This is a genomic window from Bacillus sp. AF62 (genome assembly GCF_050312695.1).
GTDB classification, from domain to species: domain Bacteria; phylum Bacillota; class Bacilli; order Bacillales; family Bacillaceae_G; genus Bacillus_A; species Bacillus_A cereus.
Window position 1 is genome coordinate 1 of record NZ_JBNPJZ010000004.1, and the last position, 57,671, is coordinate 57,671.

Sequence of the window (57,671 nt, forward strand, 5' to 3'; positions counted from 1 at the left end):
CCATTAGCTCAGTTGGTAGAGCATCTGACTTTTAATCAGAGGGTCGAAGGTTCGAATCCTTCATGGCTCACCATTTTCGCGGAAGTAGTTCAGTGGTAGAATACAACCTTGCCAAGGTTGGGGTCGCGGGTTCGAATCCCGTCTTCCGCTTTATTACTAAGGGGCCTTAGCTCAGCTGGGAGAGCGCCTGCCTTGCACGCAGGAGGTCAGCGGTTCGATCCCGCTAGGCTCCATCTAAATAGAAAAAGCTTACATCATATGATGTAAGCTTTTTTGTGTTTAAAAAGACAACTTTTATATTTATCGTTTAAAATGAAGAAAACGTAAAAATAAGGGATGGGGGATAATTGTGAAAGTTGTTATTGCATCTGATTCATATAAAGAAAGCCTAAAAGCTATAGAAGTATGTGAAGCTATTGAAAGAGGTTTTAGAGCAATTTTTCCTAATGCAAAGTATGTGAAAATACCAATTGGAGATGGAGGAGAAGGGACGGTTGAATCGCTTGTTGATGCTACAGGGGGGAGAATTATATCAATTAGTGTGACAGGACCGCTTAGAGAAAGTGTGCAAGCTTTTTATGGCGTGTCTAAAGATAAAAAGACAGCGTTTATTGAAATGGCAGCAGCATCAGGATTACAGCACGTTCCAGTTGAAAAGCGAAACCCACTTATTACAACGACAAAAGGAACAGGAGAACTTATATTACATGCGCTAAATCAAGGGGCGGAGTACATAATTTTAGGACTTGGAGGAAGTGCTACAAATGATGGTGGGGCAGGCATGTTAGCAGCTTTAGGAGTAAGATTTATAAATGACAAGGGTGAAGTAATAGATCCATCTGGAGGTACGTTACATTCGATTGTTGCTATTGATTTTTCACAAATGGACCCACGCTTAAAGGGGGTAAAGATAGAAGCGGCATGTGATGTGGATAATCCATTAGTCGGAATGCAGGGAGTATCTTTCGTATTTGGGAGACAAAAGGGTGCAAATGTAGAGATGATGAAAGAGCTAGATGAGAATTTAAAACATTATGCGAATATCCTTAAAAGATATGTATCTTCTGATGTATCTGAAATACCTGGTGCAGGGGCAGCAGGAGGAATGGGAGCGGCTGTTATTTCAGTGCTAAAGGGAGACTTGCGAAGGGGTATTGAAATTGTATTGGATTATACAAATTTCGATAAACATATAGAAGATGCAGATCTCATTATAACTGGTGAAGGTAGAATAGATGAACAAACTGCATATGGGAAGGCTCCTGTTGGTGTTGCGGGGCGTGCGAAACGTTTTTCTGTGCCTGTAATTGCTATTGGAGGGTCTGTATCATCTGATTATTCAGCCGTGTACGAGAAAGGAATAGATGCGGTATTTAGTATTACAACGAGACCGATGACACTAGAAGAAGCATATAGAGTAGCAGAAGAAAATATTGAAATGACAACGAAGAATATTGCAACAGTATGGAAAATAGCGTCAGAAAAACACTTCTAAATGTAGGGGTGTTTTTTTATTATTATTTAATAATAGTGATTGTGATTGTTTCATTAAGTTAACTTTATACATAGAATAGTCTTGAAATTTGATTTTCAACGTGAATATAAGTGAATAATTTGTATATCCATACAGAAAAATGTCGAGTTGAGTCAGACTATATAAAAGATTTAAAATATTTAGTGAAGGCACAGAAGGGGGATACTATCTATGAAAAAAGAAATCTCAGTTATTGGAGTTCCAATGGATTTAGGGCAGATGCGTCGTGGCGTTGATATGGGACCGAGCGCAATCCGTTATGCAGGGGTAATTGAAAGAATTGAAGAAATTGGATATGACGTTAAAGATATGGGAGATATATGTATAGAGAGAGAAAAAGAGATAGATGAAAATACAAAATTAAGAAACCTTACACAAGTTGCAACTGTATGTAATGAATTAGCAAGTAAGGTGGATCATATTATAGAAGAAGGTCGTTTTCCACTTGTATTAGGTGGTGACCATAGTATTGCTATCGGTACATTAGCTGGTGTAGCAAAACATTATAAAAACTTAGGTGTTATTTGGTATGATGCACACGGTGATTTAAATACAGAGGAAACTTCACCATCTGGAAATATTCACGGTATGTCACTTGCAGCAAGTTTAGGGTATGGACATTCTTCACTTGTAGATTTATATGGAGCATATCCAAAGGTGAAAAAAGAGAATGTCGTAATTATCGGTGCGCGTGCATTGGATGAAGGAGAAAAAGATTTCATTCGCAATGAAGGTATTAAAGTGTTCTCAATGCATGAAATTGATCGTATGGGGATGACGGCTGTTATGGAAGAAACAATCGCATATTTATCTCATACTGATGGTGTACACTTATCATTAGATTTAGATGGTCTTGATCCTCATGATGCACCAGGTGTTGGGACGCCTGTAATTGGTGGTCTATCTTATCGTGAAAGCCACTTGGCGATGGAAATGTTAGCAGAAGCGGATATTATCACATCTGCTGAATTTGTTGAGGTAAATACGATTTTAGATGAGAGAAATAGAACGGCAACAACAGCAGTTGCTTTAATGGGTTCTTTATTCGGTGAAAAACTAAAATAAATGTAAGAAAAGCAACTGAGAAGTTGCTTTTTTTATTTGAAAATAGGCGTATAATAATGATTTATATTATACTGTAAGATAAAAATGTTTGACATCTTACCAATTTGAGCTAAAGGGGGTTGTTTGTAATTGTCGTTTGTTTCATGTATGGTATAATTAACTAGTTGTTGGAAATACATACAGATAGAGCATAAAACAATATTTCAATATATGGATAGAATTGCTCGTAAGTAGGAGGAAGGGATAGCATGCCTTTTGAAGATACGACCATTTTGAAATATCTTAGTACGGCATTAGATATTGCCATTGTATGGTTTATTATATATAAGCTGATTCTCATAATCCGAGGGACGAAAGCTGTTCAACTTTTAAAAGGGATTACAGTTATCATTGTCGTTAAGATGATTAGTATTTTCCTTGAATTGCATACGTTATCTTGGCTAACTGAACAAGTATTAACATGGGGATTTTTAGCCGTTATTATTATCTTTCAGCCAGAATTGCGAAGAGCACTTGAGCAGCTAGGGCGCGGGAGTTTATTTTCGCGTGTTGGACCGCATGAGGATGATGAACCTGAAATGGTTGCAACAGCGATAGCAAAAGCAACCGAATATATGGGGAAACGTAGAATAGGTGCATTAATTACTTTGTCAAAAGAGACCGGTATGGGTGATTATGTGGAAACGGGTATTCCGCTGAATGCAAACGTATCATCGGAATTACTTATTAATATTTTTATTCCAAATACACCTCTTCATGACGGAGCGGTAATTATGCAAGGAAGTACAATTAAAGCAGCAGCATGCTATCTTCCATTATCAGAAAGTCCGTTTATTTCTAAAGAATTAGGAACTAGACATCGTGCTGCAATGGGAGTTAGTGAAGTTACTGATAGTATTACAGTAGTTGTGTCTGAAGAAACTGGTCAAATTTCTTTAACGAAAAATGGTAAGTTGCATCGTGATTTGAAGACAGAACAGCTGAAGGATATGTTATTAGCTGAATTTAGTGGGAACGAAAAAACGACTTCTTCGTCTTTATGGAATTGGAGGAGAAAGCGTCATGGATAAGTTAATGGAGAATCATTGGTTTTTAAAAGGGATCTCATTACTATTGGCGTGTATGCTTTTTATGTCAGCGACGTTAACTGAGAAAAATACGACATCAGGTATATTACCTTTTGCAAATGATACGAAAGAAACATTAACTAATTATGAGATTAATCTTAAGTATGATGAGGAGAAATATATTGTAAGTGGTATTCCAGCAGAGGGCGTTAAGGTGAAGTTAGAAGGCCCAAAAGCATCAGTTGCTACAGCAAAAGCAAAAAAACAATTTGACATACCAATTGATTTGCGAGATAGTCCAAAAGGAACTTATGAGATTTCTTTAAAAACGAACGGGCTTCCAGACGATGTGAAAGGAACAGTTCAGCCATCAACAATTAAAGTTACTCTTCATGAAAAGGCGAGAAAATATGTTCATGTAGATTTGAAATTATCAAATGAGGATCAAATGCCAGCGGGGGCTACTCTCGAAAAATCAAGCATTAAACCGGATACTGTTGAGGTAGTTGGGACGAAAGAAGAAATTGAAAGCATTTCATCTGCCAAAGCGTATGTTGATTTAAAAGGTGTTAATAAAACTGTTACAAAAACGCCCGAAGTTACATTATACAATAAAGAAGGAAAACGTTTAAATGTAAGAACAAGTCCATCTAAAATTAGTGTAACGTTGAATGTGGCAACGCAAACTACAGCCAATAATACTGAAAAAACTGTTCCTGTAACGTATACGAAGAAGGGGAGTTTAGCAGAAGGATTGGCAGTTACAAATATCAGTGTCGAGCCGAGAGAAGTAACGATAGCTGGTCCAAAAGATATTTTGGATAATATACAATCGCTAGAGGGGGTCGAAGTAGATCTTAGTCAATTGACAGAGTCTACAACATTCGATGCCTCTGTTTTATTACCCAAGGGTGTAACCAGTGCAAAACCGAATCAAGTGAAGGTTTCGGTGGGAGTGCAAAAAACAAAACAAACGAAAACAAAAACAAAAACGATTGATGGCATCCCAATCCAAAAAAATGGACTTTCTAAAGATGTTACGGTTCAGCTAATTTCGCCGCAAGATGGAAAGATAAGTGTTGATATTTCAGGAGAAGCAAGTATAGTAGATAAAATAACAGCTGCCCAAATAACAGCGGTAATTAATTTGCAAAATGTATCTTCAGGGACGAAAGATATTTCTATTCAAGTGAGTGGACCTGGTAATATTTCAATAGAGCCAAAACAAAAAAGTGCTAAAGTTACTATTGTAAAGAAAGAAAAACCAGATAAAGAAGTACAGGGCAACGGTCAACAACCGGATTCAAACACCAATCAAGAAAATCAAAATGAGAAGCCAAAAAATCCTGAATCCAATCAAGAAAAAGAAACGGAACAGGAAAATAATCAAAACCAAAATCAAGATAAAGATAAAGAAACTAGTCAAGAACCAACGGTAGATAACCATAATCAAAAAGAGCAAGAAAAAGGAGCGAATCATAATGGGTAAATATTTTGGTACAGATGGAGTACGTGGAGTTGCAAATAAGGAGTTAACACCTGAATTAGCTTTCAAAATTGGGCGTTTTGGTGGTTATGTATTAACAAAAGATACAGATCGTCCAAAAGTAATTATCGGTCGTGATACACGTGTATCTGGCCATATGTTAGAAGGAGCTTTAGTAGCAGGTCTATTATCAACTGGAGCAGAAGTAATGCGCCTTGGCGTTATTTCTACACCGGGCGTTGCTTATTTAACAAAAGCACTAGATGCACAAGCAGGTGTTATGATTTCTGCATCTCATAATCCAGTACAAGATAACGGTATTAAATTCTTTGGTTCAGACGGCTTTAAATTAACAGATGAGCAAGAAGCTGAGATTGAAGCTTTATTAGACAAAGAAGTTGATGAACTACCACGTCCGACAGGTACTAATCTTGGACAAGTGAGCGATTACTTTGAAGGTGGACAAAAATATTTACAGTACATTAAACAAACTGTTGAGGAAGATTTCTCTGGCCTACATATCGCTTTAGATTGTGCACATGGTGCAACTTCTTCTCTAGCTCCATACTTATTTGCAGACCTAGAAGCTGATATTTCAACAATGGGAACTTCTCCAAACGGTATGAATATTAACGAGGGTGTAGGATCTACACATCCAGAAGGCTTAGCTGAATTGGTAAAAGAAAAAGGTGCGGATATCGGACTTGCTTTTGATGGCGATGGCGACCGTTTAATTGCTGTAGACGAAAAAGGAAACATCGTTGACGGTGATCAAATTATGTTTATTTGTGCGAAGTACATGAAAGAAACTGGTCAATTAAAACATAATACAGTTGTTTCAACTGTTATGAGTAACTTAGGTTTCTACAAAGCACTTGAAACAAACAATATTACAAGTGATAAAACAGCAGTTGGTGACCGCTATGTAATGGAAGAGATGAAACGCGGTGGTTACAACTTAGGTGGAGAACAATCTGGCCATATTATCTTACTTGATTACATTACAACTGGTGACGGAATGTTAAGTGCACTTCAACTTGTAAACATCATGAAAATGACGAAAAAACCATTATCTGAGCTTGCAGGAGAAATGACGAAATTCCCACAATTGCTAGTAAACGTTCGTGTAACAGATAAAAAATTAGCATTAGAAAATGAAAAAATTAAAGAAATTATTCGTGTTGTAGAGGAAGAAATGAACGGTGATGGCCGTATTCTTGTTCGTCCATCTGGAACAGAGCCACTTATTCGTGTAATGGCAGAAGCACCAACACAAGAAGTTTGTGATGCATATGTACATCGCATTGTAGAAGTTGTGAAAGCCGAAGTTGGCGCTGAGTAATTAGCTGAATTTATATGAAAAAGGAGCACAAAAAGTGCTCCTTTTTCATATGTTTTATAGACGATGAAAAAAATTTCATTGACGGTTTATCCATGTTTGTTATAAGATGGTCTTGTTCTTTTTCTCAAAGGAAATATTGTAAATTATAAAAGCGCCAGAACTACAAATAGTGTAGTTGACGAGGTGGGGTTTATCGAGATTTCGGCGGATGACTCCCGGTTGTTCATCACAACCGCAAACTTTTACTTAAATCATTAAGGTGACTTAGTGGACAAAGGTGAAAGTGTGATGAGAGAAGAGGAACGGATGAAAACTAGCTGTATAAGTATATACGGACTTAAACCCAATCGAGAGGAAGGTGAAAGCCGTTACAAGCTTACAGGGCTAGCAATATGTAATCCGTTTTTTTAGTATAAATAAAAATGGTATCGGACTATGTCGTTACATGTTCGCAGAGCAGTGTAAGCATTTGTAACGGCGACTAAACATGTGTGGAATCGTAGGATTTATTGGAGAGCAAGATGCAAAGGAAATTTTATTAAAAGGTTTAGAAAAGCTAGAATATCGTGGATATGATTCAGCAGGTATTGCAGTACAAGCAGAGAACGGTGTTGTTGTATACAAAGAAAAAGGCCGTATCGCAAAACTTCGTGAAATCGTAGATGAGAATGTAGCAGCAAGCGTAGGTATCGGACACACACGCTGGGCTACACACGGTGTTCCAAGTAAAGTAAACGCGCATCCGCATCAAAGTACATCAAAACGCTTTACACTAGTTCATAACGGTGTAATTGAAAACTATGAATTAGTGAAAAAGAAATATTTACAAGATGTAACGTTCGTAAGTGAAACAGATACAGAGATTATCGTACAGCTTATGGAACAACAAGTGAGCACAGGATTAAGTGTAGAAGAAGCGTTCCGTAATACGCTATCTCTTTTACATGGCTCTTATGCAATCGGATTACTTGATGCTGAAAATCCAAACATGATTTATGTTGCTAAAAACAAAAGCCCGCTATTAGTAGGTGTTGGTGACAACTTTAATGTTGTGGCGAGCGACGCTATGGCGATGTTACAAGTTACAGATCAATTTATTGAGTTAATGGATAAAGAAATCGTAATCGTAACGAAAGAAAGTATTACAATTAAAAACTTACAAGGTGAAACGATTGAACGTGCACCGTTTACAGCGGAATTAGATGCAAGTGATATTGAAAAAGGAACATACCCTCATTTCATGCTTAAAGAAATCGATGAGCAACCACTTGTAATCCGTAATATAATTCAAAAGTATCAAGATGAAAATGGCGAGATTGAATTAAATCAAGACATTCGCAATGCGATTTTAGATAGCGATCGTATTTACATCATTGCATGTGGAACGAGCTATCATGCAGGTCTTGTTGGAAAACAATTTATCGAGAAGTTTGCAAAAATGCCAGTTGAAGTGCATGTAGCAAGTGAATTCTCTTATAACATGCCATTATTAACAGAAAGACCATTCTTCATTTACATTTCACAAAGTGGTGAAACAGCTGATAGCCGTGCAGTACTTGTACAAACGAATGAAATGGGTCATAAAGCATTAACGATTACAAACGTACCTGGTTCTACGCTTTCTCGTGAAGCCGATTATACACTTCCGTTATATGCGGGACCAGAAATCGCAGTTGCATCAACGAAAGCTTACACAGCACAGCTTGCAGTACTTTCAATCTTAGCTGCGGACATTGCTAAAGCAAAAGGTGAAGTTCTTGATTTCGATTTAACACACGAATTAGGACTTGTAGCAAATGCAATGATAGAACTTTGTGATCAAAAAGAAGAAATGGATGCATTAGCAAAACAATTTTTAGCAACAACTCGTAACTGTTTCTTCATCGGACGTAGCGTAGACTTCTACGTAGGATTAGAAGGTGCGTTAAAGCTAAAAGAAATTTCTTACATCCAAGCAGAAGGATTTGCTGGAGGAGAATTAAAACACGGTACAATCGCCTTAATCGAAAACGGTACACCAGTTATCGCACTTGCTACACAAGAGCACGTAAACCTTGGAATTCGCGGCAACGTGAAAGAGGTAGTAGCACGCGGAGCTAACCCATGTATCATCTCAATGAAAGGCTTAGAAATGGAAGGAGACAGCTTTGTATTACCAGCTGTACACGAAGCACTAGCACCGCTAGTAGCAGTTATTCCATTACAACTTATCTCATACTACGCAGCACTTCACCGCGAGTGTGACGTTGATAAGCCACGTAACTTAGCTAAGTCTGTTACTGTTGAGTAGGAGATTGGTAGGTTAATAAATATAGTTGTAGCTTTAAAATAAATTTACAAATTTGCACCCCTTTAGATATTTTATCTAAAGGGGTGTTTTTGTGTCGAAAAATAACATCTAGAATTGGTAAGTGGATAGAACCCTATAGATTAAAGTTTTACTTTATTGGATTTACTTTTATTTATCTGAATTTTCCGTTACTATTTTAAGTATCCGTGAACAATTTCCTTTATTACGACAAGAAGAGACGGTAGATTCATGGACATTACAAGGGGGCTTATTATATGAAAGTGACAGCAAAAACATATTTAAGTATAGAAGAGATTATTTCATTACCGGCCGTATCAAGTGCAAACATAAGTGATGATGGCAAAAACGTAGCATTTGTTAAGAAGACGGCTGATTGGAAAGACAATACATATAGGAATCACGTATGGATATATGAAAAAGATAAGAAGCAAAGTTACCCATTATCAAATGGTGATATAGATAGTACACATCCATTATGGTCTCCAGATGCTAGGTGTATCGCATATCTTAGTCCAGTTGGTGATGGGGAAAATCAGATATTTGTTAAGTCACTAGATGATTATAGAGAGGTTCAAATTACTGATGAGAAACAAGGAGTCAGTACATTCAAATGGGGTCCTACTGGCAAGGGTCTTTATTATGTTACGCAGTCAAAAGAATGTGAGGAGATAAAGAAACGTAAGGACCTATATGGAGATTTTCAACATATAGGTAAGGAACACCAGAATAATTGTTTATATTACATTGAAATAGAAAAGGTGATACAAAGTGATACAGATGAACACGAGAACAGAGTTGTTTATCAATTAACGGATGGTAAGGATTTTCATATCCATGAATTTGATGTTTCAAATGATGGTAAAAAGGTTGTATTTATGGCGACACCAAGCTCAAATATGGAAGATTATATAAATGGAGATCTATACATACTCCATATTAAAGCTGGAGAGCTACAAAAGCTGAATGTGGATAAGTCGTTGGGAGGGAGTGTTTGCTTTTCTCCTGACGGCAGTAAAATATGTTACACAGCAAGCATAAGAGAGAAGGATTACTATAGAAACCATATACAAGATAGTACGTTAGAGATATATGATATGAATACTGGAGAGGTAATTCAGCCTCTAACAAACTTTGATAGTACGGTTATGCCATTACAGTGGACAGCTAAAGGAATTTTAATTAGATGGCAGGATAAAACGAATTATCGTATTGGATTACTAGCTGAAGATGGCACTGTGGAAATATTAAGCGACAAGGTAAATGGCTTTATAATGGATGCCTCTATAACAAAGGATGGAAATCATATAACCTATAATAAGGCTATAACAAATGAAACCTTTGAAATCTATTTAGACGATAAAAAAATAACGGATGAAAATAGCTTTTTCAAAGGGAAACTTAAAAGTAACAGGGAAATCATCTCATGGAAAAGTAGTGATGGTCTTGAAATAGAAGGTGTTTTATCAACGCCAGTAGAGTTTGACACTAATAAAAAATATCCTTTATTAGCAGTAATTCACGGTGGTCCGGCTTGGGCATCTTTTCCGATATTTTCAGACTGCTTCAATGAGAAATATCCGATTGAACAGTTTGTTGAAAAAGGCTTTATCGTTTTAGAGCCAAATTACAGAGGAAGTTCAGGTTATGGTAATGAATTTTTAAAAGCTAACTATAGAAAACAGGGGATTGCTGACTACGACGATGTTATATCAGGAGTTGATAAACTAGTTGATCAAGGGATAGTAGATAAAGATAGAGTAGGAGTTATGGGATGGAGCAACGGTGGATATGTATCAGCTTTCTGTTCTACATTTAGTAGCAGGTTTAAAGCTATTTCAGTTGGCGGTGGAATTACTAACTGGAGTACCCATTATGTAAATACAGATATACCTTACTTTATTAGAATGTATTTAGGAAATACTCCATGGAATGATCCAGAGATATATACGAAGACATCGCCTATGACGTATATTAAATCAGCTTGTACGCCTACCTTAATTCAGCATGGAGAAAAGGATGCAAGAATTCCAATTACAAATGCATATGATCTATATCAAGGATTAATGGATATGGAAGTGGATACAGAATTAATTATATTTAAAGGAATGGCATATAGTCCTAATCAGCCGGGAATGAATGTAGCTATTATGAAGCAGAATTTGATGTGGTTTTCACACTATATTCTTGGAGAAAGTATGGAGGGTTTTAGAACTTTATAATGGATGTTTGTACAAGACATAAGGCTGAAACGGTCTTCATCTTGAGATGATTTATTATAAAATATATACTTAAACTAATATCTGTACACACATCAGGGAGGACTAGTATGACAGGAAATAAAAATGACTTACAAGTAGAAAAACGTCAAGAGTTATTGAAAGTATTGCAAGCTCGTTTTGAGAAAAATATGAACCGCCATGAAGGGCTTGAATGGGCTAAGGTTGAAGCTAAGATAGAAGCTGATGCTGAAAAATTATGGTCACTTAACGAAATGGAAGTAACTGGCGGTGAGCCGGATGTTGTCGGTTATGATGAAGAAAAGGACGAATATACTTTCTATGATTGTTCAAAGGAGAGTCCTAAAGGCCGCAGAAGTCTTTGTTATGATCTTGAAGCGTTAGAATCAAGAAAAAAACATAAACCAGAAAATAATGTTATTGATGTTGCAAATGCTATGGGCATTGAACTATTAACGGAAGAACAATATCGGGAATTGCAACAACTTGGGGATTTTGACATGAAATCATCAAGTTGGGTACAAACACCTTCAGATATTCGAGAACTCGGTGGTGCTCTATTTTGCGATTATCGCTTCGGACATGTTTTCGTGTACCACAATGGAGCAGATTCCTATTACGCTGCCAGAGGTTTTCGTGGCTCGTTAAAAGTTTAAATTAGGATAAATAAGAAAAAGAGCCTATACTCAGGCTCTTTTTCTTATTTATATTTTAAAAGTAAACTGTTACTACGCAGTTTTACTTAATTTATATGTTCCGTGGTTATTTTTACGGAAAAGTTTAGGGAAAACATAGCCATCTAATCCAATACGTCCAGCGTTTTGCCCTGCAACTAAAATGAACATAGTTAAAATAAGCAGATTTGGGTTTACACTAACAGTTCCGCTTAATAAAAATGAAAGATTCATTATAATTCCGAAAAATGCAGCTGTTTTTGTTAATCCGCCTAAAATTAAACCTAGACCTACTAAAATTTCTCCCCATTGAACTAAAAAGCTAAATAGGTCTGCGTTTGGAAGAACAAAATGTTGAAGAAAATCTGCCCACCAACTTTGTACTGCAGGGTGGTCACCTGATGCTTGAGCAATAGCGCCCTTTAGAAAACCACTTGCGTCAAAAGATTGTCCGAAGACTTTGCCTATCCCAGCAGCGAGCCATGCATATCCTATGTAAAATCGTAAAAATAATAATATGAAAGCAGCACGTTTATCAGTTCTTAAAAAATTGATAATCATTGAAATCCCTCCAATATTGTATTTACAAGTTTATTATATATCCATTGTGAAAAAATTCACAATGGATAAAGTGTGAACAAAAATGGTGTTTTTATAAAATGAAAAAGGCATATAACAATCATATGTTATATGCCTTTCTATTATATGTTTAGTAATCTATTTAGGTAATGTAAATTTAACTTTTTTACCTTGTGAAATATCTTTAGCTTCTTTATTTCTCATAGGTCCTAACTCAATCTCAAAGCTTTTGTCTTTCCAAATCTTTTCATACTGCTCTTGATCTAAAATATATACTTGTAGTAACTCTCCAGATGTTCCAGTTTTAACTGCAGCGTTATAGTCGTAATTTAGTAGCATCCCTTCATTAATCGTATATTGTGTACCATCATTCACTCTCAATGTAGAGCTTATAGGAGACAGTGAAACGTCTTGAGCATCTTTGTTATCAAGCTTGAATTTTACTGTTAACAGAACAAGACCGTTTTTAAAATTTGCAAAGCGTGGAGCTTCGACAGAATTTGGTGTGAATTGAGTGAATTGGTATCCGTCTAATGTAACATTAACAGCGCCTAATTCTTGGCTGTTATTAATACTTGATTTCTCTTTTAACATTTTTTTATCGCCCATGTTATTAGCTGTAGCTTTATCTTGGTAGAAAGTATTATCTGTTGCAACTTTTTCAGCACCCTGTTTGTTTAAACTTAATGAAAAGCTTCCAGGATTTCCGATTGGAGCATCAAATTTTCCTTTATTAGCTTGTGCAGTTGGGACTGTGACTGAGACTGTTGAGAGACTTGAAATTTTCGCTAGATCATCTTTTCCGAATGGATAAGCGATATAACCAGAAATAGTTTCTCCTGCTTTTACTAAGTAATCATTCGTTGGAGCAAGTTTAGTTGGGAGCTGATCTTCTTTTGGAATTAAATCTTTATAGTTACTATATGCTTTCTGAGCGCCAGTAAATGACATGTCCAATGCTGGCATATAATAAATATCTTTAGCTGAACTATTTTTTACGCTGTAGTTCACAAGAATAACTCCGCCTTCTGTTTGACGATTAAACGGAATATCGAAGTTTGTATGGAATCCATTTAATTCAACTAATGTGTAACTATTCATTGAAACTGAAACATCTTCAGCTTTATAGACTTGTGGTTCTTTATTTTCAAAAAGAACTTTTGTTTTACCACCTGTTTCTTTTTCCATATAGGAAATCAGCTTAGAGTAGTCGCTTGATCCAGTAGCTGTATTTTCAGGCTTTTTATCTTCAGTTTTTTTATCTTCGGATTTTTTTTCAGTAGGTTTACTTTCTTTCGTTGTATCTGTTTTTTCCGTTTTGCTTTCTTTTGTTGCATTCTCTTTTTGTTCTTTATTTGTCGTATCGCTTTGACCACAGCCGGTTATTACAAAAGCTGCTACGATTACTGCAGAAAATAAAGAAAGTAATTTTTTTGACATGTTTCTTCCCCCTATTTGTTTAAAACTAAATTCTCACATTAGCCCCACATTTTATTATAAGAAGGTTAGTCAATATTTACCAGTATTTTTCTGATTATTTCCATTATTTATTATATTATAATATAATAAATTCAATAGAAGTTTGGAATGGAATATTGGTTTTTATTTTTTTATCATTTGAAATAGTACATCATATTGGTATGATAGAAACAGAGATATATGGAAAGGAGACAAGGACTCGATATGTGGATGAACTTGTAATGATTAGAAATTGGATAGATGAATTTTTCTCTCATAAGTGAGGGTTTATTTAGCTATTTGTAAATCATGCAAGGACTGCATAGTTGGCTTGTACATCCCTTTTGTAAGGACAGAGGTCTAGGTGGGGAAATTTATATCTCTTATATAAAGTATGCGTCCTTTAAACTTGGAGGAGTATATGATGAACCAATTAAAAAATAAAGTAGCAGTTGTTACAGGCGTAAGTCGTCTAGACGGTATAGGAGCAGCGATTTGTAAAGAATTAGCTGCGGCAGGATACGATATATTTTTTACGTATTGGACGGATTATGATAAAGAGATGCCTTGGGGCGTTGATAAAAATGAACAAATACAATTAAAAGAAGAGCTATTACAAAAAGGTGTTAGAGTATTGAGCATGGAGTTAGATTTAACTCGGAATGATGCACCGAAAGAGCTTTTAAATAAAGTTACTGAACAATTAGGGTACCCTCATATATTAATTAATAATGCAGCATATTCTACGAATAATGATTTCTCTACGTTGACTGCTGAAGAATTAGATAAGCATTATATAGTGAATATTCGTGCGACTACATTGCTCAGTAGTCAATTTGCCCGAGGATTTGATAAGAAATCTGGTGGTAGAATTGTTAATATTACTTCGGGGCAATTTCAAGGTCCTATGGCAGGAGAACTAGCTTATGCGACAACGAAGGGAGCTATTGATGCTCTTACTAGTACGTTGTCAGCAGAGGTAGCTCATTTAGGAATAACAGTGAATGCAATTAATCCAGGACCAACCGATACAGGATGAATGAATGAAGAGATAAAACAAGGGTTAAAGCTGATGTTTCCTTTTGGCAGAATTGGTGAGCCAAAGGATGCAGCTAGACTCATTAAATTTTTAGTAAGTGAAGAAGCTGAGTGGATTACGGGGCAAGTTATTCATTCAGAAGGTGGATTTAAAAGATAAAAAGAAGGCATCTCACTCCAGTGAGATGCCTTCTTTTTTAATCTTTCTTCAGTCTTCTTGCAACACTATTCCCTAAAGACTGTAATCCTTGAACGAGGATAATTAGAATAAAGACGGTTGCATACATTACTTCAGGTTCATAGCGTAAATGTCCGAAGCGATATGCTAAGTCCCCTAGCCCGCCAGCACCTACAAGACCAGCCATTGCTGTTGCGCCGATTAAGCCAATCGTTGCAATTGTTAATCCAAGTACAAGGGAGGGACGAGCTTCTTTCACCATGACGTGCCAAATGATTTTTATAGTAGAGACTCCCATCGCTTGGTAGGCTTCAATGACACCGCGATCTACTTCTAGTAAAGCCGTCTCCATTAAACGTGCGATATAGGGAGCTGTGAAGACGACAAGTGGTACGATCACACCTTGCACGCCAATGGATGTTCCCATTAGAAACTTTGTAAAAGGTAAGATGAAGAATAATAGAATGATAAATGGAAGAGAGCGAATGATATTAATAACTGTATTAAGAATAGGATAGATGATTTTATTTTCACGCTGCCCACCAGGTCTCGTTAAAACAAGTGTGACGCCAAGTGGCAGTGCAATAAGGAGTGAGATGAGTAATGAAATAGATGTCATTTGAAAGGTTTGAATTGTGGCTTCCCATATGACTTTACCCCATTCATCCAAAAAGGACTTGTTTCCCATAATCTGTTCTACCTCCTTCTACGATGATTCCTTGCTCTTGTAAAAATGATAAAGCACGGTGGATTTCATTTTGTTCTCCTTGCATATGAACGACTAGTTTCCCATATGCTTCATGTTTTAACTGCGTAATATTATCGGATAAAATATTCGGATACACTTGGAAACGTTTTGTGGCAACAGCTAAGGCAGGTTCACCTGAAGTAGTGCCAATAAATGAAAGTGTTACAATTTCTCCAGTATTCTGTAGTTCTTTCTGTACCTCTTCTGGAATTTTAGCTGCAAAGGCGCTATTTACAAATTTCTTCGTTGTTACATGTTGTGGGTTTGTGAAAATATCTTTCACAGTCCCGCTTTCGACTACAGATCCATGTTCCATAACGGCAACGCGGTCGCATATACGTTGGATAACGTTCATTTCGTGTGTAATGAGTAAAATCGTAATTCCAATTTCTTCGTTAATCTTTAATAACAAATCAAGAATAGAATCAGTTGTTTCTGGATCTAAAGCGCTCGTTGCTTCATCACTTAATAACACTTCAGGCTCATGTGATAGTGCACGTGCAATTGCAACGCGCTGTTTTTGACCGCCAGAAAGTTCACTTGGATAAGCATCTTTTCTATTAAAAAGATCGACAATGCGTAAATACTTTTCTACTCTTTTTTCAATTTCTTCTTTTGGAATGCCAGCAAGGCGTAAAGGTAATGCAATGTTTTCATAGATGGTAACAGTTTTAAGTAAATTGAATCCTTGAAAGATCATTCCGATTCTTTGTCTCGCTTTTGCTAGTTCTTTTGTCGATAACGTTGTTAAGTCTTGTTCGTTTACAATGATATTTCCTGTCGTTGGTTTTTCTAATAAATTTACACATCGAATCAATGTGCTTTTACCAGCGCCGCTATACCCAATGATTCCAAATACCTCGCCTTTTTCTACTTTAAGGGAAGTAGACTTAAGAGCCTCAACATTCCCTTTTTTTGTTGTAAATACTTTGGATATGTTTTTTAATACAATCATTATCGTCAGCTCCTACCAAGATGGTAAAACTGAACCATCAAATTTTTTCTCGATAAACTCTTTTACTTCTTTAGATTGATAAGCTTTCTTTAATTTATTTACAACGGCATCATCTTTATTTTCAGTACGAACAACGACCCAGTTCACATATGGTGAATCTTTTCCTTCGCGGAAAATAGAATCTTTCGCTGGACTTAATTTTGCACCTAATGCAAAGTTTGTGTTAATTGCAGCTGCTTTCACTTCACTTAGTTGCGTTGGTAATTGAGATGCCTCTAATTCGACAATCTTTAATTTTTTTGGATTTTCAATTACATCTTTTGCAGTCGCTTTTTCTGTAGCCTTTGGATCAACTCTTAAAACCCCTGCTTTTTCAAATAATTTTAAAGCTCGAAGTTCATTCGTTGGGTCATTTGGTACAGCAATTGCATCGCCCTCTTTTAAGTCTTTTACATCTTTTATATCTTTAGAATATACACCCATAGGGAATGTTACTGTTGAAAATACTTCAGCTAATTTCATATTGCGTTCAGCTTTAAATACATCTAAATACGATTTTGTTTGGTAGCTATTTACATCAAGGCTTTTTTCATCTAATGATACGTTTGGCGCTACATAATCATTAAATACTTTTATATCAATTTCGAGGCCATCTTTTGCTGCAACTTCTTTTACCTTTTCAAAAATTTGTTCATGTGGTCCACCTGTTACACCGACAGTAATCTTTTTCTCGTCTAATGCTTTTACCTCTTTATCTGAACTCACGCTACATGCGCCTAATAATAATACTGCTCCGCTTACAATGCTTAATAATACCTTTTTCATCTATAAATCCCCCTTCATATACGTTCCAAAATAAAAAGCACCTCCCAAAAATAAGAGAGGTGCCGAATAGACGAAATAGATTCCTCTCTTATCTTCCAAAACGAAAACTCGTTTTGCAGGAATTAGCACCTTAGCTTATACGTCATAAGCTCGGTTGCCGGGCATCATCGGGCCAGTCCCTCCGCCACTCTTGATAAGAGTATGTGTATGTAGTTTTGAATATGGTACTAATAGTAAATCGTACAAAAAGAATTGTCAATGATATTTTCAGAATATATTTTATTTTAAGGTAATCGAAACATTTCCTTTCTTATGGCCCATTTCTACATACGTATGGGCTTCTACAACTTCTTCTAATCGGTAAGTTCTATCAATAACAGGTTTTAGCTTTTCTGTTTCAGCTAGTTGTTTTAGTAGGTTCATATCTTCTTTACTGACCTTTGCCATCATTCCGTTCACAGATACATATTTTCCATTAGGCATTAATGCATCTGTACAAAGAGACTTGTTATATTTTCCAACTGCGTCAAATATAATATCGTAGTGATCGCCCCGCTTAGTAAAATCTTCTTTCATATAATCAATTACGTTGTCTGCCCCTAAAGCTGTTACTAAATCGAAATTTGAACTACTACAAATGGCTGTGACAGTCGCCCCGAAGTATTTAGCAAGCTGTACGGCAGCTGTCCCTACTGACCCAGAGGCGCCGTATATAAGTACTCGTTGCCCTTTTTTTATCTGTCCTTTTCTAAGGAAGTGCAATGCTGAAGTTCCGCCAAAAGGAATAACGGCAGCTTCTTCATATGTCACATTGGTAGGTTTTAATGCTATTAATCCACTTTCATGCACGCATGTGTATTCCGCATAACCACCAAGGTTTAGTTCTGTTAATGCAAAAACTGGATCTCCTTTTTTAAATTGTGTTACATCTGATCCAATGTCTTCGATTTCACCGGATAACTCTACGCCAAGTATAGGTTTTCTCGGTTTTCTGAAACCTAATATGATCCGCATAGGAATCCAAAATAAGAGGGGGCTATTAAAGCCACGTATTCTACAATCTCCAGTCGATACACTTGTTGCGTGAATTTTAACTAATACTTCATTTTTCTTAGGTTTAGGCTTTTCTATATTTTGAAGCTGGAGAACATTAGGTGGTCCATACTTTGTGCAAATAATAGCTTTCATAATGACCTCCTGAAATGAGTTGTTATTATTTACATCATATTTAAACTTTTTCTCAAACATGTTGCTATATAGGAAATAAATTTAAAGAAGAATATTACGAATTATATAGATTTCATAGGAAAAGAGATGATATTATTTTTGGGAAGGAGGGGACGTTATGAAAAAATTTATTTTAATTTCAAGTTTAGTACTTGCAGTCGGTCTAGGAGTAGGGTGTAGTAATGAGAAAACAAAAAAGACTGATGAGCCGAAAAAAGAAGCTGTGCAGAAAGAAAAGGAATTAACAGTGAAGGATGTTTTCAATAAAGCGAATGAAGCTTTTAAAAACGAAGAAAATGTAACGATGACATATGATGTGGGAATAAAGGCTGAAGGAACAGAGATGAATGTAATAAAGGCCAAAATGCAATTAGAGCCGAAGCAAAAAAATTCTCGTTCTGAAATGAATGTTTCTGGTACAGAGGTTGTTGTTTATGATGTGGGTGGCAAAATTGCTGGTCAGTTGAAAAATCCTAATACGGGTGAAGTGATGTCTGTACCAGAGGAACAATTAAATGCTAACGGAATGAATGCGACTCAAGGAATGGTAGATAATTTAGAGATTCCATCGGAAATTTTAAATAAAGTGAAGATGGAGAAAAGTGGAGATAATTATAAGCTGAAGTTTGCATTAAAAGGGCAAGAGACAGAGAGTATGTTAGCTAGTATGGATGAAAAGCAGAAACAAATGCTACAAGGCCAAAATGCAAAGATAGAAGAAATAGATGGAGAATATATTATTACAAAAGATTTTAAATATGAATCAGCAAAGATAGATATGGTTATGAGTAGCAATGGTGAGGATAAAGCGCACATTATTACGGATGCGAAGTTTACATCGTATGATAAATTTGATCCAATACAATTGCCAGCAGCAAAGTAATCACTGTCAAGAGAGGTACCTGAAAGAACGGGTATCTCTTTTTGTTGCTAATAAGGAGAGTGTCCTTTGAAAAAAAGAAAGATAGTAGTGGTCATTGTTGCATATACGGTTTTGCTTGCAACGTCTGTACATACGTATAAAAAACAAATTGATCATCCTATTATGAGTGATGTAGGTAAATTGCTTCCGACAAAAATAAAACGTGTTGAAAGTGCTACGGAAGAGCACTCGTTAATAAAATTAGTGCGAGATGCAAAAGTTTCAGGAGAGAAAATTTCCATTGCAGGCATGCAACATAGCCAAGGAGGACAGACATATTATCCGAATGGCACGATGCTCGATATGAAAGGATATAATAAAATATTAGAATTCGATCCAGAGAAGAAGCGTATTACAGTTCAAAGTGGTGTCACGTGGAATGATATTCAGAAGAAAATAAATCCATATGGCCTTGCGGTACAGGTCATGCAGTCTCAAAATATTTTTACTGTTGGTGGTTCATTAAGTGTAAATGTACATGGGCGTGATATTCGTCATGAGGCACTAATTGATACAGTAGAGTCATTCAGATTGTTAATGGCAGATGGCACGGTACGTAATGTAAGTAGAGAAGAAAATGCAGAGTTATTTCCATATGTCATTGGTGGTTACGGTTTATTTGGAGTTATTTTAGATGTGACGCTGAAGTTAACAGAAGATGAATTATATGAAATGCACACGAGAATGATAGATTATAAAGAATACGCATCTTATTTCAAAGAGAAAGTGAAAAGAGATGAGAATGTTCGTATGCACTTAGCGCGTATTTCTGTTGCTCCAAATTCATTTTTAAAAAAGATGTATGTGACGGATTATACTTTGGCACAAAATCAAAATATGAGAGAAGAGTACAGTGAATTAAAGGGAGAAAATATTATAGCTGCACCTAAATTTTTACTTGGGTTATCACGTTATAGTGATTGGGGAAAGAATACATTTTGGGATATACAAAGAGGTTATTTTGAACGTACAGATGGAAAGTATGAGACGCGTAATAATGTTATGAGATCAGATAGTGCTTTTATGGAATATGAAAATCCAAATAGGACCGAAGTGTTACAAGAATACTTTGTGCCTATAGATGCTTTCACGGAGTATATAGATGATTTACGTAACGCATTAAATGAAGAAGAGTTTAATTTACTCAACATTACGATTCGTTACGTGGAAAAGAATGAAAATGCAGTTTTGTCCTATGCGAAAGATGATATGTTTGCGCTGGTTCTTTTGATTAACCAGGGACGCTCAGAGAGTGAGATAAAGAAAACAGAGGATGTCATTCGGAAGATGATTGATGTTACTTTAAAGCATAACGGTAGTTACTATTTGCCGTACTATTCTTATCCAACGAAAGAGCAGTTAAAAAGGGCATATCCTCGTATTGAAGAATTTCTCAAGAAAAAGAAGGAAGTAGATTCAGAAGAGAGATTTGTTAATTTATTTTATAGGGAGTATACGAAATGACATATAGAAGATTTGTGGCTTCGCAAAGTATTATCATGATGGCAGGAAGTATGGTATTTCCTTTTTATATATTATTACTTCGAAACGTTGGAAATAGCTTCTCGCAATTTGGCTGGGCGTATGGCTTATTTGCTTTAACATCAGCACTTGTATATCCACTAGTGGGAAAGGTATCTGATCAAGTAGGTGATAAAAAATTATTAATCATATACGCTTGGTCCATGGCAATCTTAATGCTTTGCTTTCCGATTGCCACGGAAGTATGGCATGTGTATATTCTTCAAATTGTAATGGGAGTTTTAGGTGCTGTGCAGCGTAATACTGAGAAGACTTCATTAGCACGAAAGGTTGCGCAGGAAAAGGCTGGTTATGAGATTGGAAAATACCATGTGTGGACATCCATTGGCGGAGCAGTAGCGGTTATTGCCACGGGATATTTAGTAGATTTCTTTACGATTGGTACAATTTTTTATATTGCATCTATTCTATATGTAGTGAGCGGGATTGTATTAAGTAGTAAAAAAATATAACTATTCCTATTTTCACCTTAATACCCTTTATTTGTTATACTAAAAGGGAATACAAAAGAAAAGGGGACAGTGCCTTTGATGAAATTTGTAGTTTTAGCTATTCTTACTTTGTTTTTGATTCCATGGACAAGAAGTAGTAGTAAGCTTCGAGCAGTGGATAAGAAGGGAGATAAGAAGGTTGTAAAGGGTAAGAAATCATCTATTTTAGTTATTCCTGTTTTATTTTGGATAGGTATTGCAATCTATGAATACTTTTGGCTAATTGATGATCGAGTAGACTCGATTCTTACTCATTATTCTGTTGCAGTAGCAATTTTAATTGGGCTTGTTTTATTTTCACAAGATCAAATAGGGAAATTAGAAGGTACATTAAAAGGACTTCTAATGTTTATTTTACTCGCAAGTTACGGCTACTTTGGTTATTTGCACGATATAGTAATCTCGCAAAAGAAATATGATTCTGTTGTTAAGATAGAGAAAGATATTTCAGAGCCATTTACTGAAAATGACCAGCCGTTTACAGTGCCGCCAAAGACAGCGGAGAATAAGATGAAAAAAGTATTTGGTGATATTCCGAAAGTAGCTTATTTTGAGCTAGGAGAATTAACGCCACAAATGGTAAACGGCGAAGCTTTATATGTAGCGCCGATTGAAGTTTCAGGATTTTTTAAAGCGCGTAAAGCTGAGACAATTCCAGGGTATGTAACGATGTCAGGTACGAATCCTGATGCGGAAGCGAAATTACACCTCGGTTATAAAATGAAATATGTACCAAGCATGTTTTTTGGTAATAATTTAGAACGTGTGGTAAGGCAAGCAGAACCAAATTTAATCTTTAAAGGGAAACCTAAATTTGAGGTTGATGATAAAGGGAAACCATATTATACAATGACGTATGGTGAATTTATTTCAGGAAGATCAGGATTTGAGGTAGAAGGTGTTGTCGTAGTAGACGCACAAACAGGTGAAGTGAAAAGGTATGATAAAGGAAAGGCACCTAAATTTGTTGATGGTGTATTAAATCATGAGACTGCATCTACGTTAAATACGTACTTTGGTAAATATATTCACGGATTTTGGAATACGAAATTCTCGCAAACTGATATGAAGATTCCGACTGAGTGGGGAACGAAAGAAGGAGTTACACCAATCTTTGGTAAGGATGGAACGTTATATTACTTTACTGATTTCACCTCTCCGAAAGAAGGAGTAGATTCTGCGTTAGGTTACTCGCTTATTGATGCGCGTACAGGTAAGTTATATTACTATAACGGCAAAGAAGTAAAGGGAATTATGGATGGTTCAGCAGCTACAGAAGTAGTGGATAATTCCTTTAAGAGAGAGAAATGGCATGGGACAATGCCTGTCATTTATAACGTATACGGAAAACCAGCTTGGATAATTCCGGTTGTTGATGACGGAGGCCTAGTACGTGCACATACAGTTGTATATGCTGCTAATGCAAAAATATTTGCGACAGGTTCGACGCAGAAAGAAGCGCTTGAGAATTATAAAAACGTAATGAGCGGTAATGGTGATACCTTTAGACCAACCTCAACAGGAAAAGAAGCGCAAAAAGAAGGTATTGTACAACGTGTATATAAAGAGAAATCAGGTGAAAATACAATCGTGTACGTACTTTTAGAGAATGAACAAAAGGTATTTATGATACCAGTGAAGAAATTCCCGTATGCTATGTTTACAGAAGTAGGAGACCCAATTCAAATTACATATTTAGATACAGGAGAGACGATGGCCTCGGTATCTAAATTTGCGAATAGCAATGTGAAAAAGTAAAGCGATAGAATTTCTATCGCTTTTTTTACATTATGAAAGAGGAAAATGCGCTGTACTTGACGTATGTTTATGATGTAACTATAATTGTTACGATTCAGTGTGTATAGGAAAGGGTGAATTGAAAAAGTGAATGAAGTTAATCACGAAATATATAAACCTGTAAAGGCAAACAGGTTATGGATGATTCTTGTATTAGGAACACTTACGGCGATTGGGCCATTATCTATTGATATGTATTTGCCTTCATTACCGAAGTTAACGGATGACTTGCAAACAGGTGCATCCCTCGCGCAGCTTACATTAACAGCTTGTTTGCTTGGGCTGTCAGTAGGACAATTATTTGTTGGCTCAATTAGTGATATTTACGGAAGACGCAAACCTCTTATTATTGCTCTTATTATTTATGTTGCTTCTTCTTTACTTTGTGCTGTTGCGCCATCTATTTGGACATTAGTGTTATTGCGCTTCCTACAAGGAGCTTCAGGATCAGCCGGGATTGTTATATCACGTGCGATGGTACGTGATATGTATTCAGGTTCTGAAATGACGAAGTTTTTCTCACTGCTTATGTTAGTAAACGGAGCAGCACCTATTTTGGCACCGATTATTGGGGGGCAATTATTACAGTTTACAACGTGGCGCGGTGTTTTCATCGTTCTTGGAGCAATTAGCGTATTCATGTTAATCTCAGCTATTTTTGTATTACGTGAAACATTACCTCCTGAAGAAAGAGAAACAGGTGGTTTGTCAGGGACTTTGGCGACGTACGGAAAATTGTTAAAGGACCGTCTGTTTATGGGATATGCATTGTCACAAGGATTAGTAACAGCGGCAATGTTTGCATACATTTCGGGCTCACCATTTGTGTTGCAGAACATATACGGAGCATCACCACAGCAATTTAGTTTATTCTTTGCGATTAACGGCATCGGTATTATTATTGCTAGTCAGGTAACGGGTCGTTTAGCGGGGAAAGTAAATGAGAAGACATTATTTGTTGCTGGTATTATTATCGCAGCTGTTGGTGGCCTATCTTTACTACTGACAATCGTACTAGGAATAGGTTTAATCGGTGTTTTATGTTCGTTATTCCTTGTTGTATCAAGTGTCGGGGTTGTATCAACAACTGGGTTCTCATTAGCGATGAGAAATCAGAAGCAAGCTGCAGGAACAGCGTCAGCTTTATTAGGCTTATTACAGTTCATTTCAGGAGCGCTTGTCGCTCCGCTAGTAGGTATTGGTGGGAGTAATACAGCGTTACCGATGGGTGTTGTTATTGCGCTTTGTGAAGTAGGAGCAGTATTATGTTATCTATTTATGGCCAGAAGAAGTGAGAAGCAGTTTGAACTGCAACAAAGACAAAATTTAGAGGCTTAACAAAAAAGAACTGATTCAAAGGGAATGTTTGAATCAGTTCTTTTTTTCATTTCTTTGAAATACCTCATACATATTATTCATGATCGTATCATATAAAACAGCAAGTTTATCCCACACCCAGCGATTACTATCGACTTCTTTTTCCCCACAGTCGATAATATCGGTATGGTCAGTAATTTTATACGCTTTTTTAACGATAATAGGAGCAATCTTCGGTATACGTGGGATTTCCTTTAAGGTATCTGCAAAGTTTCCAATGTAGACATGACCGATGATTTCGATTGTTAATGATTTATCCGATATATTTAGCACGGTATGAAATTGATTTGTATGTTGTTGTTTTAAATATTGAGCTAACTTAAATGGAGCATGCTTCTTCTTTAATACGCGGCGAAGGCTCTCTGTATTTTCGATATGAAGTGATTTTTCGCGAATAAGGACACGAATATCTTCTCCCATAAAAGGCATTGTGTTGTACATAGATGATTCTCCTTAAAACCTTACATATGTTTGTGTTATGCATATGTAAGTCTAGCATGGTTTGTTCTTTATGTGTGCTTACAGTTTTGTAAGGTGATGTAGTAAAGCATTGCAAAAGTTATTTGTATAAAGTGACGATACTGTGACAAACATGTTGGTATATATATTACGATGTCGTCTTAAGTGTAAAAAGTAGGGTGTTCTCGGTATAATAACAAGTGGAGATAAAAGAAACTATAATGAGTAATAGCTGTAGATAAAAGGAGAAGAAGAGATGAAGAAGGTTTTGGGTATTGCTGTAATGGGAAGTATGCTCCTTCTAGCAGGATGTAATGGAAATAAAGATACGAAAGAACCGAAAGAACCGAAAGAAAAGGTAGAGCAATCTACTGAACAAACAGAAGAGATGAAAGAATACCTTGCAGTACATGAAAAATACGATATAAAAATGAATAAAGAAATTAATAAAGCACTGCAGTTATTTGAAGTGGCAAAAGAAAAGGGCGGTAAGGAAATAACGAATGCTACATATAAAGAAGACGTGCAAAAGGTAACAACGAGCATGTTAGAAGATATTGATCATATACGTAAAGAAATTCGTGTTCCGAAGTCGAAAGAGCAAGAACATGAGGTATATGTTGGTTTCTTGAATGAATCAGAACAAGCGATGAAAAAATTACAGAAGTTAGCTAAAGAAGAAGATTCATCGTTGATTCGTGATATAGAAATTAACTTTGCAACAGCATCGACATACTATAAACGTTTTCAAGCAGAAACGAAAAAATAACCTTGCCTGTGCAAGGTTATTTTTTCTTCTTGCCATCTCCGTCTTCATCCTCAGATACTAATATTTTCTGTTCTTCGTGAAATTCGGAAATAGTTTGCCCGGTAATATTATCGAAAGGAGTATAAAAAGAAGTAATACGTTTCTTTTTAATAAAGAGTTTATAGGAGCCGATCATGACAAGTATAACGATTGTTAAGGGTAATCCTATAGTAGCAAGAAGTAAGGGGTCCATCTTATAACTCCTTTAACATCATTTCTTTTTATTATAAGCCGAAAACTGTAATTTCGATAAATGAATTAAAAACTGATTTTTCTAAATTTATCCAATTTGATTGACTTTTCAATTTTTCAGAATTATAATTCGAAATATACAATTTGAACCAAATAATAATATAGCAATTTACTTATCCAGAGAGGTAGAGGGACTGGCCCTATGACACCTCAGCAGCGGGTTCTGTAATAGGAACACCGTGCTAATTCCAGCAAGCAAGTCTTGAAAGATAAGTGATGGGCCTTTGTTTGTTAAGCCTTGATCTTATTTTTTAAGATCAAGGCTTTTTGTATTCTAAAAAGAGAAAAGTGAGTAATGGAAAAAGTACATTCATAAAACAAAGTAAATTCATGTGTTTAGGGGGTTATTGAAGTGTATGTAATTAAAAAACTATCGGTTATGGTGTTCACACTATGGGTTATTACGACAGTGACATTTCTAATTATGCATATTATTCCGGGAGATCCATTTTCATCAGATGCAAAAATCTTTCCTGAAGAAGTGATCCAAAACATGAGAGCGAAGTATCACCTTGATGAACCGTTATGGAATCAATATGTTGCTTATTTAGACGGTGTAGTTCATTTTGATTTTGGTGAATCTGTTCAATCAACCGGGCAAGGTGTATCAGAAATTATAACAACTGGCTTTGGTCCATCAGCAATTATTGGTCTACAAGCACTTGTTATTTCATTGTTAGTAGGAATTGCGGCAGGGACATTTGCTGCTCTATATCATGGGAGAGTAATTGACTATAGTGTGAGTTTGCTCGCAATTTTAGGTATTTCTATTCCAAGTTTTATTTTAGCACCACTATTTATACAAGTATTCGCTATCCAATTTGAGTTTTTACCAGTAGCCTCTTGGGGAACATTCGAACATACGGTATTGCCATCCTTTGCATTAGCGTTAGGGCCAATCGCAGTTATTACAAGGTTTGTTCGTTCTAATATGATCGAAGTACTGCAGAGTGATTATATTAAGCTAGCAAGAGCAAAAGGTATACCAATTAAGAAGATTATTATAAGACACGCTCTTCGAAATGCGATTGTTCCAGTACTTACATTTGTTGGACCGTTAATGGCTGGACTCTTAACAGGGACTTTCGTTATTGAAAAAATCTTTTCAATTCCTGGCCTAGGAAAATATTTTGTAGATAGTATTTTTAACCGAGACTATCCGGTGATTATGGGAACAACGATTTTCTATAGTGCATTATTAATTGCTTGTATTTTCATTACAGATATTATTCATCGCATTGTTGATCCGCGTATTCGTTCTATTACATAAGGAGGGGGGATATTTAAATGGGGGCTTATGAGATTAATGAACAGTTATTAACGAAAGAAGAGAAAAAAGAATTAACGATAAATAAAGATCAGCAAACAATTAGCAGAAAGAAAGAAGTGTTTCGTAAGTTTATATCGAATCCAATCGCAGTTTTAGGAACAGTGACGTTATTACTCATTATTGTTTTCTCGCTTATTGGCGAAAGTTTAACTTCATTTACTGCGAGTGAACAAGTAAAAGAGGCAACAAATTTACCGCCGAGTAGTGAACATTGGTTTGGAACAGATGATCTAGGGAGAGATATTTGGGCACGTACTTGGGCTGGTGGGAAGATTTCACTAACAGTTGGATTAGTAGCAGCTGCCCTCGATATAGGTCTTGGTGTACTAATTGGTGGATTTAGTGGATATGTGAGAGGACGTAATCGCCTTGGAACGTTAATTGATGAGTGGATTATAAGAGGAATTGAAGTATTATACGGTATCCCATATTTATTAATTGTTATTTTACTATTAATTGTTATGAAACCAGGTCTTTTCACCATTATTATCGCTCTTGCATTAACGGGATGGATTGGAATGGCTCGTCTCATTCGAGCACAAGTATTGTCTTTAAAACAACGAGAGTTTGTTATTGCAGCAGAGCGATTAGGTACATCACATATGAAAATTATATATGGGCATTTAATTCCGAATTTAACAGGGATTATTATCGTGAATTTATCATTTACAATTCCAGCAGCTATTTTTTCAGAATCATTTTTAAGCTTTATAGGACTTGGAGTACAATCACCAGCGGCAAGTTGGGGGACGATGACGAATGATGCACTCGGGACATTATTGAGCGGAGAATGGTGGCAGCTATTTTTCCCGGCAATCATGATTGCACTCATTATGTTCGCATTTAATGCAATTGGTGATGGTTTGCAAGATGCGATTGATCCAAAAATCGTCAAACGGAATCGAAAGGAGAAAAAACATGGCACAAATCTTATCTTTAGAAAACGTAACGTTAGCCGTTGAAAAAGAGAATAGTAAGCAAGCGATTGTGAAACATGTTTCCTTTTCTATTAACGAAGGTGAAATAGTTGCACTTGTAGGAGAAAGTGGTTCGGGAAAAAGTGTCACAGCACAATCCATTATCGGCTTGAATCAAGAATCAATTCATATCGATGATGGGAATATAGCTTTCCAAGCAAAGGAATTAACGAATTTACAAGAGTCAGAATGGAATCAAATTCGCGGAAAAGATATTTCCTTTATATTTCAAGATCCGCTTTCATCTTTAAACCCAACGATGAAGGTAGGCAAACAAATTACAGAAGTAGTTTTGCAACATGGGAAAAAATCGAAAAGAGAAGCGAAGGAAATTGCGATTAACTTGTTAACAGGTTTAGGGATACATGAAGCAGAGAAACGCTTTGAACAGTACCCACATCAATTAAGCGGAGGTATGAGGCAGCGTATTTGTTTAGCAATTGCGTTTGCTTGTCACCCAAAGCTTGTAATTGCAGACGAGCCGACAACAGCGTTAGATGTAACGATTCAGAAACAAATTATGGGGCTATTAAAAGAAAGAAAAGAAAAACAAAATACGAGTATTTTATTAATTACACATGATTTGGCACTTGTACGTGAAGTAGCTGATCGAGTAGTTGTTATGTATGGGGGACGTGTCGTTGAAAAAGGAACGATACAGGAGGTAATAGGTTCTCCTAAACATCCATATACGAAAAGTTTATTACAAGCAATTCCAAATATGGATGATTCCGAAAAGGTATTACGTGCTATAGAAGGAACGACACCTTCCATTGAAACATTAAATAGCTTTGGTTGTCCTTTTGTAAATCGTTGTCCAGTAGCGATAAAAGAATGTATTCATCGTTTCCCAGAGAGAACAACATATTCTAAGGAGCATAGTTCACATTGTTGGCAACATGTTCTAGAGCATAATAAAGCGAAATCAAAAGAGAAGGTGAATGCCTCATGACGACAGATTTAATTACTATAAAGCAAGTAACGAAAACGTATGGAAGTAAAAGTAAAGAAATCACAGCGTTAAAAGACATATCACTTTCTATTCCGAAAGGAACAACACTTGGCATTATTGGTGAAAGTGGTTCAGGAAAAACAACACTTGGAAAGCTCATAGCAGGGATTGAGAGTCCAACGTCTGGTGAAATTGATTATAACGGTCAAGTCGTTCACAAGCTAAAATCAGCTCATAGGCGAGATTTTTTACAGAAAGTACAGTTCATTTTTCAAGATTCCACAGCAGCATTAAATCCGCGCTGGAAAGTACGCGATAGCGTAACGGAAGGTTATATTTCATTCGGTTTAGGTGATAAAGGATTAAAGGATAAAGTAGCAGGTGATGCGCTAGAACGTGTGGGATTAGATAGACGATATATCGATCGCTATCCGCACGAATTTAGCGGAGGACAACGTCAACGAATTGCTATTGCAAGAGCGTTATTGTGTGAGCCAGAAGTATTGATTCTTGATGAACCAATTTCAGCATTAGATGTTTCATTGCAAATTCAAATTGTACATCTGCTGCAAAAAATTCAAAAGGAACAAGGCTATACATATTTATTTATCGCACATGATTTGCCGATGGTTCACTATTTATGTGAAAAAGTGGCTGTCTTATATAAAGGAGAACTTGTTGAATTTGGAAATACGGACGAAGTGTTCCGTAATCCACAACATTCTTATACAAAAACATTGTTAGCATCAACACCAAAAATTTCGGGTTAAAGGAGAATGTAGGATGAAGAAGTTTTTACTGTTTATCATTATGACTGTTTTAGCGATTACTTCGGTCGCTTGCGGTAAGAAAGAGACGCAAAAGGCGAGTGCTGGTAAGGGAGAAGGCGATCGATTAGTAACGAATATTAGTAGTGATCCATACACACTTGATTCTGCTATTGCAACAGATAGCACGTCAGGTTATATAATTGGGCAGTTGTTTTCAAGTTTATATACGCAAGATAGTGATGGGAAATATCAAAATGAATTAGCAGAGAAAGAAGAAGTAAATGCTGATGGAACTGAATATACAATCCATTTGAAGAAAGATATTAAATGGTCAGATGGTTCTCCGATTACGGCAAATGATTTTGAATTTGCATGGAAGCGATTATTAAATCCGAAAACGGGTTCTATGAATGCGACAGAAATGTATTTCATTAAAGGGGCAGAGGCATATAATACTGGAAAAGGTGAAGAGGGACAAGTTGGTATTCAAGTCGTTGATCCTCAAACATTAAAGGTAACTCTTGAACATCCAGTTGCTTCTATTAAACAGAAATTAGCAAGCTCATTATTTATTCCATTAGCTAAAAAGTCGATTGATGATAATAATAAATTAAAAACAGATCCAAAAGAGTTAATTACGAATGGACCATTCAAGTTAAAAGAGTGGAAGCATAACCAGGCTATTACAGTACAAAAAAATAAAGAATACTACGATAAAAAGGTAACATTAAAAGAAATTGAGTTTCGTATTATTCCAGACTCTAAAACAGCGTATCAATTATTTAAATCAAAAGAATTAGATTTACTAAGTGGTTTACCACAAGAGATGATTGAAAAAGAAAAAGGAAATAAAGAATATAAGCGTGTTGCAGGATTCTCATCTTATATTTATTCGTTTAACGTAGAAAAAGAGCCGTTTACAAATGCGAAGGTACGTAAAGCATTTTCATTAGCGGTTGATCGTAAATTTATCGTTGAAAAACTGTATAAAAATAATGCGCAAGAAGCATATGCATTCGTTCCAGAAGGAGCAAAAACACAAAGTGGTCGTGATTTCCGTAAAGAAAAAGGTGATTACGTTAAATTTGATCCAGCAGAAGCGAAAAAATTATTAGAAGAAGGTATGAAAGAACAAGGGTGGTCTACATTACCTGAAGTAACATTAAAATTCACTACAGATACACAACATAAAAAAGTAGCAGAAGCAATGCAAGAAATGTTTAAGAAAAATCTTGGCGTAGATATTAAATTAGAAAATAAAGAGTGGAAGAGTTACATCGACACATACAAGCAAAGTGATTTCCAATTAGCTTATATGGGATGGGGCGGCTCTTTATTAGATCCAATTACTAAACTAGATTTATATGCAGGTGATGGTCCGAATAACTATGCAAAATGGCATAATAAAGAATTTGACGCCTTAGTAAAAGAAGCAGAAGTTGAGCAAAACGAAGATAAGCGTTTTGACTTATTGCATAAAGCGGAAGATATTATGTTTACAGATTCACCATTAATCCCAATTATTTTCCCAAGTGCCTCATATTTACAAAAATCATCAGTATCCGGTGTCCAATTCATTATTGGTTCTAGTCCAGAATTAAGATACGCAAAAATTAAAAAATAAAGAAGTAGGCAACCGCCTACTTCTTTATTTTATTTCTCTTTTATATTCTTTTTTCGTTCCATCAGAGAAGACAACTTCTAAATCGAATTTTTGATAGTCTTTATCAAGTTTGAACACGTTCACTACTTGATCGATTACTTCTTGGTCAGGAGTATCTTTATCAAATTTTAATTCTTGTAGAAGTGGGCTTAATTTTGTGATAGCCTCGTCTCCTGTTAATTTTACATCTGCTTTATGATCTTCAATTTTTGCTTCCATTTTCTTATCAGCTGCTACATTTTTATAGTCTGCTTCGTAGTCTTTCTTTGTATCTTGGTAGTCTGCCTTTAAATCGAATTCATTGAAGTTTAGTTTTAAATCTGCAGGAGCCTCATTTTTTGCTTCTTCAGTCGTCTTTTTATTAGAAGTTGTGTCTTCTTTTGCAGGAGCTTTACATCCTGTTAATGCAGGTACTAGCATAAGAGCTAATAAAACTGATAGTAGAATTCTCATTATAAATTCCTCCTTATGTAAATTCGTTCTATACAAGTTTTTCCCAAAAACATGTAATTATGTATGTGTTGAAAATAAATTATTATCCTGCAGTCACAAGGGCTAATCCGCAATTTAAATCAAAAACGATTTGTATGTATATGGTAAATTGAAGTTGTGAGGAGGTACTGAAATGCTTTCTAAAACATATCAAACAATCGGTAGATTATTTCCTGTAACATATGCAGCGAATGGCTATTATACAATAAAATTTGGAGGAGTTAGTTTAGAGAGAAATATTATTTCATTATTAGTTATTGTATTGGTTACACAATCAGTAGCAGTGAAGACTTTAGCTATAAAAGGAATGGTAAAGGGAAGAAGAAGCTCTGTAGTTAAAGTTGTATAAAAGTAAAAAGGTATCCTTCGTAGGATACCTTTTTACTTTTGTTATTTTGCAACTTCTGTCCACTTGTAGTTAAATTCACCGCCGAAGTCAGTCGTTACAAGTCCTTTAATGAAAGAGCGTTGTAAGTAAGAACGACCTTGTTGGTATAAAGGAGCGACAGCGCCGTCTTGTAATAGAATTTTTTCAGCTTGCTTCATTGCTTCAAAGCGTGCTTTTTCATCGCCAGCTAAATCTGTTTTCACTTTATGAATTAGCTCATCGTACTCTTTGTTAGAGTATTTATCGAAGTTATAAGCACTATCTGTTGTAAATAAATCTAAGAATGTAATTGGATCAGCGAAGTCAGGGCCCCAGCCGTCAATACCAATTTCATAGTCACCACTTAATAGTAGTTTCAACTGTTGTTTACGTGGTTGTGGTTTTAAATTCACTGTTAATCCATCTAGGTTTTTTTCTAATTCACCTTTTAAATATTCACCAGTCTTTTTAGCTAAAGCATTGTCACTTGTTAATAGTTCGATTGTTACTTTGTCAGTACCAAGTTCTTGTTTTGCTTTTTTCCAGTTTTCTTTCGCTGTTTTCACATCATCCTTGACTAGATTTCCATTTTCTTTACGGAAGTCATTGCCTTCTGGACTCTTTGCAAATTTCGCAGGAACCATTCCTTCAGCTGGAATAGCACCGTTATTTAAAATTGTTTCTACGTAAGCCTTTTTATTCATTGCGCCGTTAATAGCAAGGCGTGCATGTTGATTTTTTAATGTTTCATTTTTCTGATTTAGTCGTAAGAATTGAATGCCGACTTCAGCGCGTTCCTTGAAGTTTGGATCGCTCTTATATTTATCAACAAACTCTGCAGTTAAAGCAACGCGATCAATTTGTCCTGAATCATATAAGTTCACTTCTGTAGACTTATCTTTAACGACATTGAAGTTGATTTCTTCTAATTTTACCGTTTTAGCATCCCAATAGTTAGGGTTTTTCTTCAATTGGAAACTTTGTTCGTGTTTCCAGTTATCTAATGTGAAAGCACCGTTGTAAATTAAATGATTTGTTTCTAAACCGTATTTATCGCCTTGAGATTTTAAGTACTCTTCATTAATTGGTAAGAATGTTGAGAATGTCGTTAAGCTTAAGAAGTAGGGAACAGGACGGTCTAGTTGTACTTCTAACGTTTTGTCATCAACAGCTTTGACCCCTAGTTGATCAATTGGTAATTGTTTTTGGTTTATTTGTTTCGCATTCTGTACATCGAAGAATAAGAATGCGTATTCAGCTGCTGTATCAGGATTTACGGCACGCTGCCAAGCAAAGACGAAGTCCTTTGCTGTAACAGGAGTACCGTTTGACCATTTTGAATCACGCAGATGAAATGTATATTTTGTTTTATCGGGACTAATGTCAACCGACTCAGCAACACCAGGAATTGGTTTATTATCTTCTCCCATTGCATATAAACCTTCAAATACATTGCGCATTACATTCATGGATTCCCCATCCGTTGCTTTTGCAACATCCATTGTTGGAATTTCTGAAGCGAATGATAAGTTAATTGCTTGTTTATCAGGTGCTTTATCGTTTGCTTTCGCTCCGCCTGCATTATCTTTATTTCCCCCGCAAGCAGTTAGTAATAGACTTGCCCCTAAAACAGATGCAACAATAGGTACAACTTTTTTCTTCATTGTTCGTTCCTCCCTAAATGTGTTGTTCGTAACGTCATAATGTCCATGTCTTGAAGTAGCTATAGAAGGAGATAGAACCTATTATAAATATTTGTTTATAGGTAATCAGGTGTTCTATATGTATATACATGTTGAGCTATAATCTATCGTTATATGTTTCAACTTAGTAGACATTATATTTTGATGGTGAAATATTTTGTTTCTTTGATTATTTAGAATATTAACACTGGAAAGAACTATATGTCAATAATAAAAATAGAATGTTAATTTCTTGGAATAATATATTAAAAAAGTAGATTCTCTTGTGTGAGAGAACCTACTTTTAATATATTTTGCTAAAAAAACAATTGGTGTGGGCTAATAATAAGTGGGGATGAAGAACCCCCACTTATTACGGTTTTACTTTATTTTTCAATTTTTGCCCATTTGAAGTTTAATTGACCCGCAAAGTCTACTTGCACAATTCCTTTCACATAAGAACGTTCTAAATAAGATTCGCCTTTTTGGTAAAGAGGAGCGATAACAGAGTCTTTAAATAATATTTTCTCGGATTCTAGTAATGCTTCCCAGCGAGCTTTTTCATCACCAGCTAAAGTTGTTTTCACTTTTGCTATTGTTTCATCGAATTCCTTATTAGAGTAATGATCTAAGTTATAAGGGTTATTCGTTGTAAATAGCTCAAGGAATGTAATTGGATCCGCAAAGTCAGGGCTCCAGCCGTCAATTCCGATTTCGTAGTCACCTTTTAATAAAAGCGAAACTTGTTGCTTACGCGGTTGCGGTTTTATATTTACTGTTAATCCATCTAGATTCTTTTCTAGTTGCCCTTTTAAGAATTCACCAGTTTTCTTATCAAGGTCAGCATCACTCGTTAATAATTCTAATGTTATCTTTTCAGAACCAAGCTCTTGTTTAGCTTTTTTCCATAATTCTTGTGCAGATTTTGTATCAACTTTTGTTAAATCGCCGTTTGCAGTACGGAAGTCTTTTCCTTCAGGTCCTTTTGCAAAGTTTTTTGGAACGAGACCAAATGTTGGTGTAGAGCCATCATTTAATAACGTATTTACAAAGGATTTTCTATCAATTGTTTGATCGATTGCTTGGCGTGCAGAAACGTTTTGAAGTACTTTGTTTTGTTGATTCATGCGTAAAAATTGTACGCCTACATTTGGACGTTCTTTAAAGTTAGCATCTTTTTTATATTTATCAACGAAGTCAGATGTTAGTTTTATACGATCTAATTGTTTTGACTCGAATAAATTTACTTCTGTTGATTTTTCTTTTACGACGTTAAAATTGATTTCTTCTAGTTTGACAGTATCTTTATCCCAATAGGTAGGGTTCTTCTTAAATTTAAAGCTTTGTTCGTGCTTCCAATCGCTTAGTGTAAAAGCTCCATTGTACAAGATTGTATTATCTTCTAAAGCGTACTTATCACCTTGTGCTTTAAAGAATTCCTCGTTAATTGGTAGAAATGTTGGGAACGCTGTTAAGCTAATAAAATACGGAACAGGACGCTCCAATTCTACCTCAAACGTATGGTCATCAACTGCTTTTACACCAAGTTGGTCGGCTGGAAGTTCTTTGTTGTTAATTTTTGTTGCATTTTTAATATCAAAGAATAGAAATGCATATTCAGAGGCTGTTGCTGGATCTACGGCTCTCTGCCAAGCGAACACAAAATCTTTCGCTGTAACAGGAGTGCCATTTGACCATTTTGAATCTCGCAAATGGAATGTGTATTTTGTTTTATCGCCACTTACTTCATGAGATTTTGCAACGCCAGGGAAAGGTTTGTTACCTTCACCAAGATTATACAAACCTTCAAATACGTTTCTCATTACTTGACCAGAATCAGTATCTGTAGCACGGGCCGTATCCATTGTTCGTATTTCAGTAGGTGAAGATAAATTTAAAACCTGTTTGCTAGGTGCCTCGTCTTTTGCATTTGCTCCGCTTGCTTCGTTTTTATAACTACCGCAACCAGTTAATAAAATACTTACTCCTACAACTGATGCAATACCGGGTACAAACTTCTTTTTCATTTGATTTTCCTCCTAAATAATTAAGTTTGGATGATGATGAGGGAAATGAAAAATAAAAAATCCCTCTTTTCATATTGAGAAAGAGGGATTTTTACGTACAAGTTATGCACCCGTATATAAACGAAGTCCCTCATTCTATCTTTCAAGCATAAAGCTTGCAGGAAGTGGCACAGTATTCAAAATGAACCTGCTGCCGAGGTTTCAAAGGGCCAGTCCCTCCACCTCTCTTGATACAATGAGTAAACGAATAAATTTTATTAATTTTTTTGTTTCTTTGATAATTCAAAATCTTACACCTTGAATAATGAAGTGTCAACCAAATGAAATATAGTTTAAATTTTCAGTTTTCTTAAACGGAAAAACCACTGCATATGGCAGTGGTTTTTCTACTAGAAGTTAAAGTTATCTGGATCTGGACCAACGCGACGATCTTCATTTAAAGCTTGAATTGCTTTCATATCATCAGCACTTAATTCAAAGTCGAAGATGTTTGCATTTTCAATAATGCGATGTTCTTTAATTGATTTAGGGATTGTTACAACTTCGTTTTGTAAATCCCAGCGTAAAATAATTTGCGCAGTTGATTTATTATATTTTGTCGCAATTTCTTGTAACGTTGGATTATCTAGTAGTTGTCCTTGCATTAATGGTGACCAAGCTTCAAGCTGGATATTATGTTCTTTACAGAATGCATGTAGCTCTTCTTGTGCTAAACGTGGGTGATATTCTACTTGGTTGACCATTGGCTTAATTTCAGCAATTTCAAATACGTCTTGTAAGTGGTGAATGTGGAAATTACTCACACCGATAGCGCGAACACGGCCATCTTTATAAAGTTTTTCTAATGCTTTCCATGATTCAGTATATTTCCCTTTTACAGGCCAATGTACTAAATATAAATCTAAATATTCTAGACCTAATTTCTCTAATGTAGTTTCAAATGCTTGAAGTGTTGTTTCATATCCTTGATCGCTATTCCATACTTTTGAGGTAATAAATAATTCTTCACGTGAAACACCGGATTCACGAATCGCTTGTCCAACGCCTTCTTCATTTTGATAGATTGCTGCAGTATCGATGCTGCGGTAGCCATTTTTAATTGCTGCTTTTACAGAATCAATTACTTCTGAACCATCTTCTACTTTAAAAACACCTAAACCAAACCAAGGCATTTTTACACCGTTATGTAATGTTGTATAATCTTTTAAACTTGTTAAAATCATATTATTTCCCCCTAGCTTTTTTGTTTGTTGCTTCTACTGCTTTTTGAATTGCCTCTGAAAAATTATATTCGTATAAAGTTTTGAGACCCTCAGCTGTGGAACCACCTGGCGTTGTTACTTGTTCGCGGAGGTTAGCTGGATTTTGCGTTTGCTCGAGCATAGAAGCAGAGCCAGAAATCATTTGAATGACAAGATGTTTTGCGGTTTCTTCATCGACTCCATAACTTTTTGTTGCTTCAATTAAGCTTTCAGCAAAGTAATAAAGGAAGGCTGGTGCACTTCCAGTAACTGCAGTAAGCTGATGAACTTCTTCCTCAGTAAAAAGTTGCGAAGTACCAATACCTCTTAAAAGCAGTTGCAGGGTTTCTTGATGCATCTCGGTTACTGATTGTCCTATTGTATATAAGGAGATAGACTTTCCAATTTCAGCAGCTGTATTAGGCATAATCCAAGCAACAGGTGTGCCTTTTGGGAGTCTAGCTTCTAAATAAGATGGTCCAATGCCAGCTGCTACTGTTACGACAAGTTGATTTGATATTAACGGAGATAGCTCAGCTAATAATTCTTCATGAGCAGAAGGTGGCATTGCTAAAACAACCGTATCGACAGATGTAATATGCTGCTTCCAATCCGTTGTAATAGACACATTATATCGCCTTTGTAATTGTTCTAACTTTTCTACGTTGCTTCGGTTAGAGATGATAATTTCTTCGATGTATTCTTTGCTTGTTTTAAGTAATCCGGAAAATATAGCTTCTGCCATACGACCAGCACCAATAAATAAAATTCGATGTTTGTTAGGCATATCCTTTATTCCTTTCTAGTAGAGATATGTTATAAAAACGATATCATCTTTAAGAGAATTTTGTAAAAAGAAAAGACTTACCGTAGATGGAATGGATAATGAGAAGGCGGAAATTCATGGTAAAGGAAAGGGCTATTCCTTATACTGGTAATAGGGAATTTATTACACATCTAGGGAGAGATAAATATGGTTAGAAGTCCACTTTTTTTACTTGTTTCTAGTATTATTTGTGTATTAGTTGGATTGTATATTCAATCGAGTTATATTGAAATTTTCGCATCAATTATGGGGATCATTAATGTTTGGTTATTAGCGAGAGAAAAAGTATCCAACTTTTTATTTGGCATGATTACTGTTGCGGTATTTCTATACATTTTTATTACACAAGGTTTATATGCAATGGCAGTATTAGCCGCTTTTCAATTTATATTTAATGTATATGGTTGGTATTATTGGATTGCACGAAGTGGGGAGGGAGAGGTAAAAGCAACAGTTCGTTTAGATTTGAAAGGGTGGACTTTTTATATAAGTTTTATTTTAGTTGCTTGGATTGGTTGGGGTTATTATCAAGTCCGTTATTTAGAGTCAACAAGTCCATATTTAGACGCTTTAAATGCCGTATTGGGACTAGTGGCTCAATTTATGTTAAGTCGAAAAATATTAGAAAACTGGCATTTATGGATTTTATATAACGTAGTTAGCATTGTAATTTATATTTCTACTGGTTTATACGTCATGCTAATATTAGCTATTATTAATCTCTTTATATGTGTAGCTGGTTTGCTAGAGTGGAAGGGCAATTATAAGGGGCAAGAACATACAAATAATTATATCTAGAAAATAATTAGAATTAAAAACCCCTGAAGTACATATGCTTCAGGGGTTTACTAATAGAATATAAGATTATGCTTTTGTCATACCAAGTAATACAGCGCCGCCAATAATTAAAACACTACCGAGTGCAATAAAGATCAATTGACGTTTTGTTTTCTTTTCACCTAAGAATACAATCGCACCGAATGTTGAGATAACGATTCCAGTTTGAGATAATGGGAAGCTTGTTGCTACTCCAACACGTGGTAATGAAAGAAGTAAGAATAAGTTTCCAGTTCCCCATAGTAAACCAGACAAAGCATTACGGATTGCATATTTGTTAAATGGTTTATGTTTAGACGTCAGTACAACCGCACCAACAAACATACCAACTGCTTGTGGTAAAATAGCAGACCAACCATCGATATTATACCAACGAATAATAATTACATATACAAGATAGCCGAAAGTAGAAACAATTAAAGTAAGAAGTCCTTTTTTCAATTGTCCAGGTGGCTGAGCATTTTCTTTATCATCTAATGATGTGAATACAACACCAACTACGATTAATAGGATTGCAATCGTTCCCAGAATGATCGTTGTAGTAGTAGTCCACTCACGGAAAGCGATAACCCCAAAGATAGAAGTTGCAACAAGTTGCATACCAGTAGAAATCGTTACAGTAGTTGAAACACCTAGTTTTTCAACTGTTTTTAATTGGTTTACTTGTCCTAAAGCCCAGAATAAACCTGAAATAAAACCAACAATTAAGATTGTCATTGTTAAAGCTGGTTGAGTAAATACATACATAATTGTTGCGAAGAATAGAGCACCGATTGTCATACCTACCGTTTGGCTATATGCACCACCGCCCATTTTTACGCTTACTAATAAGATGTTTCCCCATGCAATTGCAGGAAGAAGCGCTAATAAAATGTCCATTACAAGACTCCCTTCGGTTTGCTATACCAATATAGTTACATATCGTTCTAACGATCGGTAATGCCCCACTAATAGAGTAGAAGATTACCGATCGCTAAAACAGGATGAAGAATTCACGATATAAATGCGTTTTCATTTCTTCATTTTTTGAAACACCTCCATATAATAACAGGAAATTGCCTATTTTAGAAAGTGAATTCAAATAAAATGTATATTTTAATAAGAGGTAAAATTCAGTTATTTCCCGGTGGTATATTTTATTTCCTAAGAAATAAAGAAGCAGCTTCGAAAAAAGCTGCTTTAAGAGTTAGTAATTCTTTTATTAATAAGTTGAATACATAGTAGAAATACGAGTGACATACCGATAGTAATAACTACAAGTGTCCAGGCGAGTTGCATATTACTTGCGTCAATGGCCATGTAAATTGCAGTCGGGATTGTCTGTGTTTTACCAGGGATATTCCCGGCAAACATGAGTGTAGCACCAAACTCACCGAGCGCGCGGACAAAGCTCAAAATCATCCCGCTTAGTAATGCAGGAAATGCAAGCGGAAGTGTAACGTGCAGAAAAACTTGATATTCACTTGCGCCAAGGTCACGAGCACTTTCTTCAATTTGTACATTTGCGATAGAAAATCCCGTTTTCGCTGATTGGTACATAAGCGGAAATGCAACAACTGTAGAAGCGATGATCGCAGCGGTAGATGTGAACATAATAGACTGCTGAAATAATGATTCAACCCACCTTCCGATCGGGCTGTTGTTTCCAAAGATGATAATGAGAAAGAAGCCGATAACAGTTGGTGGAAGTACCATTGGTAATAAAAATATGGTTTCTAATAGTACTTTATATCGCCATGAGGAGCGAGCTAGTGCTCGCCCGACAATCGTCCCTAAAATTGTAACGAGAATAGTGGCACACGCAGCTACTCTTAAAGATAGAAAGACAGGCGATATAATAGCATCAATGCTCATAGTAATTACGACAGGAATGTAAATCCATATCTCTTAAAGATAGATTGTGCATCTTTTGACTGCAAATACTCATAAAATGAAGTCGCCTCTTTCTTATGTTTAGATTCCTTTATAACACCTAAAGGATAGTGGATTGGCTCATGAGAAATAGCTGCTGCTGTTTCACCAATTTTTACTTTATTTGAAATGAGAGCATCTGTTTTGTATACGATACCAGCATCGACATTTCCTGTTTCTACATATGTTAACACTTGGCGAACATCTTTTGTAAATACGACTTTATTTTGAACATCATTCCAAAGGTTTTCTTGTGTTAGAGAGGCCTTTGCATATTTGCCAGCAGGTACAGATTCAGGTGTACCAAGTGCGATTTTTTTGATTTTCTCATCTTTTAAATCTTGAAATTTTGTAAGAGAACTTTCTTTAGGGATGACTAGAACTAGTTCATTTCCAAGAAGATTTTTCCCTTCTTTTTCATTAATGAATCCTTTTTTTACAAGGATTTGGAATTTATCTTCTGCAGCAGAGAAGAATAAATCAGCAGGTGCACCTTGTTCAATTTGTTGTTGAAGTGCTCCAGAAGCACCGAAGTTAAAAGAAAGTTCAATATTGGGTTCTTTTTCTTTATATTGTTTTTCAATTTCTTTTAATGCATCTTGTAAGCTTGCAGCAGCTGAGATAGTAAGCTCAACTGCTTTTCCTTCTTTAGCAGTTGATTTCTCTTTCTTATCTCCGTTTGTACATGCAACACTAAATATAAGAAGAAAAGAAAGTATAAGTGCCCCAATCGAACGTAATGTAAATTTATTCATAAAAAAATCCCCTTTCGTTTTGACACATCTAATTATAACTAAATATAACTAGTTATAATTGAATATAATTTGAACATATGTCTATTTTTAAAAAATAGGAGAAATATTCTTTTCTTTGTTACAATGAAAGGAGAAAGTGAGGAATCGTCTATGGATCATCATTCCTACACAACGGAAGAAGTAGCAAAGCGATTAAAAGTATCAAAATTAACTGTATACGACTTAATTAAAAAAGGAGAACTTCCTTCTTATAGAGTTGGTAGACAGATGCGCATTGATGCAGCAGATTTAGATCAATATATAAAACAAATGAAAACAGGAAAGGTACAAGTTACTCCTGTAAAAAACGATGGTAGTAGTATCTTGAACACGTGTATTATTAGTGGTCAAGAACTAACGTTAGATATGTTAGCTAAACGTATAGAAAATCGTTTGCCAAGTTCTAATGTTTTAAGGGCGTATCAAGGTAGCTTAACAAGTTTAGTGAAAATGTATCAAGGAGAAGGAAGTATCGTTAGTTTGCATTTGTTTGATGGTGAAACGGGTACATATAATGTTCCTTATGTAAAACGCATTTTAGTAGGCCAGCCATGTATTATGATTAATTTATTGTCCAGAAATGTAGGATTTTATGTCCAAAAAGGAAATCCGAAGAAAATAAAGACATGGGCCGACATATCCAGATCCACTATAAAGTTTGTAAATCGAGAAAAGGGTTCTGGTATTAGAGTGTTAGTGGATGAACAATTACGAATCCAAAAATTAAATAAAGCTGATATTAGTGGATATGAATGGGAAGAATCGAATCATCTGGGTGTTGCCACGCAAGTTGCAAATGGAAAAGCTGATGTAGGAGTAGGTTCAGAAAAGTTTTCGCAAATTGTAAATGTGGACTTTATTCCAATCATGAAAGAACAGTATGATTTAGTAATTTTGAAGAATAAAGAAAATGAAGAGCTGATTGAAGTCGTGAAAGACATTCTGCAATCGGAAGAATTTCATAATGAATTAAATGCGATTGGCGGATATGATATTACGAAAACAGGTCAAATTATATATGAAACAAACTAAAAAGCTGCTTGTCTATAAGACGAGCAGCTTTTTCTATATAAAGGGGTTTGGGGAAACAAAGTGTTAAACAAGACCTTGAGCAAGTGTGTAAATGAAAGCCGTAAGAAGAGTAGCTCCACTTGCAAGTCCGATGAAGTCTGATTTGTTGAAAGTAATGTTGTTCATTATAATCTCTCCTTATTTGTTTAATGTAGTTGCAACAGCTTTTGCATCGACAAGTGCGGATAGCACCATGCCCATTGTATTTAAAAATTTATTTGATTTCATATTGTTCATCATGCGTATCCGCTCCTTTTCGAATTGTTGTTGCCCTGCTTATGTCTTAATTATAGGAAATATGTCCACTTGCAACTATCGAATTAGCTTACGAAAGACTTACACTTTTGTAAGAAAAAAAGACATTCATGTAAGAATGTCTTTCACAGCATATTGATATGATGATGTTCTTCAATTGTTTTTAAAAAACTACGCATTGAATTCGTCATATAGCTATCTTTACGGCGTATGAAAACCGTTGAAATACTGCCGTATTTTTCAGGGATTGCATGACAATGTACCTTACCTGCTTTAGAAAGATGATGGACAGCAGACTGTGGTACGAGTGTAATTCCGAGGCCGAGTGCAACGCTGTTTAATATTGTCTCTAATATATTGAATTCCATAATTCTTTTTGGTAGCAAACCTTCGTCTTTCAGCCATCGTTCTAGCTTGGAACGGTATCCGCATCCTTGGTTAAAAACGAGTAGAGGCGTTGTTGTAAATTCTTCTATATGAAAAGCTTTATTTTGTGTTACAAGCATTAATTTTTCTGTACTAACATCGTATTGTTCGATTAGTGGATGTTTAATAGGACCTGATATAAAGGCACCATCTAATTGATGATCAAGTACTTCTCTAATTAATTCTTCTGTTAGACCCGCTTGTAATGATAAATCGACATTCGGATAGCTTTTATAGTAAGAAGATAAAATGGTAGGCAGTGTACTTACTGTTTCGACTGTACCGATTTTTAATATACCGGAGGGTGTTTCGCTATCTAAAAATACTTGTTTTAGTTCGTCGACATCTTGCAAAATTTTACTAACATAAACGAGCATTTTTCTTCCTTCAGCTGTTAAAGTCATTCCTCGTTTATGGCGGTAAAAGAGTGGGGTTTTTAATTCGTTTTCGAGTTGTTTAATACGTGCAGTTACATTTGATTGTACATAATTTAATTCCTTTGCTGCGCTACTTACACTACCCTGATCGGCAACGCTTTTAAAGATTTGTAAGTCTCGTAATTCCATTTTGTAATCCCCCTTGATGTTAACTATCATTATAAATGATAGTTAACATCATTTTGAATCATTTTACGTGATATATTTTTTCTTTTACAATTCTCTTTGTGCAAATAGAAAGAAACGGGGGATTGCGGTGAGAAGAGGTCAAATGATAATAGGGGCTTTGGCGTGTTTAATTGCGAGTATGTCATGGGGAGCGATGTTTCCAGTTGCTGATCATGCGCTAGAATACATAGATCCATTTTATTTTTCGCTTATTCGCTATGGAGCAGTGGCGATAATGCTGATTGTATTGTTGTTAGTGAAAGAAGGAAAACAGGCATTTTGTTTAGAGGGAAGAGGAAAGTTACTCGTCTTTTTTGGAACGATGGCATTTACAGTATATAATGTCCTCATATTTTCAGGGCAAATGTTAATGGGTAAGTCGGGTGTAATGGTAGCTTCCATTATGGAAGCACTTATGCCGATGATTTCTATTTGTATTTTATGGGGATATAAGCATATAAAACCGAAGAAGTATATGATAACGAGTATGGTTATTGCTTTTGTAGGAGCTGTGTTTGTTATTACAAAGGTGACATGAGTTTCTTTGTAACATTGAAAGATAATATGTTCCCATTAGCATTTATATTTATTGGTGTTGTAGGGTGGGTTATTTATACGATGGGTGGTCAAACTTGTAGTGATTGGTCAACATTACGCTATTCTACGTTGACGTGTGTATTCGGTACGACTGTTACAGGAATTATAACGGTAATTATTACGTCGCTTGGATATATTTCAGTTCCGAGTATGGGAACGATTTCTATTGTGAAATATGATTTGTTATTTATGATGACATTGCCAGGTATTGTAGCGCTACTTGCTTGGAACTATGGTGTGAAAATTTTATCATCCATTAATGGGATTTTATTTATTAATTTTGTACCAATTACGACTTTAGCTATTATGATGATGCAAGGGTATCAAATCACAATGTTTGATATTATAGGGACTGTACTTGTTATTGCAGCGCTTATTCGCAATAACGTTTGTCAGAGAAAAGAAGAAAATATAAATAAGAGAGTTTTACAAGAAGAACAATTACGTCAAGCTGTTTAATAGGCAAATGGAGGATTTCACATGTTAGAAAGTTTATTGTTTTTCTTTGCCGTCGGAGTTGCCTGTGAGCTTGCAGCAATTAATCGAAATGGTCGTAAAAAGATAAAACAACAAGCTGAGCTGATACAGCTTTTAAAAGAATTGAAAGAAAGAAAAAATTAAAAAGACGACCGGGCATAGACGGTCGTCTTTTTCTATATAAAGGGGAAAGGGGACACAAAGTTATACAAGCGTAGCAGCGTAAATGAAAGCAGTAAGAAGAAGAGAGCCGCTAGCTAATCCTAAAAAATCTAATTTGTTAAAAGTAATGTTATTCATAATACATTCTCCTTACTTGTTTAATGCAGAATCAACAGCTTTTGCATCGAAAAGAGCCGATAATACCATGCCCATTGTATTTAAGAAATTGTTCGTTTTCATTTTGTTCATCATATTGATCCACTCCTTTTCGAATAATTGTTGCCCTGTTTCTGACTTAATTGTATGAAATATAGTAAGAAGTAACTATCGAATTAGCTTACAAGAAAATTACACTTTTGTAAGAATTGAAATTTAACAATTCATCCTTAATTTTATTACCAACTCCTAAAACTTAGTGTTATAATTATTGTAAGAATATGATTATACTTCGGATGTTTAGAAAGGAACGAAATAAATGTATAAACCAATTACATTTTTGTTGAAATATATATTTAAAACAGCTGGGAAAGTAGAAGTACAAGGAAGAGAAAAGCTACCAGAAGGTGGACCGTATGTTGTTGCATGTACACATACAAGTTTTATGGATGTATTAATGTTAGCTACAGGGATGTATCCAACTCAAATTCATTACATGGCCAAAAAAGAATTATTTGAAGGGAAATTCAAAAATTGGTTCTTTAAAAATGTAAATGCATTCCCTGTAGATCGTGCGAATCCAGGGCCAAGTACACTTAAAATTCCATCACGTTTATTAAAAGAAGGAAAGGTAGTAGGGATTTTTCCGAGTGGAACAAGATCAGCGGAAGATGTTTCATTAAAAGCGGGTGCTGTGACAATTGCGATGCGTTCTAATGTTCCGTTAGTACCAGCAGCTTATGTTGGTCCATCAAGTGTAAAAGAATTAATAAAGGGGAAAAAGGCACAATTGATTTTTGGAGATCCAATTCAAATTGAGGCTGGAGAACAACTAGATCGAAAAACCGCTATGAAAATGATGACAGATCAATTAAATGAGAAGTTTGAGGAGTTAAAAGAAGCTTTGCAATCAAATCAAAAATAAGAAAAGACGACCGGGCATAGACGGTCGTCTTTTCTATTACTATTTATAATAAAGGGGAAAGGGGACACAAAGTTATACAAGCGTAGCGGCGTAAATAAAAGCAGTAAGAAGAAGCGAGCCACTAGCTAGTCCTAAAAAATCTAATTTGTTAAAAGTGATGTTATTCATAATATATTCTCCTTACTTGTTTAATGTAGAAGCAACAGCTTTTGCGTCGATAAGAGCGGAAAATACCATGCCCATTGTATGTAAGAAATTGTTCGTTTTCATTTTGTTCATCATATTAATCCGCTCCTTTTCGAATAGTTGTTACCTTGTTTCTGACTTAATTGTATGAAATGTTGCGGAAAGTCACTATCGAATTAGCTTACAGAAAAATTACACTTTTGTAAGAGAAACGAATGAAGGTGTAATGATAAGAAGATTTGACATATGTTCATGGGATTCATTAAGTTAAAGATAGAGGTGAGTGTATGGCTAATATTAAAGATATCGCAAAGATGGCGGGAGTTTCAGTTACGACTGTTTCGAGAGTGTTGAATGATCACCCATATGTAAGTGAAGAAAAAAGAAAAGCGGTTATAGAGATAGTTGAGAAATTGAATTACTCGCAAAACGCAAATGCTGTTCATTTATCAAAAGGGAAGACGAATATTGTTGGTGTAATTCTACCTTACATTAATCACCCGAGCTTTGATGCAATGGTAGGGGGAATGATGGAGGGAGCGTTAACTCATAATTACAGGGTGCTACTTTGCCAAACGAATTATAATAAAAAAGAAGAAATGAAAAGTTTACATATGTTAAAAACAAAACAATTGGATGGTCTTATTATTTGTTCACGTGCAAATGATTGGGAAACGATAGAACCGTATGCTTCTTACGGCACAATAATTGCTTGTGAAGATAATGATATTTCAAACATCTCAAGTGTATATACGAATCATTCAGCGGCCTTTCAATTAGGAATGGATTATTTGATTGAGAAAGGTTATAAAAAAATTGGTTATTGTACGGGAAGAAAATTAGGGCCGAGTAGTCAAAAGCGTTTTGATGTTTATAAACAGCAATTGCAATCTATAGACGAAGAGGTTAATGAAGAATGGATTTTTACAGAATGTTTTACACTAGAAGATGGTGTGAAAGTGGCTCATAAGTTAAAAGAGATGCAGGATCTTCCTGAAGCATTAATAGTAGCAGGTGATGAAGTTGCGATTGGGGTTATGACAGAAGTTGAAAAATTAGGGATTCAAGTTCCTGAGGATTTAGCGATTATTGGCTTTGATAATCAACCTATCTCGCAAGTGTTACAATTGACAACTATTGATCAAAATTTAAAGGAGATAGGGAAAACTGCTTTTGAAATGTTGCATAGAAAAGTGAATGACGAGAGTTCTGAACAAGAAAAGCTGGAAATTCCATACGAACTTGTGGAACGCTCTACAGTTTAATCGTAATCCGTTATGTGTATAATCGCATAACGGATTATTTTTTTTGAAATATCTTTGACAGGAAACGCGTTTCATACTTTATAAAGGAGTTAAACCGGTCTGTAATAATCCATGGATTCTTTTCAAGTGTTAATGCAGTGAATAGAATTTGGAGGAATATGCATGAATGAACTTTTATCGAGTATGAAAAAGTATGTAGATGATGATGAAAAGATTCTGGCTTTTGTGGTAGGGATATTTGAGAAGGATAATTTTATATTATCGTATCAACATGGGGTTTTTGTTGCCACTACTAGACGTCTCCTTTTTTACGGGAAATTTCCGTACTATTCTTCAACATTTAAAGAGTATTCATATTTGCATATAGATAGCATAGATTTTCATCCGTATTTTGAATTTACTTGTAGTCATGAAACCATTCGCGCTAAGTATATTCAGAAAGGGAATGTGGAGCGATTTGTCCGTGCAGTTAGAGCAAATATGAATAATTAATCAACCCTCTGTTTAAACATAATATTTCAATTTTTAAGAGGGAAAATGCGGAATAAAAACCACTTCTAAACCTCTAGGAGATAGTGATACAATGTCAAATGGGGGGAGGGTATGAACTATGGTTAATCAACGTATAAAGGAAATAACACTAATTACAATTGGTTCATTATTATTCGCAATTGGTATTAATTACTTTGCAATTCCAAACCGTTTATCGGAAGGTGGAATTATTGGTTTAACGGTTGTTACGTACTACTTATTTGATTGGTCACCAGGAATTGTGAACTTTGCTATAAATGCAATTTTACTAGCTGTTGGTTATAAATTTTTTGATAAGAAAACAATGATTTATACAATTTTAGGGATTGTAGAAACATCTTTGTTTTTATACGTTACAGAACATATTGAGTATCATGTAAATAGTGATACATTATTAGCAGCTTTATTTGCTGGTTTATTTGTGGGTATTGGATTAGGCTGTATGTTCAAAGCCGGAGGTACATCGGGAGGATCAGCAATTTTAGCTCAGTTAGCAAATCAATATTTAGGTTGGAGTGTAGGGAAAGGCGTACTAATTATTGATATTGTTGTAATTGCTGGTTCTGTATTTATAATAGGGCAAGAAAAGGCGATGTATACACTTGTGGCTGTGTTCATTGGAGCGAAGGTGATTGATTTCATTGTAGAAGGAATGGACACAAAAACGGCTGTTACGATTATTTCGAATCAACCAGATTTAATTCGTGAAGCTATTACGAAAAATATGACACGCGGTGTTACTGTATTAGAAGGGCGCGGCGGATATACTGGTAAAAATAAAGAAGTTTTATATGTTGTTATTAATAAACAAGAGCTTGTTAAGTTAAAACAAGTTATTAGCCGGGTAGATGAAGATGCTTTCGTTGTTATACATGATGTACGTGATGTACTTGGCGGTGGCTTTAAAGCAAGCTAAAAGGTGAACGAGTAAATTCGTTCACCTTTTTTAATTCTTACAAAAATGTAAGTGTAATGTAATGAGATTCAATAGTAGATTTTATTCCCCCTTTTTAAAATGGATGTATATATATCCTGCAGAGGAGGAATGTTTATTATGAAGAAAAAAATGATCACTACTATAATAGCGATGATAGTGATAGTAGTAATGTTACTGCCTACGAAACTTGGACCGGTTATCGATAAATATAATCCACTGTATAAGACGAAAGAATACTATACGGTTGTGAATACAATTGGTCAGCATATCGGTGATGAGTGGTATGAATATGAATTTATTGCATTCGATGAACGTGGTAGAGAGCAGAAAATAAAGAAAACGGTTAAGCATATGTTAAAGAGAGATGAAGCATTAAAGGTTTTTGCAAAAGGGCGTTACGGTGAGTCCATTGAAGAGATTGAGGTTGCAAATATTCCTATAAATGCGAAGAGTAAACTTTTAACGGTGAGATAGCGAATATACCCCCATCTATTTTTTGTCGAAAATAAAAATACTGGGTAAGGGTATTTTTAAGATTAACAAAAAAGCCTTAGTCCATATAGACTAAGGCTTTTTTTATTATATAAAGGGGAAGGGGGTACATTGTAGTAGCATGGGTGAAAGGTATAAGAAGAGTAGCTACTAGCAATGTAATTTGGTTATGTGATTGTTCTTCTTATTTGGCTTACTTTCTAACTTTATTGTACGAAATATAAGTAAGGAGAACTATCGAATTACATTACACATAACTTACAAACATGTAAGCCTTCTGTAATGTAATTCGATAGTTAAAAGATAGTAATTTTCATATAGTGTAAATAGAAAGTCTCAATGTATTACTTTCTATTTGTAATGAAGAATGAAAAACCAACTAATTTTTAATAATCCTCATCTGAATAAAGATGGGGATCTTTTTTAAACCTTACAACATTGTAAGGTTTACGTAAGTTAATTCGATAGTAAATTTGTCATATTTTTTGCATAATAGATACAGATAGAAAAATAATTAGGGATCTAGTAAGAAGGGAGAAAAATGGGATGCGTAAAGAAGAAGTAGTGAAGTTACCAATTAAAGATTTCTGTAGCTACTTTACTGTTGCCGTAGTGTGTATTGGATTATTTGATATCATAACAAACTTAATTGTTAAATAATATAGATGCTAAAACAAGAAAGGAAGTCCTTTCTTGTTTTTTTTATGGGGGCATAAAGATGAAATGGATTGATAGTCATATACATGTTGATCAATATAAGGATGAAGAGAAGAGCAGATTACTAAAAAAGGTGGAAAATAGTAAGGAAATAAAGGGGCTTATTGCGGTATCTATGAATTATCAATCTTGTAAGGAAACGTTATCTTTAGCGAAGAAGTATCCCTTTATATATCCAGCGATAGGGTTTCATCCAGAGCAACAGATTCATAAAGAAGAGTGTGAACAGATTTATCAACTTATTGAACAGAACGCAGAGGAAATTGTTGCGATTGGTGAAGTAGGTTTGCCCTATTATTTGAGAAAAGAAGATGAAAGAATTGCTGCAGATCCATACATAGCTGTATTGAAAAAATTTATAGAACTAGCTAGTAAGTATAATTTGCCGATTGTATTACACGCAGTTTATGAAGATGCTGACATTGTATGTGATTTGCTAGAGAAATATAAAGTTTCACGTGCACACTTCCATTGGTTTAAAGGAAGCGATGAAACAATGAAACGGATGATGAGAAATGGTTATTATATTTCGATTACACCGGATGTTTTACATAAGGAGAAGATTAGAAAAATCGTTTCGTATTATCCGCTTGAATATATGATGGTAGAAACAGATGGTCCGTGGGAATTTCAAGAAGATGTTATAATGCACCCAAGAATGATTCGAGAGGTATTAAAGGAAATTAGTTCTATAAAAAACATATCCATTGATAAGGTCGCAGAAACAATATATGAAAATACAAGTCGATTTTATTTGAAAGGATAGGAGAATTATAGTTTTAATCATGTAACGGAAAAAGTAAAAGTTGAATGTATTTAGTAAAATGCCACGGTTTGATATAGGACAAAAAACCACCAAGCGTTCCGCTCGGTGGTTTTGTATTAGGATTCTAATTTTTTCGCACGTTTTAATAATAAAAGAAAGACAATGATAACGAACCCTAGTATAAGGAAGAAGCCATATTGCTTTATATAATCAATTATGTCATTCGCACTGGTTGGTTTTTCAACGTGAATGCCGTCTTTATTCGTCGTAATATGAATATCTTTCATTTTTACTTCATTCTTTTCCTTTTGTAAATCAATCCATTCTATATTTGGAATACTTTCTAGATCCTTTAATACTTCTTTTAATGGTTTCACACCTAAGTAAGGATGATAGAATGCTCCAATAATCCCATCGGATAATTTAGAAACAGATAGAGCACGTTCTTTCATTTTAGCAATAGTTTGTGGCTTATCTTCTTCAATAAATCCGACTGTTTCAGGCAATAGTTTCATTCCATGTAAAAATGACGGAGTACTTGTATAATATGGTGAGTGCATGGATTTCCAAGTTGTATCATTTAACTGTAGTTGTCCTACATAAGTTGAAAAGTATCTTGATAATATTTCATATCCTTTTTGAGACATCGTGTAATGAGGTGCTTCAAAGGCAACAGGATATAGTTTAGCAGCTACAAGTTCTTGAATTCCTTTTTCGATATGATCTTTCGTATATTTTTCCTCAAACTCTTCCCCTTTTTTTACATATTGGTTATATGCCTCTATATTTGGAAAGTCATCTTTTGTCTTCGGTTTTTCATGCTTCGGTTGGCGAATTGGTTGATCTGTTTTTACATCCCAAAATTCAAAGCCCTCACCTGTTTCGCTGTCATAAAATTGGTGAGTATAACCATGCATAATAATTGCTGCACCATCATCTTGCATAGATTGTAAAAGATCGACTAGTTCGGGTTTATCTTTTAGATGTAGTGTTTTACCTGTATCTGGATCTGCATATACAGGAATAACAGTGATCATGTAAGGAATCTTCTTCTCTTTTAGTAATTCAGCAATTTCTTTCAATTGATTTATATCTGCTGCTGGGTGAACATCCTCAAGACGTAAATAAGCTAATTTTTTATTGGTTTCGGGTTTTTGCTGAAAATAAGAAAATAGGCTTTCGCCAATATAATAAGATATCCAATCAAAGAGGTTAGAAGTTGCTACATAATAAGAATTATTTTGCTGTACAATTAATGGATAAGTATTATTTCCTCTTAAAGCATGTGCGAGAATTGTTCCGTTTGTATCAAGTTGTTTAATTGATCTTTCTTCTTCTAATATATTCTTTAATTTACGTGTTGGATATTCAATTGTATCAGAGTTTATATCTTCATTTTTAAGTGTGATAAATGAAAAACGAGTAGATAACTGTTCTATATTTTGACCTAAAACTAGTAATGGTCCTGGGAAGCCTTCTAGAAATTCCTTTGCTTCGGTAGAAAGTTCTTCTTGTTTTTCACCCATGTAAATAACATGTGTATACGAAGAGTTATCAGTTATTTCAGCTAACTGTTTTATGTTTTTAATTGTTATATTATTAGTGAAATGACCTACTTGTGTATTAAGTATTTGGATATCGCTTGTAATTTGATCATCGTTTGAACTGTATAAAATAAGGGTTTTTGGTTGTTCAGTTTTTTGTGCGGAAATAGGGACAGGAATTAATAGTAGTAAACTAAATAAGAGTAACAGCCATTTTTTTATATTATTATTCTCCTAGTTTATATTTAGAATTCAATTTACAATTATATACAATAAATGCGTTATAGTCTATGAAAGTTACATTTTTGCACGTATTTACCAGCTGTTTTTTCACAAAATCGGTCTAAAGCATGATGAAAATATATATAGTTATTTGCTATGATAAAAGAGTAATAGAATGTAGGTAATTGTAAAGGGAAGGCTGAAAGGGGACAAATTTCAGCGGAGAAAGAGGTAGAGGTAGTGAAGAAATTCTTTGTAGGATTTTTAGTTGTTCTTGGAGTATATTTATATTTCCAAGGAAAGTCTGAAGGAATGGATAAGCTAGTGAATGGAACAAGCTATGTTGATTCAGAAGAAGCAAAACAGATGAAACAAATCATTATAGAGGAAGCGAAGAAAGTAAATCTTCCGGAATGGATACCTCTTGCAATTGCTGAGCATGAAAGTCGATTAAATCCAAGGAGTGTTGGAGATAATGGAACTTCATTCGGATTGTTTCAACTACACCGCGGCGGCGGGCTTGCACCAGAACATTTAACTGATGATGAGCTAAAAGATCCACGTACAAATGCACAAATTGCAATGCCGCATTTGATGAAAGGATATAAGCGCGGGGTGCAAAAAGGTTTGACTGATTTTGCATTACTGAAATATATAGCGAATACATCTGGATGGCCAGGGAATTTAGGGCCGGAGTGGACGGATAATAACATGAAGTATAACATCGGATTAGAAGATGTGTACTATCGAAATAAAGGTGTAATAAAAGAGTAGGTTTTGATACCTACTCTATTTTTTTTGATAATCGTGTCATTTTGTGAAATACTCCGCTAGTTGTATTTTTACGTCTTCTAGTTTTGTAGAAACTTGAGGTATTTTATATCCTACATACAGCGGTGAAACGACAAACCTAGGAACAACTTTACAAATAATTTTTCCATTTAAGTAATAGAAGAATAAGTTATAACTACTGCATCCTTTATGAAAATCTGTCAGTATGTAACGTACAGTTTGCTGAATGTAATTTGCCATTTCATCTATATATGAAATATTATCAATGATTATATTGAATTCAGTGAAGCCGATAATGGGACGCTCTGAAATATTAAGCTCAATGCGTTCATTTTTTTGAACAATTACTCCTTGGAAATTTTCCTCTTCAATATTTTCAAGATAATCTACATATTTCATTCCGATAATTTGCATGTGTGCATGATGCAAACGTCCACCTGAAAATGGACCGTGATTTTTATATAAAATCACAGATGCGAACTCCTTGTTTTTCTGTAAGTGTAACCAATGTTGAATAGAAAATTGCATTAATTTCCGCATATGTTCTTCTGTATATGTTGCGATATGATCTTCGCAATTATCGGTTTCGATTAACACTGTTTGAAATGTATCTTGTAATGTAGGAAATTTATTTTTCAACCAAATAATAGAACCATCAGTTGCTAAAATATCCGTTAAATGTTCTTTATCGCAAAATGGACATGCAGCGCTTCTATTCCGAATACTTTCTGGTTTTTGTTTACCGATATCGTTTAAAAAATATAGTTGTTGTGTATCCATTTGTATATATGCCCCTTTAAAATATGTGTAAAAATCCCGCTTAATACATTCGGGAAAAGGAGAAGGAAATCCTCTAAAGGAAATATGGAAAAAATAAAAGACAAGATATCCTCATTACGATAGGGTACCTTGTCTTTTATTTTTTCTCTAATAGTGTGTATGGATAATATAGAACATTTTCATTATTTTTCTTTTTTCTATTTTTTATTGTGTATAAAGTAATTGCTGTGCTTGCAATTATAATAATGGCTTTCCTCATATTCATATACCCCTTTTTATTGTTGGTTTAATTCTTGGCTAACTGCTTTTGCATCGACTAAAGCGTGTAAAATCATTTTCACCATGTTTATCATATTTCTTCACTCCTTTTTATAGTTCATTTAGTTCTTTTACAACTGCTTGTCCGTTCACTAATACCTCAAAGATTGCTTTTACGATTTCTTTCATCATGTTTGTTTCCTCCTTTTGTTTGTCTCTCTTGTTTACATCTTTATTGTATAGGGAGGCATCTTTTCGTACTATCGCTTTCCATTACGTGAACATAACAGTTTTGTAAGATTTGATGTCACTTATTGAAATGTTTAGTCTATCTTCATTATTTTCAGAAAAATGACTATTCAAACATGAAATTGGAAAGTATAATAAAGAAGTAAGTATTAAATTCCGTACGAAAGGGGTGAATGAGATGAAACGTTCTTTAGCTGCACGTGCCAAGTTTTTAGATTTTATCTATTTTTGTCGTGCGATTTTTCATGATGTAGTTGTTAACGGGATACGTATGCCCTTTTTTAACAATTGCATAGTGACTATTGAACGATAGAAATCTCTTCACCCATTTTTAATAAACGTGTGAAAAGGGAGCTATTTGGCTTCCTTTTTCTATGCCGAAAACCATGGGGAATGTTTCTTTCTCATGGTTTTTTATATTGAAAGGAGTACGGAAAATGACTATTTGTAGTGTAAATAATGTAACGAAATCTTTTGGTGGAAACACTATATTTGAAAATATATCGCTTGAAATAAAGAATGGTGAACGTGTTGGATTAGTTGGTCGTAACGGTAGTGGGAAGACAACAATCTTTGGGCTTCTAACGGGAATGGAGAGTTTGGATGCAGGAGCCATTCATATGAAGAAAGGTACACGTATTGGTCATGTCGCACAAATTCCGAAGTTTGATGAGGCTATGACTGTATATGATGTATTGAGTTCTGCTTTTAAAGTAGAAAAGGAATTAGAAAAAGAAATGCATGCTTTAGAAAAAAATATGGCGGTGGAACAGGAACAATCTGCTTTGGAAAAGCTAATGGAGAGGTACGGAGTCATTCAAGAAAAATTTGCGTTTCTCGGTGGTTATGAAATCGAGGCAAATATAATGAAGGTAGCAAATGGCTTACAAGTGACAGACTTATTTTCAAGAGTATTTACGGAATTAAGTGGAGGAGAACAGACGAAAGTAAGCCTTGCATATATGCTATTGCAGAAACCAGATTTACTTCTATTAGATGAACCAACAAATCATTTAGATTTATTTGCAGTTGAATGGTTAGAGCAATTTTTAAAAGAATACACTGGAACAGTTATGGTTATTTCACATGATCGTTATTTCCTTGATGAAGTTGTAACGAAAATTTTTGATTTGGAAGATGGAGAGATTCACGTGTACCATACGAATTATTCTCAGTTCGTTGAGGAGAAGGAAGAAAGATTACTTCAAGAGTTTCAAGCTTATCAGGAGCAACAAAAGAAAATAAAGAAAATGAAAGAAGCAATTAAGCGTCTACGTGAATGGGCAAATCAAGCGAACCCTCCGAATGAAGGATTGCATAAAAGAGCGAGAAATATGGAACGTGCGTTAGAACGTATAGAGAAATTAAAGAGGCCAATTTTAGAACGAAAACAGATGGGTCTTCAGTTTGAAGGGCAAGAGAGAAGCGGGAAAGATGTTGTTGTAATGAAAGAAGTGAGTAAAGGTTTTGCTGGCCGACCTTTATTTGAACAAGCGAATTTACATGTTCGTTTTCAAGAGCGTGCGGCTATCGTTGGTCGTAATGGTACAGGAAAGACTACATTATTAAAACTACTATTAAAAGAAATAAATCCAGACGTTGGTGAAATTCGAATTGGTAGTAGTGTCAAAATTGGTTATTTATCACAGCATACGTATGGAAATGTGAAGAGTAATGTATTGGAAGCGTTTAGAGAGTATGTAGCTGTAACAGAAGGAGAAGCAAGACATATATTGGCTAATTTTTTATTTTATGGTCCAGCAGTATTTAAGAAAGTAACGCAACTGAGCGGTGGAGAAAAAATGAGGTTAAGACTTGCGCAACTTATGTATCAAGACATCAATTTTCTAATTCTAGATGAGCCGACAAACCATCTTGATATTGAATCAAGGGAAGTTTTAGAGGAAGCCCTTGAGCAATATAATGGAACAATCCTAGCTGTTTCACATGATCGTTATTTTTTAAATAAGTTATTTGAAAAGACGTACTGGATTGATGAATGTAAATTATTTGAGTT

General features: G+C 35.2%; 55 protein-coding genes, 2 tRNA genes, 3 pseudogenes and 3 riboswitches (1 of these 63 running past the window's edge). Of the genes and pseudogenes, 37 read left to right on the forward strand and 23 right to left on the reverse strand.

What is annotated here, in order from left to right:
- Positions 1-78 precede the first annotated feature (78 nt).
- The 11 genes and pseudogenes from ACQRBL_RS00725 to ACQRBL_RS00775 all read left to right on the forward strand — a co-directional run bounded on the left by ACQRBL_RS00725 (position 79) and on the right by ACQRBL_RS00775 (position 11,698).
- Positions 79-150, forward strand: a tRNA-Gly gene (locus ACQRBL_RS00725).
- A gap of 10 nt (positions 151-160) precedes the next feature.
- Positions 161-233, forward strand: a tRNA-Ala gene (locus ACQRBL_RS00730).
- Positions 234-349: 116 nt separating this feature from the next.
- Entirely contained in the window at positions 350-1,495 is a 1,146-nt protein-coding gene (locus tag ACQRBL_RS00735) for a glycerate kinase (RefSeq protein ID WP_411996349.1), read from the forward strand.
- Between the two features lie 210 nt (positions 1,496-1,705).
- A complete protein-coding gene (gene rocF / locus ACQRBL_RS00740; RefSeq protein WP_000711563.1) occupies positions 1,706-2,599 on the forward strand; it encodes an arginase in 894 nt (297 codons plus the stop codon).
- A 248-nt stretch (positions 2,600-2,847) separates the two neighbouring features.
- Positions 2,848-3,669, forward strand: coding sequence for a diadenylate cyclase CdaA (gene cdaA, locus ACQRBL_RS00745; protein ID WP_001115694.1), 822 nt, complete (start codon positions 2,848-2,850; stop codon positions 3,667-3,669).
- Positions 3,662-5,155, forward strand: a complete 1,494-nt coding sequence (locus tag ACQRBL_RS00750) for a CdaR family protein (RefSeq protein ID WP_411996348.1) — start codon at positions 3,662-3,664, stop codon at positions 5,153-5,155. Before cdaA ends, ACQRBL_RS00750 begins: the two co-directional genes overlap by 8 nt.
- Positions 5,148-6,494, forward strand: a complete 1,347-nt coding sequence (gene glmM, locus ACQRBL_RS00755; protein ID WP_411996347.1) for a phosphoglucosamine mutase — start codon at positions 5,148-5,150, stop codon at positions 6,492-6,494. Before ACQRBL_RS00750 ends, glmM begins: the two co-directional genes overlap by 8 nt.
- A 288-nt stretch (positions 6,495-6,782) precedes the next feature.
- A pseudogene (locus ACQRBL_RS00760) lies at positions 6,783-6,969 on the forward strand (hypothetical protein).
- Between the two features lie 12 nt (positions 6,970-6,981).
- The gene (glmS, locus tag ACQRBL_RS00765) at positions 6,982-8,784 is read left to right on the forward strand and encodes a glutamine--fructose-6-phosphate transaminase (isomerizing) (RefSeq protein ID WP_411996346.1); all 1,803 of its coding nucleotides are present in this window, start codon (positions 6,982-6,984) and stop codon (positions 8,782-8,784) included.
- Positions 8,785-9,059: 275 nt separating this feature from the next.
- Complete coding sequence (locus ACQRBL_RS00770) at positions 9,060-11,024, forward strand: S9 family peptidase (RefSeq protein WP_411996345.1); 1,965 nt, start codon at positions 9,060-9,062, stop codon at positions 11,022-11,024.
- Positions 11,025-11,131: 107 nt separating this feature from the next.
- The gene (locus tag ACQRBL_RS00775; RefSeq protein WP_023520829.1) at positions 11,132-11,698 is read left to right on the forward strand and encodes a DUF4256 domain-containing protein; all 567 of its coding nucleotides are present in this window, start codon (positions 11,132-11,134) and stop codon (positions 11,696-11,698) included.
- A 72-nt stretch (positions 11,699-11,770) separates the two neighbouring features.
- On the opposite strand, the gene ACQRBL_RS00780 is transcribed toward ACQRBL_RS00775, so the two are convergent.
- Both ACQRBL_RS00780 and ACQRBL_RS00785 read right to left on the reverse strand, forming a co-directional pair.
- A complete protein-coding gene (locus ACQRBL_RS00780; RefSeq protein ID WP_023520830.1) occupies positions 11,771-12,277 on the reverse strand; it encodes a DoxX family membrane protein in 507 nt (168 codons plus the stop codon).
- Between the two features lie 156 nt (positions 12,278-12,433).
- On the reverse strand, positions 12,434-13,735 hold the full coding sequence (locus tag ACQRBL_RS00785) for a DUF5068 domain-containing protein (RefSeq protein ID WP_000038603.1): 1,302 nt from the start codon (positions 13,733-13,735) through the stop codon (positions 12,434-12,436).
- A 439-nt stretch (positions 13,736-14,174) separates the two neighbouring features.
- Here ACQRBL_RS00785 and ACQRBL_RS00790 point away from each other — a divergent pair.
- Positions 14,175-14,951: pseudogene (locus ACQRBL_RS00790) on the forward strand (SDR family oxidoreductase).
- Positions 14,952-14,988: 37 nt separating this feature from the next.
- Here the strand turns inward: ACQRBL_RS00790 and ACQRBL_RS00795 are convergent.
- The 4 genes from ACQRBL_RS00795 to ACQRBL_RS00810 all read right to left on the reverse strand — a co-directional run bounded on the left by ACQRBL_RS00795 (position 14,989) and on the right by ACQRBL_RS00810 (position 18,685).
- Positions 14,989-15,657: a methionine ABC transporter permease gene (locus tag ACQRBL_RS00795; protein WP_097821675.1), complete on the reverse strand. Its 669-nt coding sequence runs from the start codon at positions 15,655-15,657 to the stop codon at positions 14,989-14,991.
- Positions 15,632-16,672, reverse strand: coding sequence for a methionine ABC transporter ATP-binding protein (locus ACQRBL_RS00800; protein WP_411996344.1), 1,041 nt, complete (start codon positions 16,670-16,672; stop codon positions 15,632-15,634). The genes ACQRBL_RS00795 and ACQRBL_RS00800 overlap by 26 nt, the downstream gene beginning before the upstream one ends.
- Before the next feature lie 12 nt (positions 16,673-16,684).
- Complete coding sequence (locus ACQRBL_RS00805; RefSeq protein ID WP_097920714.1) at positions 16,685-17,497, reverse strand: MetQ/NlpA family ABC transporter substrate-binding protein; 813 nt, start codon at positions 17,495-17,497, stop codon at positions 16,685-16,687.
- Positions 17,498-17,582: 85 nt separating this feature from the next.
- Positions 17,583-17,697, reverse strand: a riboswitch (SAM riboswitch).
- Positions 17,698-17,776: 79 nt separating this feature from the next.
- Positions 17,777-18,685, reverse strand: coding sequence for an NAD(P)-dependent alcohol dehydrogenase (locus ACQRBL_RS00810; protein ID WP_000643855.1), 909 nt, complete (start codon positions 18,683-18,685; stop codon positions 17,777-17,779).
- Positions 18,686-18,842: 157 nt separating this feature from the next.
- Here ACQRBL_RS00810 and ACQRBL_RS00815 point away from each other — a divergent pair, with 157 nt between their 5' ends.
- The 5 genes from ACQRBL_RS00815 (at position 18,843) to ACQRBL_RS00835 (ending at position 24,814) form a co-directional block, all read left to right on the forward strand.
- On the forward strand, positions 18,843-19,607 hold the full coding sequence (locus tag ACQRBL_RS00815) for a hypothetical protein (protein ID WP_411996343.1): 765 nt from the start codon (positions 18,843-18,845) through the stop codon (positions 19,605-19,607).
- 66 nt (positions 19,608-19,673) lie between these two features.
- Complete coding sequence (locus tag ACQRBL_RS00820; protein WP_411996342.1) at positions 19,674-21,110, forward strand: FAD-binding oxidoreductase; 1,437 nt, start codon at positions 19,674-19,676, stop codon at positions 21,108-21,110.
- Complete coding sequence (locus ACQRBL_RS00825) at positions 21,107-21,640, forward strand: MFS transporter (RefSeq protein WP_000222367.1); 534 nt, start codon at positions 21,107-21,109, stop codon at positions 21,638-21,640. The genes ACQRBL_RS00820 and ACQRBL_RS00825 overlap by 4 nt, the downstream gene beginning before the upstream one ends.
- A 78-nt stretch (positions 21,641-21,718) precedes the next feature.
- Complete coding sequence (locus tag ACQRBL_RS00830) at positions 21,719-23,437, forward strand: DUF3981 domain-containing protein (protein WP_000674039.1); 1,719 nt, start codon at positions 21,719-21,721, stop codon at positions 23,435-23,437.
- 117 nt (positions 23,438-23,554) lie between these two features.
- Positions 23,555-24,814, forward strand: a complete 1,260-nt coding sequence (locus tag ACQRBL_RS00835) for a multidrug effflux MFS transporter (RefSeq protein ID WP_223618461.1) — start codon at positions 23,555-23,557, stop codon at positions 24,812-24,814.
- Between the two features lie 33 nt (positions 24,815-24,847).
- Here ACQRBL_RS00835 and ACQRBL_RS00840 read toward each other — a convergent pair whose 3' ends face one another.
- On the reverse strand, positions 24,848-25,294 hold the full coding sequence (locus ACQRBL_RS00840; protein WP_000282869.1) for a hypothetical protein: 447 nt from the start codon (positions 25,292-25,294) through the stop codon (positions 24,848-24,850).
- A gap of 274 nt (positions 25,295-25,568) precedes the next feature.
- Here ACQRBL_RS00840 and ACQRBL_RS00845 point away from each other — a divergent pair, with 274 nt between their 5' ends.
- Positions 25,569-26,081 carry a hypothetical protein gene (locus tag ACQRBL_RS00845; RefSeq protein WP_411996341.1) on the forward strand — a complete coding sequence of 171 codons (513 nt, stop codon included), beginning with the start codon at positions 25,569-25,571 and terminating at the stop codon, positions 26,079-26,081.
- 16 nt (positions 26,082-26,097) lie between these two features.
- On the opposite strand, the gene ACQRBL_RS00850 is transcribed toward ACQRBL_RS00845, so the two are convergent.
- The gene (locus ACQRBL_RS00850) at positions 26,098-26,313 is read right to left on the reverse strand and encodes a DUF3951 domain-containing protein (protein ID WP_000371398.1); all 216 of its coding nucleotides are present in this window, start codon (positions 26,311-26,313) and stop codon (positions 26,098-26,100) included.
- A gap of 169 nt (positions 26,314-26,482) precedes the next feature.
- A riboswitch (SAM riboswitch) is annotated at positions 26,483-26,588 on the forward strand.
- A 136-nt stretch (positions 26,589-26,724) separates the two neighbouring features.
- Here ACQRBL_RS00850 and ACQRBL_RS00855 point away from each other — a divergent pair.
- Genes ACQRBL_RS00855 through ACQRBL_RS00875 form a run of 5 tightly spaced genes read left to right on the forward strand, consistent with a single transcriptional unit; the run spans position 26,725 to position 32,025 of the window.
- Entirely contained in the window at positions 26,725-27,642 is a 918-nt protein-coding gene (locus ACQRBL_RS00855) for an ABC transporter permease (protein ID WP_000289326.1), read from the forward strand.
- A 17-nt stretch (positions 27,643-27,659) separates the two neighbouring features.
- Entirely contained in the window at positions 27,660-28,664 is a 1,005-nt protein-coding gene (locus ACQRBL_RS00860) for an ABC transporter permease (RefSeq protein ID WP_000501532.1), read from the forward strand.
- Positions 28,621-29,631, forward strand: a complete 1,011-nt coding sequence (locus tag ACQRBL_RS00865) for an ABC transporter ATP-binding protein (protein WP_000057272.1) — start codon at positions 28,621-28,623, stop codon at positions 29,629-29,631. Before ACQRBL_RS00860 ends, ACQRBL_RS00865 begins: the two co-directional genes overlap by 44 nt.
- Positions 29,628-30,401, forward strand: coding sequence for an ABC transporter ATP-binding protein (locus tag ACQRBL_RS00870; protein WP_000205647.1), 774 nt, complete (start codon positions 29,628-29,630; stop codon positions 30,399-30,401). Before ACQRBL_RS00865 ends, ACQRBL_RS00870 begins: the two co-directional genes overlap by 4 nt.
- A gap of 13 nt (positions 30,402-30,414) precedes the next feature.
- The gene (locus ACQRBL_RS00875) at positions 30,415-32,025 is read left to right on the forward strand and encodes a peptide ABC transporter substrate-binding protein (RefSeq protein WP_000714086.1); all 1,611 of its coding nucleotides are present in this window, start codon (positions 30,415-30,417) and stop codon (positions 32,023-32,025) included.
- A gap of 24 nt (positions 32,026-32,049) precedes the next feature.
- On the opposite strand, the gene ACQRBL_RS00880 is transcribed toward ACQRBL_RS00875, so the two are convergent.
- Positions 32,050-32,517 carry a YusW family protein gene (locus tag ACQRBL_RS00880; protein ID WP_001221552.1) on the reverse strand — a complete coding sequence of 156 codons (468 nt, stop codon included), beginning with the start codon at positions 32,515-32,517 and terminating at the stop codon, positions 32,050-32,052.
- Between the two features lie 172 nt (positions 32,518-32,689).
- Between ACQRBL_RS00880 and ACQRBL_RS00885 the strand changes: the two genes are divergently transcribed.
- Complete coding sequence (locus ACQRBL_RS00885) at positions 32,690-32,905, forward strand: hypothetical protein (RefSeq protein WP_411996340.1); 216 nt, start codon at positions 32,690-32,692, stop codon at positions 32,903-32,905.
- 41 nt (positions 32,906-32,946) lie between these two features.
- On the opposite strand, the gene ACQRBL_RS00890 is transcribed toward ACQRBL_RS00885, so the two are convergent.
- The 4 genes from ACQRBL_RS00890 to proC all read right to left on the reverse strand — a co-directional run bounded on the left by ACQRBL_RS00890 (position 32,947) and on the right by proC (position 38,660).
- Complete coding sequence (locus ACQRBL_RS00890) at positions 32,947-34,587, reverse strand: peptide ABC transporter substrate-binding protein (protein ID WP_411996339.1); 1,641 nt, start codon at positions 34,585-34,587, stop codon at positions 32,947-32,949.
- Between the two features lie 404 nt (positions 34,588-34,991).
- The gene (locus ACQRBL_RS00895) at positions 34,992-36,632 is read right to left on the reverse strand and encodes a peptide ABC transporter substrate-binding protein (protein ID WP_000726449.1); all 1,641 of its coding nucleotides are present in this window, start codon (positions 36,630-36,632) and stop codon (positions 34,992-34,994) included.
- Between the two features lie 132 nt (positions 36,633-36,764).
- Positions 36,765-36,869: riboswitch (SAM riboswitch) on the reverse strand.
- A 152-nt stretch (positions 36,870-37,021) separates the two neighbouring features.
- On the reverse strand, positions 37,022-37,855 hold the full coding sequence (locus ACQRBL_RS00900; RefSeq protein ID WP_000604196.1) for an aldo/keto reductase: 834 nt from the start codon (positions 37,853-37,855) through the stop codon (positions 37,022-37,024).
- 1 nt (position 37,856) lies between these two features.
- Positions 37,857-38,660, reverse strand: a complete 804-nt coding sequence (gene proC / locus ACQRBL_RS00905) for a pyrroline-5-carboxylate reductase (protein ID WP_001133009.1) — start codon at positions 38,658-38,660, stop codon at positions 37,857-37,859.
- 186 nt (positions 38,661-38,846) lie between these two features.
- Here proC and pnuC point away from each other — a divergent pair, with 186 nt between their 5' ends.
- Positions 38,847-39,497: a nicotinamide riboside transporter PnuC gene (gene pnuC, locus ACQRBL_RS00910; RefSeq protein ID WP_000252483.1), complete on the forward strand. Its 651-nt coding sequence runs from the start codon at positions 38,847-38,849 to the stop codon at positions 39,495-39,497.
- 66 nt (positions 39,498-39,563) lie between these two features.
- On the opposite strand, the gene ACQRBL_RS00915 is transcribed toward pnuC, so the two are convergent.
- The 3 genes from ACQRBL_RS00915 to modA all read right to left on the reverse strand — a co-directional run bounded on the left by ACQRBL_RS00915 (position 39,564) and on the right by modA (position 42,202).
- On the reverse strand, positions 39,564-40,415 hold the full coding sequence (locus ACQRBL_RS00915) for a GRP family sugar transporter (protein ID WP_000353544.1): 852 nt from the start codon (positions 40,413-40,415) through the stop codon (positions 39,564-39,566).
- 300 nt (positions 40,416-40,715) lie between these two features.
- Positions 40,716-41,390 (reverse strand): molybdate ABC transporter permease subunit, encoded by a 675-nt coding sequence (modB, locus tag ACQRBL_RS00920; protein ID WP_000020518.1) that lies wholly within the window; start codon positions 41,388-41,390, stop codon positions 40,716-40,718.
- Between the two features lie 5 nt (positions 41,391-41,395).
- A complete protein-coding gene (gene modA, locus ACQRBL_RS00925; RefSeq protein WP_411996337.1) occupies positions 41,396-42,202 on the reverse strand; it encodes a molybdate ABC transporter substrate-binding protein in 807 nt (268 codons plus the stop codon).
- A 150-nt stretch (positions 42,203-42,352) separates the two neighbouring features.
- Between modA and ACQRBL_RS00930 the strand changes: the two genes are divergently transcribed.
- Entirely contained in the window at positions 42,353-43,273 is a 921-nt protein-coding gene (locus tag ACQRBL_RS00930) for a substrate-binding domain-containing protein (protein WP_014481933.1), read from the forward strand.
- A gap of 63 nt (positions 43,274-43,336) precedes the next feature.
- Here the strand turns inward: ACQRBL_RS00930 and ACQRBL_RS00935 are convergent, their stop codons facing one another.
- The gene (locus ACQRBL_RS00935) at positions 43,337-43,438 is read right to left on the reverse strand and encodes a DUF3948 family protein (protein ID WP_001060018.1); all 102 of its coding nucleotides are present in this window, start codon (positions 43,436-43,438) and stop codon (positions 43,337-43,339) included.
- 254 nt (positions 43,439-43,692) lie between these two features.
- Positions 43,693-44,559, reverse strand: coding sequence for a LysR family transcriptional regulator (locus ACQRBL_RS00940; protein WP_023520844.1), 867 nt, complete (start codon positions 44,557-44,559; stop codon positions 43,693-43,695).
- A 127-nt stretch (positions 44,560-44,686) separates the two neighbouring features.
- Here ACQRBL_RS00940 and ACQRBL_RS00945 point away from each other — a divergent pair.
- Both ACQRBL_RS00945 and ACQRBL_RS00950 read left to right on the forward strand, forming a co-directional pair.
- Positions 44,687-45,654, forward strand: a pseudogene (locus ACQRBL_RS00945) (DMT family transporter).
- Between the two features lie 21 nt (positions 45,655-45,675).
- Complete coding sequence (locus ACQRBL_RS00950; RefSeq protein ID WP_000894065.1) at positions 45,676-45,816, forward strand: YrzO family protein; 141 nt, start codon at positions 45,676-45,678, stop codon at positions 45,814-45,816.
- A gap of 60 nt (positions 45,817-45,876) precedes the next feature.
- Here the strand turns inward: ACQRBL_RS00950 and ACQRBL_RS00955 are convergent, their stop codons facing one another.
- Complete coding sequence (locus ACQRBL_RS00955) at positions 45,877-45,972, reverse strand: DUF3948 family protein (RefSeq protein WP_001060007.1); 96 nt, start codon at positions 45,970-45,972, stop codon at positions 45,877-45,879.
- Positions 45,973-46,309: 337 nt separating this feature from the next.
- Between ACQRBL_RS00955 and ACQRBL_RS00960 the strand changes: the two genes are divergently transcribed.
- A complete protein-coding gene (locus tag ACQRBL_RS00960; RefSeq protein WP_411996336.1) occupies positions 46,310-46,915 on the forward strand; it encodes a lysophospholipid acyltransferase family protein in 606 nt (201 codons plus the stop codon).
- 72 nt (positions 46,916-46,987) lie between these two features.
- On the opposite strand, the gene ACQRBL_RS00965 is transcribed toward ACQRBL_RS00960, so the two are convergent.
- A complete protein-coding gene (locus ACQRBL_RS00965; RefSeq protein ID WP_001060007.1) occupies positions 46,988-47,083 on the reverse strand; it encodes a DUF3948 family protein in 96 nt (31 codons plus the stop codon).
- Positions 47,084-47,388: 305 nt separating this feature from the next.
- On the opposite strand from ACQRBL_RS00965, the gene ACQRBL_RS00970 reads away from it, so the two are divergent.
- The 5 genes from ACQRBL_RS00970 (at position 47,389) to ACQRBL_RS00990 (ending at position 51,809) form a co-directional block, all read left to right on the forward strand.
- On the forward strand, positions 47,389-48,366 hold the full coding sequence (locus ACQRBL_RS00970) for a LacI family DNA-binding transcriptional regulator (RefSeq protein ID WP_065481522.1): 978 nt from the start codon (positions 47,389-47,391) through the stop codon (positions 48,364-48,366).
- A gap of 162 nt (positions 48,367-48,528) precedes the next feature.
- Complete coding sequence (locus ACQRBL_RS00975) at positions 48,529-48,858, forward strand: PH domain-containing protein (protein ID WP_001004245.1); 330 nt, start codon at positions 48,529-48,531, stop codon at positions 48,856-48,858.
- 118 nt (positions 48,859-48,976) lie between these two features.
- On the forward strand, positions 48,977-49,813 hold the full coding sequence (locus ACQRBL_RS00980; RefSeq protein ID WP_000248045.1) for a YitT family protein: 837 nt from the start codon (positions 48,977-48,979) through the stop codon (positions 49,811-49,813).
- 138 nt (positions 49,814-49,951) lie between these two features.
- Positions 49,952-50,308, forward strand: a complete 357-nt coding sequence (locus tag ACQRBL_RS00985) for a YxeA family protein (protein ID WP_000728426.1) — start codon at positions 49,952-49,954, stop codon at positions 50,306-50,308.
- A 736-nt stretch (positions 50,309-51,044) separates the two neighbouring features.
- A complete protein-coding gene (locus tag ACQRBL_RS00990) occupies positions 51,045-51,809 on the forward strand; it encodes a TatD family hydrolase (protein ID WP_411996335.1) in 765 nt (254 codons plus the stop codon).
- Between the two features lie 116 nt (positions 51,810-51,925).
- Here the strand turns inward: ACQRBL_RS00990 and ACQRBL_RS00995 are convergent, their stop codons facing one another.
- Complete coding sequence (locus ACQRBL_RS00995) at positions 51,926-53,575, reverse strand: DUF2334 domain-containing protein (RefSeq protein ID WP_411996350.1); 1,650 nt, start codon at positions 53,573-53,575, stop codon at positions 51,926-51,928.
- A gap of 240 nt (positions 53,576-53,815) precedes the next feature.
- Between ACQRBL_RS00995 and ACQRBL_RS01000 the strand changes: the two genes are divergently transcribed.
- On the forward strand, positions 53,816-54,349 hold the full coding sequence (locus ACQRBL_RS01000; protein WP_000713249.1) for a transglycosylase SLT domain-containing protein: 534 nt from the start codon (positions 53,816-53,818) through the stop codon (positions 54,347-54,349).
- 36 nt (positions 54,350-54,385) lie between these two features.
- On the opposite strand, the gene ACQRBL_RS01005 is transcribed toward ACQRBL_RS01000, so the two are convergent.
- Positions 54,386-55,147 (reverse strand): DUF4931 domain-containing protein, encoded by a 762-nt coding sequence (locus ACQRBL_RS01005; protein WP_411996334.1) that lies wholly within the window; start codon positions 55,145-55,147, stop codon positions 54,386-54,388.
- A gap of 136 nt (positions 55,148-55,283) precedes the next feature.
- Positions 55,284-55,412 (reverse strand): spore coat protein B, encoded by a 129-nt coding sequence (locus ACQRBL_RS01010; RefSeq protein WP_086413782.1) that lies wholly within the window; start codon positions 55,410-55,412, stop codon positions 55,284-55,286.
- A 420-nt stretch (positions 55,413-55,832) separates the two neighbouring features.
- Between ACQRBL_RS01010 and ACQRBL_RS01015 the strand changes: the two genes are divergently transcribed.
- Both ACQRBL_RS01015 and abc-f read left to right on the forward strand, forming a co-directional pair.
- Positions 55,833-55,967, forward strand: coding sequence for an RAxF-45 family protein (locus ACQRBL_RS01015; RefSeq protein WP_000830643.1), 135 nt, complete (start codon positions 55,833-55,835; stop codon positions 55,965-55,967).
- A gap of 73 nt (positions 55,968-56,040) precedes the next feature.
- Positions 56,041-57,671: the 5' portion of a ribosomal protection-like ABC-F family protein gene (abc-f, locus tag ACQRBL_RS01020; protein WP_141526214.1), read on the forward strand. The gene runs 301 nt beyond the window's last position; 1,631 of the gene's 1,932 nt are visible here — the first part of the coding sequence; the start codon lies at positions 56,041-56,043; the stop codon falls past the right edge of the window.

What these genes read in the sequence shown, in the direction of transcription:
- ACQRBL_RS00935 (WP_001060018.1), bottom strand. Translation starts at nt 43,438, where the DNA reads ATGAACAACATTACTTTCAACAAATCAGACTTCATCGGACTTGCAAGT.
- cdaA (WP_001115694.1), top strand. Translation starts at nt 2,848, where the DNA reads ATGCCTTTTGAAGATACGACCATTTTGAAATATCTTAGTACGGCATTA.
- ACQRBL_RS00955 (WP_001060007.1), bottom strand. Translation starts at nt 45,972, where the DNA reads ATGAATAACATTACTTTTAACAAATTAGATTTTTTAGGATTAGCTAGC.
- ACQRBL_RS00965 (WP_001060007.1), bottom strand. Translation starts at nt 47,083, where the DNA reads ATGAATAACATCACTTTTAACAAATTAGATTTTTTAGGACTAGCTAGT.
- ACQRBL_RS00990 (WP_411996335.1), top strand. Translation starts at nt 51,045, where the DNA reads ATGAAATGGATTGATAGTCATATACATGTTGATCAATATAAGGATGAA.
- ACQRBL_RS01010 (WP_086413782.1), bottom strand. Translation starts at nt 55,412, where the DNA reads ATGAATATGAGGAAAGCCATTATTATAATTGCAAGCACAGCAATTACT.
- ACQRBL_RS00870 (WP_000205647.1), top strand. Translation starts at nt 29,628, where the DNA reads ATGACGACAGATTTAATTACTATAAAGCAAGTAACGAAAACGTATGGA.
- ACQRBL_RS00770 (WP_411996345.1), top strand. Translation starts at nt 9,060, where the DNA reads ATGAAAGTGACAGCAAAAACATATTTAAGTATAGAAGAGATTATTTCA.
- ACQRBL_RS00750 (WP_411996348.1), top strand. Translation starts at nt 3,662, where the DNA reads ATGGATAAGTTAATGGAGAATCATTGGTTTTTAAAAGGGATCTCATTA.
- ACQRBL_RS00825 (WP_000222367.1), top strand. Translation starts at nt 21,107, where the DNA reads ATGACATATAGAAGATTTGTGGCTTCGCAAAGTATTATCATGATGGCA.
- glmM (WP_411996347.1), top strand. Translation starts at nt 5,148, where the DNA reads ATGGGTAAATATTTTGGTACAGATGGAGTACGTGGAGTTGCAAATAAG.
- ACQRBL_RS00875 (WP_000714086.1), top strand. Translation starts at nt 30,415, where the DNA reads ATGAAGAAGTTTTTACTGTTTATCATTATGACTGTTTTAGCGATTACT.
- ACQRBL_RS00985 (WP_000728426.1), top strand. Translation starts at nt 49,952, where the DNA reads ATGAAGAAAAAAATGATCACTACTATAATAGCGATGATAGTGATAGTA.
- ACQRBL_RS00775 (WP_023520829.1), top strand. Translation starts at nt 11,132, where the DNA reads ATGACAGGAAATAAAAATGACTTACAAGTAGAAAAACGTCAAGAGTTA.
- ACQRBL_RS00815 (WP_411996343.1), top strand. Translation starts at nt 18,843, where the DNA reads ATGAAAAAATTTATTTTAATTTCAAGTTTAGTACTTGCAGTCGGTCTA.
- ACQRBL_RS00890 (WP_411996339.1), bottom strand. Translation starts at nt 34,587, where the DNA reads ATGAAGAAAAAAGTTGTACCTATTGTTGCATCTGTTTTAGGGGCAAGT.
- ACQRBL_RS00900 (WP_000604196.1), bottom strand. Translation starts at nt 37,855, where the DNA reads ATGATTTTAACAAGTTTAAAAGATTATACAACATTACATAACGGTGTA.
- ACQRBL_RS00845 (WP_411996341.1), top strand. Translation starts at nt 25,569, where the DNA reads ATGAAGAAGGTTTTGGGTATTGCTGTAATGGGAAGTATGCTCCTTCTA.
- glmS (WP_411996346.1), top strand. Translation starts at nt 6,982, where the DNA reads ATGTGTGGAATCGTAGGATTTATTGGAGAGCAAGATGCAAAGGAAATT.
- ACQRBL_RS00980 (WP_000248045.1), top strand. Translation starts at nt 48,977, where the DNA reads ATGGTTAATCAACGTATAAAGGAAATAACACTAATTACAATTGGTTCA.
- rocF (WP_000711563.1), top strand. Translation starts at nt 1,706, where the DNA reads ATGAAAAAAGAAATCTCAGTTATTGGAGTTCCAATGGATTTAGGGCAG.
- ACQRBL_RS00795 (WP_097821675.1), bottom strand. Translation starts at nt 15,657, where the DNA reads ATGGGAAACAAGTCCTTTTTGGATGAATGGGGTAAAGTCATATGGGAA.
- ACQRBL_RS00930 (WP_014481933.1), top strand. Translation starts at nt 42,353, where the DNA reads ATGGATCATCATTCCTACACAACGGAAGAAGTAGCAAAGCGATTAAAA.
- ACQRBL_RS00880 (WP_001221552.1), bottom strand. Translation starts at nt 32,517, where the DNA reads ATGAGAATTCTACTATCAGTTTTATTAGCTCTTATGCTAGTACCTGCA.
- ACQRBL_RS00810 (WP_000643855.1), bottom strand. Translation starts at nt 18,685, where the DNA reads ATGAAAGCTATTATTTGCACAAAGTATGGACCACCTAATGTTCTCCAG.
- proC (WP_001133009.1), bottom strand. Translation starts at nt 38,660, where the DNA reads ATGCCTAACAAACATCGAATTTTATTTATTGGTGCTGGTCGTATGGCA.
- ACQRBL_RS01005 (WP_411996334.1), bottom strand. Translation starts at nt 55,147, where the DNA reads ATGGATACACAACAACTATATTTTTTAAACGATATCGGTAAACAAAAA.
- ACQRBL_RS00915 (WP_000353544.1), bottom strand. Translation starts at nt 40,415, where the DNA reads ATGGACATTTTATTAGCGCTTCTTCCTGCAATTGCATGGGGAAACATC.
- ACQRBL_RS00950 (WP_000894065.1), top strand. Translation starts at nt 45,676, where the DNA reads ATGTTAGAAAGTTTATTGTTTTTCTTTGCCGTCGGAGTTGCCTGTGAG.
- ACQRBL_RS00960 (WP_411996336.1), top strand. Translation starts at nt 46,310, where the DNA reads ATGTATAAACCAATTACATTTTTGTTGAAATATATATTTAAAACAGCT.
- ACQRBL_RS00805 (WP_097920714.1), bottom strand. Translation starts at nt 17,497, where the DNA reads ATGAAAAAGGTATTATTAAGCATTGTAAGCGGAGCAGTATTATTATTA.
- ACQRBL_RS00865 (WP_000057272.1), top strand. Translation starts at nt 28,621, where the DNA reads ATGGCACAAATCTTATCTTTAGAAAACGTAACGTTAGCCGTTGAAAAA.
- ACQRBL_RS01015 (WP_000830643.1), top strand. Translation starts at nt 55,833, where the DNA reads ATGAAACGTTCTTTAGCTGCACGTGCCAAGTTTTTAGATTTTATCTAT.
- pnuC (WP_000252483.1), top strand. Translation starts at nt 38,847, where the DNA reads ATGGTTAGAAGTCCACTTTTTTTACTTGTTTCTAGTATTATTTGTGTA.
- ACQRBL_RS00850 (WP_000371398.1), bottom strand. Translation starts at nt 26,313, where the DNA reads ATGGACCCCTTACTTCTTGCTACTATAGGATTACCCTTAACAATCGTT.
- ACQRBL_RS00830 (WP_000674039.1), top strand. Translation starts at nt 21,719, where the DNA reads ATGAAATTTGTAGTTTTAGCTATTCTTACTTTGTTTTTGATTCCATGG.
- ACQRBL_RS00885 (WP_411996340.1), top strand. Translation starts at nt 32,690, where the DNA reads ATGCTTTCTAAAACATATCAAACAATCGGTAGATTATTTCCTGTAACA.
- ACQRBL_RS00800 (WP_411996344.1), bottom strand. Translation starts at nt 16,672, where the DNA reads ATGATTGTATTAAAAAACATATCCAAAGTATTTACAACAAAAAAAGGG.
- modB (WP_000020518.1), bottom strand. Translation starts at nt 41,390, where the DNA reads ATGAGCATTGATGCTATTATATCGCCTGTCTTTCTATCTTTAAGAGTA.
- ACQRBL_RS00840 (WP_000282869.1), bottom strand. Translation starts at nt 25,294, where the DNA reads ATGTACAACACAATGCCTTTTATGGGAGAAGATATTCGTGTCCTTATT.
- ACQRBL_RS00860 (WP_000501532.1), top strand. Translation starts at nt 27,660, where the DNA reads ATGGGGGCTTATGAGATTAATGAACAGTTATTAACGAAAGAAGAGAAA.
- ACQRBL_RS00780 (WP_023520830.1), bottom strand. Translation starts at nt 12,277, where the DNA reads ATGATTATCAATTTTTTAAGAACTGATAAACGTGCTGCTTTCATATTA.
- ACQRBL_RS00970 (WP_065481522.1), top strand. Translation starts at nt 47,389, where the DNA reads ATGGCTAATATTAAAGATATCGCAAAGATGGCGGGAGTTTCAGTTACG.
- ACQRBL_RS00940 (WP_023520844.1), bottom strand. Translation starts at nt 44,559, where the DNA reads ATGGAATTACGAGACTTACAAATCTTTAAAAGCGTTGCCGATCAGGGT.
- ACQRBL_RS00785 (WP_000038603.1), bottom strand. Translation starts at nt 13,735, where the DNA reads ATGTCAAAAAAATTACTTTCTTTATTTTCTGCAGTAATCGTAGCAGCT.
- modA (WP_411996337.1), bottom strand. Translation starts at nt 42,202, where the DNA reads ATGAATAAATTTACATTACGTTCGATTGGGGCACTTATACTTTCTTTT.
- ACQRBL_RS00975 (WP_001004245.1), top strand. Translation starts at nt 48,529, where the DNA reads ATGAATGAACTTTTATCGAGTATGAAAAAGTATGTAGATGATGATGAA.
- ACQRBL_RS00895 (WP_000726449.1), bottom strand. Translation starts at nt 36,632, where the DNA reads ATGAAAAAGAAGTTTGTACCCGGTATTGCATCAGTTGTAGGAGTAAGT.